We start from the raw sequence: 57,671 nt of genomic DNA, 5'->3' as shown, positions 1-57,671 counted from the left end.
CCTGAATTGTTCCTTTCCCCTTATGTTGCCAGCCAAGGTTCAAGGTTTTCTTTTCTCCCTCAGTTAACCTTACCTTTTGTGTTGCTACTTGTTGTCCGTTATGCTTGAGCACGACTACCGTTTCAGGATTTGCATACTTCGCTTCTAGCGCATCTAACTTTTTAATTTTATTTTTCTCTTTTTCTAACTTCTGCCTTGCTGTATCTAACCTACTTGCTGCACTATCCAATCTATTTTCTTCCCAAGAGCAGTCTCTATCGTAATAGTGATGGTTTCCTTCTGCATCTACCTCATGAATTGGATTACGACGGCAATAACTAAGACTAGATTGCGCACTATCTCTATCGGATTCAGAACTATTTACCGCTTGCTCGGACTTATTAATATTGTTATTTACCTTTGCTCTATATTGGTCACGTTCGGGTTTAAAATTATCACGTGATACATCTATTCTTGTTTTTATATTCTTTCCTTCTCTTGCTGTTTCTCCTTCAATTCGGTCAGCAGAGAAATCGATTTTATATTTAAAATCATCTTCATCACCTGGATCTGGATTAGGGGTTACTTCTGTACCACAGTTACCATTTATGGTGAAATCAACAGTTTTCTCATTTGATTCCCTTTGAACAGCATCAATGGCTTTAATTTTCGCAGTATATCGGCCACACATTTGTGGCTGCCACTTTAGTTCTTCTGACTTAAATTGCCCTGCATCACCTTCATTTGGTTTTTGATTATCTTTTTGCGGAGTTGAACGCAGATAATTTTCTTGATGATACACGGTTTCGCCATCTTTTGTAATATCTAACATCCATTTAACTCGGTTCCGTTCTCCGGCAGCTTTTTGATAAGGGTTTATTGTTGTTCCATTAGGATCTCGGTCATTGTATCCTTTATTTTTACTTACATATTCAAAACCGTTAAATGTAAATTTTACGGGTATATCTTTTTTCCCACTCGTAGCTTTAAAATCTTTTATTTGAGGTTTACTTGTGCGTACATACCACAAGCTATACCTATTCACGTCATTTACACCACCAGCCCCTGCATATCCGCCAGAAAGATAAGCAATGTCTCTAATCCAATAGAACTCTCCATAAGATTTATCTGAAAACCCATTTTTAATCCTATGTGGAATTAAGTTTCTTAAAACGAATTCAGGGTTACCCCAATATTTACTTGCAATTATATCGTTTGTAATTCTCTCTATTTCGGTTACCATTCTATCTCCCACTACAACTGAAGGGTTAATGTAGCCTTCATTTGATATACGCACATAAGGTTCTGAATGGTCTTCATTTTGGATAAGGTTTTCCCTTGAATTCCCCCAATTAAAAGAACCATTATAAACAGCAGGAAAATGTAAATCCGCTTTATAATCGAACTCTTTTGTTTTATAACCACTTCCTGGTCTAAGTAGCTTCCCATTCAATTGTAATTCAGGTGATTTTAAAGACGTGTCTTCATTCCCATTATAAAATGGAATATCCCCATTATTTGCACTTGCTACTGATGGCCATACCAACATCACTGAAACACACGTTAATAGTATATTTTTTCGCAGTCTCATAACCTCACTCCTTTTAACATAAAAAAAGGACACACCCGTACCTTGGTAGGTACGTAAGGTGTGTCCTTTACGTAAATAAATTGTATATTAGTTAATTATTATATTACATCTTTAAATGTATCAAATGTAGCTTTAAAATGCAATAATATTATACACGCACTTGAATGTACATCATATGATCAGCTGTAGAGTGCCCTACACGAACTTTATAATTTCCTTTTTCATAGTTATTAATTTCTTGAGCATCTACAGTTTCCTGAATTTCTTTATCTAGAACTAAATCTGAATTTAACATAGTAGTCCACTTTTTAGCTAACTCAATAGTTGCTTCGTTATTATCTAGGAAAATAATTTTAAAATCATTTTCACTTACCGCATCAATATAAACTTGTGCACCAATTGTACCTGCTGGTAAGTACATATTTTTATCAACCAGTCTAATTGTTCCATTTATATCTGCATACTTAAGGTTAGTACCATATTTACTATTCACACTCTTAATAAGATTTTGCGCTTCTGTAGAAATGGATTTTTGAGCAATCGGGTTTTTCATAGCGTTTGGATTATACGTAACTTCCTCTGTAACTAAACCTTTATCTATACTTGATGGTAAATTTGTATCTGGTTTTTCTTCTGGTTTTGTTTCAGGTTTTGGGTCTGGCTTCACTTCTGGTTTAGTCTCTTTTTCTACTGCATTAATAGAGTTATATAAGAACTGGCTATATTGTTCACGAGTTACATGTGCATATGGTGAATACATTTTACCTCCTGTACCAATAGTAACGCCATTTTCTTCTAATGCACTAATTGCTTTTAATGCCCATGAGTTTTTATCAACATCAGTAAAGGAAGTTGTCTTAGTAGCTTTGAACTTGAAAGCATTTGTAAGTACTTGCGCCATTTGTTCACGAGTTAAGACATCATCTGGACCGAATTTCCCTTCACCATAACCATTTACTAGACCTGCTTTAGCAAGTGCTCTAATTTCTTTTTCAAACATGTGTCCTCTAATATCTGTAAATGGATTTTTGAAGCTAGCATCTGCATCTGCTGGTTTAACGTACATATAAATCATACGAGCAACTTGCCCACGAGTTACATTGTCACCAAAACCAAAGATATTATTTCCGTATCCTTGTACTACTTTACGATTTGTTAAATCATAAATTGCTTTTGTAGACCAGTGATTTGCTGGAACATCACTGAATTTTAATGAGTCTGTGTTATCAGCCTTAGCAGTAAATGCTCCTGCTCCTAGTAATGATGTACCCATAATTGTTAATGCTGTTGCTGTTTTTAAAAATTTGTTAGCCATTGTTTGTTCCTCCAAGTATATTAGTTTTTTAATAGATTCCTTTATTGTATCGAATTTAAATATAAAATCCAGATACTTTAACATATAAATTTATAAATTAGCGTTTTTTTATAACCGCTGTTCTATATGGAAAATATTACCATATAAGAATAGGCTTGTAAAGTATTTTTATATATTTATTTATAAATATTTATTTCTAGTAAAAAAACTACACTTTTCAGTATAGTTTTTAACTCTTTATATATATTGATATTCTCAACGGAAATAGATTTGTCCCATTCCATCTTTGTTAGCCCATATTGGTGCTTTCACACTATCAATCCCTATCATTTTAAAAATAAAGAAGTGATGTTCAGCTTTTATCTTAAAATTTAACGGCTGATTATGATCCACGCGCCCTTTAGTATATTCATATTTCCATCCATCCATATTCTGCTCTTTCATTTTCTTCTCTATATCAGGAATTAGATTTACGTTTTTTCCTTCATATGTGTACTGAAAACCACCTGTTTGTTCTGCTAACTCTACTGTACTAGAAGCAAAATCATGTGCTTTTACTAACTGCATTCCATACAGTACACCTTCTGGTATAAGAGTTATCAATAATAAAGAAAGCGTTAGAAAAAGCGCTGTTGTTACTGTATTTTGCATTTCTTACACACCTACTTTTTCTTATTTATTTCACGTTTCCTCCAGCTTTCTTGTTGTCAGAATCTGCTTCATAAATAAATATGTGTCTTGCGTTACTCTTAATGTTACCTTTCTTTTCATCAAATTGTTTCGTATAACTAGCAGCTTCCGCTTCTCCTTCAACCGCAATCATTGCAGGTTGCTCTTGTACAGCATGTACAGAAAACTCTCGTTTTGATGCAGGATCCTTAAATGTTGCATTTTGTTTATAAGACTTTTCAAATTCTTTCTTTGCGATACCTGGTTCAATAGCAATTTCTTCTTGCGCTCGTAAAACACCTACTTTTACGGCTTTATCCATTGCTGTACTTCCAGCGCGTTCTGATGCAGACTTATTATCTGTGTGTGTTGTATCTCCAATAATCATATCTGTCATTAAGAATAAACAGCCAACAAATAATAATATTGAGGCGGCCCCTATAATAAATTTTTGCATCTTTCTTCACCCCTCCTTAATTTTCAGACTTCCGAAATCGAAATCCACTTAAAATGGAACTTTTCTTTTGATTCAACAATTGGTTTGGCAGTAATAACTCTGCTATTTCCTTCATTATTCCTTCAAGCTCTTTATAATAGTTCCGACTAGATAGTAACGTACTACTTTTTAATTGAGATTCAAATACATCCTCTATCTCATATGGTGCTAAAGCAGTTAATACCTTATCGCCAAAACATTCTTCTACTACTTCATACTTTAAAAGTGCAGTAGAAAACTTATTCCCAATAATTCTCGTTTTCTCTAAAACTAAGTAAGAAACAAGTTTTCTCTCCTTTTGTGTAAGAGGATGCGCTATCTTTAACAATTGATGCAGATCTGGTTCTGCTACAAAGAAAATAAAATCTGCCATTTCACATATTTCATGGTATAAATCTTTATCCCAATCGTACCCCGCATCAATAATAGATATAGGCGCTTCTTGGTTAGCCAATAATACCTTAATAAAATGGTCAAAGTCCTGCTCTGTTTCGTTTTTCAGCTCTTGGTCCACTATAGGATTCTTTACGATATAATTTATTCTTCCTTGCTTCCATTTTGGAATTGATAATATATCAGATTCCTTCTGTAGCATCTCCTTATATCGCTGTAACATAAATTCACTACGATAGTTTTCTGGTGCTTCTGTATATCCCTTTAATAAAGGATACGTATATCCATCATCATATAGATTCTCTATATAGTTCACATCAATCTGTAGTTCATTTAAGTAAGCAGCTAAAAGATGTGAAACAAAAGTTGCACCACTTCTTTTGTTCATGCTGGCCACAACAATTGTTCTTCTCGGAATAGCAATACCTATTTGTTTTTCATATACCGGCTCAAAAGCCAATTTATATTGTTTTTTTATAATAGGTGCTTTTTGTGACTCACCTGGAACAGACTTACGCTTTTGATTGTTTTTAAATAGTTTCTTGGAGTTAGAGGAAGCTTCATTGTTGCCACCTTCCTCTAATTCACTTGATACTTCCTCTTCTTCCTCATCAACAGGAACTTCGGGTAACTTTGTTTGTTGTGGTGCCTGACTTGCGCCTACAATTTCTGCTACATTTTTAATATCCGACTCCTGTAGCAGCTGCGGGATAACTTTATTATCAATATCAATTCTACGAGAGTTAAAAATGTCATAGATACCTAGATAAATCAGTTTCGCCAAAAACTCATCATCATTTTCACGCTCTGTAAATACCACAATACGAATATCTCGATTAAAGCGAATATCTCTTAGTTTCTGTAAGATAATCAATTCACGTTTCTCTTCATGTCCCGCATCAATATTTAATCGTTTGTCATTAATACATAGAATATCGGGCTGTTCTGTATCTAGAATTTCATCTAGATACTTGATATGCATCACATCACTATCAGCTACTTCAAATCCCGCACCAATAAAATCCTCACGTAAATATGCCGTATATACAGTATCACTAATAGCTAAAACGATTTTTTTCACCATAGTTAACCTCCTACAAAATCTAACGTTGGATTAAAATCATGTTTTCAATTGGAATTTGTGCCTCAAGATGAACCTTCCCAATAATCTCATTCAAAATATACTCAATTTCAACTTGTTCCATTGTACGTGGAGCTCCAAAATCAGAATTTAGCTTTACTCGTATTTCTAATCGATCTTGTATCTCATGTAAAGGTGTACCAAGATAAAGAATGCTGTAGTATAAAACACCATCTTCAATATTTTTTTGAATCATATCTTTTGTTTGATGAATAAACGTAACCTCAGCAAGCTCAATAAAAGGATCATTAATTGTTACTTTGCTATTCCAATTTAAATTCCAAATCTCGCAATGTTCTTCCGCATGTACAACAACTCCATTAACAGAAGGCGTAATCGCGAAAAGACGATCTACAGGAACTTTGGTTAACGAGGTACTATTACCTTTCTTTAATTCAATTCCTTTTTCCATTCGCTCATGTTCAAAAGCATATTCAGCACCAGTGAATGCAACTTCGCAAAATACTTGTTCTAACAATGGACGAATCCCTTCATATGTTCGTATAGCAAATACACTAAATTCCTGTGTTTCATCTGTACGAATGATTTCGTACAATTCATATTCAGATGCATTTGCTAAGGCAAAAGGAATATCTTTTATAAAATTCGGATCAGTATATAGATTCTCAGGAATTTGCGTTTCAGGATGATTTATAAACTCAAGGCATAATTGATATCCTTTTAAAAATGCATTTTTAACAGCTGCAGGGAATAGAGTTTCAAAACGTTTCACATTATTTTTAAACGTTTTTTCTTCAATTTCGTTATTAAATTCTCTTTCCTGTAAGATATTTGCCTTATTCCCTAGTAATAAAAAGTAGTGATTAATAATGCGACTAATATCCTCTTCAAATGCTGCATTCTCCTCACAATACTTTGTAAATCGTTCTTTACTCATGTTCACAATTTCGTTCATAGCTTCAAATTCTCCCTTTTTATTGTTATTTATACAAAAAAAAGACACACCGATGGCAGGTTATGTGCCTTCGGTGTGTCCGTTTAGCTAGAAATTAAATCTATTAATTTGTATATTTCTCTTAGTTAATTGTAGTTCACGTATAAGAATACCTCTATGAATTTTAAAAGTCAATAGATTAATTACCTCCTTGTAAACTTATATTTATTCCTTCTTTCTATTTTTCTATGTATTTAATTTAAAAAAATACAAGTAATTAAATATAAATAATCCAAGTATTTTATATAAAAACAACAAGAAATATATATAACTAAACTCAATCATTAATTATAAAGAGATTCAGCAAACACCTCTAAAGCCTTGTATTACATACGTTCCTGGATATTAAGCTAAATTCACTATCGTAATATCCCCATTACATACAAGCTCTACATCATAGAAATCACAAATTAAGAAGTTAAATACCATATTACTAAGAATTCACAAGGTTAGAATCATATTACTAAGATAACCACAAGTATTGAATCGAATTATGAACATACCGAGTCGTAACCAAACATAACGTAAATCAATTATATGCTTCCGTAAAAATGCTAATAGATATATTTTCCTAAATAAAAAAGCATGTCTTCAAATTAAAGAACATGCCAAATAACCCTTGCTTTTAAGTAACTTTTTAACAAGGGTTTCCATATATATTTTTTTAAAATCACATAAATTCCGGATAAACACCATTCTTCTTATGATAATTTATCATTGCATCGTGTTTTTTCCCTGTAGACAAGTTTTTTTCCTTAAAACCTATCCAGGACTCTCTAAACTTTACACGCATAAATGCTGGAATAGAGAATATTTCTTGCTCTTTCAAACAACTTTCCACTTGATCTAATGCATAAGTCATTGCGTAAATTAATAATTCACTTTGTTTTTGTTTCGTCGGTAAATAGATTGCGATATCAACAATTTCTTGTCTAAATGCAGTCATTATATTTTCTTTATCTTTTTTACGTAACGCCTGTCCCATATGTTTCAAACGAGACACCGCTTCTTTTCTGCACTTCGCTACTGGTCTATGTAATTCTTTTTTATCATTCTCAATTACGCAGTTTGAAGAAAATACAACGTTGAACTTCTCAATGATGATTTGTTTTACCTGTTTCCTTGCACTAGTAATTCTTGTTTCATTAGATTTCTTCTCTTTAGAATCGATTGCAGTAAATTGCACGATGGGGTTAATAATTTCTATGTAGTGTCTTACTTTCTTTGCATTACGATTTAATCTCCTTTTTAAGGAAGACATCTTTCTTGTAATCTGAAACTCCTCAATTTTATGTTTATAATGTTCCATACCTACTTTTCTTGAAAAAGTATTGATTAAATCTAAAAGGAATATAATCCCTCTATTATCACGAGCCTTTACTAGACTACTCATTATCGTTGTTTGAATTAGGTGAAATGGAATACGGAAATACGATAGCGATATGCCTGTCATCTTTGCAGTTTCTGCAGTAGTGTGGTTATACAACGCATAATCTACAATTTCATATACAGTACGATTTCCAACAGGTGTTTCTTTTACGAGTCTACGCTCCAAACAAACTTGAAACCCTGTATAAATTGTTGTGTAGGGAATCCCACTTTTCTTAGCAAGATCCATTATTTGAAATTCACGTGGTAGCATTCCTATATCATTGCATTCAAAGTGAAGCAAGATGTAAGTAGCTAAAGCTGAAGATGGTAACTCTTTTCTTTCATTTTCTAGTTTTACGATGTTTAATAGTCCATCAAAAAATTTAACCCCATGAACTTTAAAGTTCTGTTGGGAAAAAGCCATTTGCGTATGCATAATGTTGCTAACTCCTTTCGAAAGAGCAGAAAAAGGCACTGTCATACCACGGATACAAAAATACTACTCTCTTAAAAGAGTAATACTTGTATAACAACGGTAAACAATGCCTAAAATTACGCAAGAAATCCCCTTTTTAAGTTGCACAAATACATAAGATACAGTAAAATTATCTTATAATTTCATGCAAAATAAAAAGGTTTATTGGCTTTGTTTACCGCGGTCGATTGAAAATTTCTTTTGGGATTTTTGTGCGGTGTACCACAATGAAGTAGTTGGCGCTATTTCATTGGGCTGATGAACCTTTTTTTGCTTTTTTATATTTTATTTTTTATTATATAAATATTTTATTATTAATAAATTTGTATCTAAAAAAATACAAAAATATAAAGTAACTACATCATATATAGTTTTTCCCATGGTTGCAAGGTGATTTTTTCAAAAGTATGACCTTTGCTAAATGACTATGTATAAATAACCACCACTCAAACACCTCGTTGAGCGCCGCTCAATCAAAAGTCAATTCACAATAAGTAAGAACAACTTAAACAGCCTCTGATCAACCGCCTGATTGTCGCTCAATTAACAAAATATCATCGATAAAGCGCATTAATGGCACATTTTTCATTATCCACACCTTAAATCACCCAACTAATCACCAGTCACTCGTGTGTAAATACTGTTATTTTCGTATGTAGGTTGAGTGGTGATTGAACGGTTGATTTCATTGCATTAAACCTAATTGTAATCAGTCAATTAATCACCGGTCAATCATATTACTATTTTAGAATGAATGATTAGCGAATGGTTGAGTGATCGAGTGAAGGTGTAAGTTTTGAATAAGAATAAACTGTTTTTTTTATGATTAATATAAAAATAGTTTCATACTACTAATTAAGTAGTATGAAACTATTGAAAGAGATGTTTTGGTCAAGAGGTTTTTGCTTACTAACTACTGGTGGTTCATCAATAGACGTAGTAAAAAAATATATTGAAAATCAAAGTGAAAAGTGAGGTGAAATGATATGACAAAGCAGAATAAAGCATATAAACTCCGTTTGTATCCAACAGGAGACCAAGCACATCTTATGCGTAAAACCTTCGGTTGTGTACGTTTCGTGTATAACAGAATGTTAGCCGAACGGAAAGAAGCGTATGAAAATCACAAAGATGATAAGGAACAACTAAAGAAACAAAAGCTTCCCACTCCTGCGAAATACAAAGCAGAATTTGAGTGGTTAAAAGAAGTTGATTCATTAGCACTGGCAAATGCTCAACTAAACTTGCAAACTGCCTATAAGAATTTCTTTCGTGGTCAAAATGACTTCCCAACATTCAAAAGCAAAAAAGACAGAAAGTCTTATACAACGAATGTAGTGAACGGAAATATTATGTTGCTTAACGGTCATATTAAATTGCCAAAACTGAAAATGGTACGTATCAAGCAGCATAGAGAAATACCACAAGACCATGTAATCAAGTCATGTACGATTTCTATGACACCTACTGGTAAATACTATGTGTCTATCTTGACTGAATACGAAAAAGAGATTGTACAAAATGAAGTAGAAACAGTTGTTGGATTAGACTTTGCGATGGATCGATTATACGTTAGTTCTGAGGATGAGAGAGCCAATTATCCTAAGTTCTATCGTGAAATGTTAGACCGATTAGCAAAGGCACAACGAGTATTATCAAGAAGAACAAAAGGTTCTATTCGTTGGAATAAACAACGTATCCGTGTAGCTAAGTTACATGAAAAAGTAGCGAACCAACGTAAGAACTTCCTTCATCATAAGTCTAAAGAGTTAGCTACTCATTTTGATGTTGTAGCTATTGAAGATCTAAATATGAAAGGCATGTCGCAAGCACTTCATTTTGGAAAAAGCGTCGCTGATAATGCTTGGGGTATGTTCACTTCTTTTTTAGCTTATAAACTACACGAACAAGGCAAACAACTTATGAAAATAGACAAATGGTTTCCTTCCACAAAAACATGTAGCAGTTGTGGAAATGTGAAAAACATGTCATTGTCTGAGCGAGTATATTCTTGTATATGTGGTGTAAATCTTGATAGAGATTATAACGCAGCTATCAATATCAAAAATGAAGCAATACGCCTATTAGCGTTGGCATAGATAGCAATAAAATAACCCTTGGAACGAGGGGGTTAGCTCGGTTGTCTTAGGACAAATTCGTTAGCTATCAAAAGTAACGACTAACCGAGAAGCCACCACTTCAAACAGTCCATTAGGACGTTAAGTGGCGGGTAGTTCACAGATTGGAAGAAATAGAATTAGAAAACTCTTTGTATAGCAAAATAAACCTAAGTTCTATGATTATTATAAGTTTAAAACAATAGCTGTGAATGAATCATATTGATAATCAATGAACTAAGCTTTTGAAATGATATTAAGAATAAGCAAAATAAAAAGGCTATCAAATGATAGCCTTTTTATTTTTTTCCAAAAAGCTTAGAGAAAAAGCCGCCTTTTTGTTCAGTATTCTCTTGTCGCTGAGCATTAGCACTTTTTTGTTCTTGAATTAATCGTATAGTACTCATTAACTTTTCGTCACGTTCCTCTAATCGCTTATTGATTCTATCGAAATTATCCTGACTTTGTTTAGCCACCGCAGCGAAGAATTCCATATTTTGTTTTGTTAATTCTTCAGTCACTTTAGCTGTAACTTCCTCAGTAATTTTTTCCGTCAAAGCTTCTATAAAGTCTGGATTGACCTGTTGTGCTTTAACTAGTGATGTTTCTTTTGGTTCACCATCACCGTCAACATCTTCAGCATAAACATTGCGAATAACCGTCGGATCCATATCTAAAAGCCCAACAATTTCGTGCTTTTTCTTTGACTCAGAATAATAATGTTTAATCTTTTTTACTGTATCAATACTATCCTCATGAACATATTTAAGTTGGCGTTCTTTTTTTATGTTCAAGTACTCATCGAAATCATTCAACCATCTACGAAGAGTACTTTCAGGAATATCAAGCATGGTTGCTACTTCAGATACGCGATAATAACCATCGCTTAACTGTTCATCAATCATTTGCTCACCACCTAACTATATGATGCCTGTCCTATAATACATTATATAAAAATTCTATAGAAACTAAAAGAACCCCTTTGTAGATTACATAAAATATCATGGACTTTTATACCTGATCACTCAATCATTCACTGCTCATTTATTTAGCTGCATACCAATAATACCTATGTTATCGAGCGGTGATTAGTCGGGTGAGCGTGATTAACACTTGATTATGTACAAAATCACCTTAAAATTCTGTGAACTGAACTAAAAATTTTACATGGATTTTCACTTATTAAAATGCATCTTTTATAATCATTACGTATTCATTACAGTGTTTATTACCGTAATAAATGCGTAACAATTAAAATATTAATTACGGTAATTATTACGGAATTATTTAAAGTATTGATTTAATAAGATTCTTGATTATCATCCGTAGATGTATTATAGTTAGTATATACAATACTTCGGAAATATATACCGAAGTATTTACGGCTTTTATAACGGTATTAAATTCCGTATAATTATCTTGTCTTTTTGTACCTATAGATAAAATTTATTATTTATTAAAGGTGGTGTGAAATTATTGTCTAATATATCAATGAGTAGTAGTGAAATTATTGATGTGCTTTGTGAGAATTTAAATGATGGGATTTGGGCTTTACGTGTGCTATACGCCGAGGGCGCAATGAACAAAGAAAAGTTATGGGATTATATCAACCAATATCATAAAGACTATCAAATTGAGAATGAAAAAGATTATGAGGGTAAAAAAATACTTCCATCGCGATATGCTTTAGATATTATGACTGCAAGACTTGAAGGAGCAGGGTTAATATCTTTCAAAGCAATAGGACGTGTTCGAATTTATGACGTAACAGATCTAGGAAATGTTTTAATTAAGGAACTGGAAAAACGAGTTGAGAAAAACAACTAAAATATATATTTGAGGAGGATATACATATGGCAGGCAATTTTTCAGAAATCGAAAGCCAAGGAAATATTAGTTTGAAATTTGGATTCTTAGGACTAGGTATGGGTGGATGTGCAATCGCAGCAGAGTGCGCAAATAAAGAAACACAAATTAAAAATAACAAATACCCATATCGTGCGATTCTTGTTAATACAAATAGTCAAGATTTTAATAAAATTGAGATTAAAAACACAGGGAACGTCCGTAAAATACAGTTAGAAGGATATGAACAAGGTGCAGCTCGTAATCCACAGGTTGGAGAGGAAGCATTTGTAAAGCATGAAACAAAGATTTTCGAAGCGGTAAAACAGGAATTTGAAGATCGTGATTTTATTTGGATTACGTGTGGTCTAGGTGGAGGAACAGGAACTGGTGCTCTATTAAAGGCTATTGAAATGCTCTATGAACATGATTACAATTTTGGATTGTTACTGACTTTACCACGTGATGCTGAGGCTTTAAAAGTATTAGAAAACGCAACTTCACGCATTCGTAGTATTGCTATGAACCAAGAAGCTTTTGGCTCAATTGTATTAATAGATAACGCTAAACTATATAGAAAATTTGAAGAGGAAAATCCAAGTGCTTTAGCAAACGAATATACTAGCTATAGTAACAAATATATTGCTGATGCATTACATGAGATTAACCTAGTTACTTCATCATTTACACCGTTTTCAGATACACATTTTGATGCGAGTGAATTTGCTCAAGTAATTAATACACCAGGCGTTTTATCATTAGCAAAATTAGAACTAAAATCAAATCAATTAGACACTGAAAACCCGCTAGGTTACTTGACTCAATTAGGTAACGCACTAGAAAAAGGCGTTTTATACGATACAGAAAGAGAAGAGCTAGAAAGTGCTAAAAAAAGCGCGTTATCTATCGTTACATCACCGCTGCGAGCAGGGCGATTATACAACTTCTCATTCCTTAATCAAATGGAAAACTTCTTAAAAGAAAGAACTCCATATGTAGATGAACGTCCTATAGCTCCATACGTTAATAAACATACAACAAAAAAAGAAGAGGATATAGTAAAATTCTATTCAGTTGTTGCAGGACTTCCATTACCAAAACGTGTTAGTGATATTATTGATGAGATTACGAGAATTAAAGAAGAACGTGAGCAAGCTAATTCAAAGAAATCCAATGCTGTTTTAAATAAACTTTTTGCATTTGATGATTCAGTACAAGAAGAAAAACCTAAAAAGAAAAAATTAAATTTTGGTGCTGAACCTGAAGTAGAAGTTGCTGACGATTCACAACCAGCAAAGAAGAAATTATCATTCTAAACAATAGACCGACAAATATAATTTTGTCGGTCTTTTTCTATTTCAATAGCAAAAAGAAACTACAATGCACAAGTGATTAATCTATTATATTTTCTGTATGTGTAACATGTCTTTATATAATGTAATTGTTTAAATAAATTGTTAGGCCGTCCTAACGATTTTATTCCAATACTTGAACCTTTAAAAAATTGTTCGGTTAAAACATGTCTTCCGTCCGAACAATTTTAAAAGAACTGAAAGACTATATAAATCAATGTTTCTAGCTAATTTTTAGGAAGAGAAGTAATCCAAACTTCAGCGTACAAGTTTTAGTATCTAGATTAAAGCAAATTCAGCTTAAACTTTTAATAATTTACAACTAAATTTTGCTGTAATAAGATATATAGAAATGGTTGTTATTTATTGAAAATACATTCGAGTTATGGAGTTGCATATAATGAAAAGTAAAACGTATAAATATACAAGCAAAGGTACACAGAAATCTTTTCGTTTAAAAGAGGCCGATATATTTGTATTTACATTTTTATATTACAAAAGGTATCTTACTACACGACAAATTACTCAGCTTTATAGTGCATTTGAGGGTAGAGATTTTTCTGAGGATAGTGTGTTTACGAAACTTAATCGTTTTTCAAAATACGGTGCTATCCTGACTAAAAAAATTGATAAAAGAGATGATAGTATAACCAGACGTGCGACATTCTCCTTAAAAGATAGAATGGTTGATTACCTTCAAGAATTAGGAAGGATTCCTGCAGGATCTTCAAAACGTAGATATTCTTCTTCAATCTCACTACATACACTCTGCTCAAGAGAAATATTAGTACGCACACTTTTGGAAGTGTCGAAAAAGACCAATACGAATAAATTATTATGCGAGTTAGATATTCGCTCATATCATCAAAAACAAAAGAAAACAGAAATTGAAGATGCAGGGTTACTTCTAATTCCTGATGAACACATTTCATATAAAGACAAAAATATTTACATTGAAATGGATATGTGCAAAGAAACCAATGCTACCTTAGTTGAAAAGGTGGGGAAGTATATTGAATATGCACAAAAAAACACTAAAAATATAACTGTTGTTTTTGTTATGTATGACAAGTCGATGTTCCTTGCAGAAGATGCAGAACCTCCATACGTACGTATGAAGAATCTCTTATTTTCTATGCGAGAATATCATGAACATTTAATGAATCTACCAAACCTAAATATGCACATCTGCTCTTTGAAAGAAGCTGGAGATGTTATTTCAGATATTCTTCTAGGAATAGATGATAATCAAAACTTTGAACAAGATATTCTCTTACCTTTATCTAAACGTACAGTAGGAGATGCTGATTGGCGCTATGCATTTGTTGAAACAGTTCAAACATTTAAAGAGAAAATAGATGGTGGTCTTAGACGAACGTATAAGAGAGATAAAGATGTAATGCAAGATTTCTTCTTTATTTTTGGGAATGAAAATGATTACCGAATGATTGCTAGATTAGACGATGTTGTGTTTTCAAGAAGAGAAGGTGATGAAGGGGTGCCGCTTGTTGTGATTTATCCAAAGCGCAAAAAGGCTAGAGATATACTTTTAATGGACACGTATGACAACGTATTACTGCTATCCCTCCAAAATGAAGGTGTTACTATCGATGCGGATGAACAGATCATGGCACGTACTGCAAATAACATACATCCGAAAAGACGCAAGCTTGTTGAATTATATTAATCGTTAATTTTTTATATACTTTTATACAATTTTATTGATTTTTATTATTTAAGGTGATAGAATTACGTTTGAACTAAACACAAAAAACTACAATCAAATCAGAACATATGAAATTAAGGCAAGCGACACACGCTGTTTTTACAGTGGGTGTCGCTTGCCTTTTTTTATATGGAGAAAGGTGGAAAATCAAAATGGATTTACAATATGCAACTACTACTACTGGGGGAGTGCTCTCTGCTAGAGAAGCATTTAAAAACCCGGAACTAGTCCTTAATCATATTACAGAAGAGGGGGCAACGTTTAGTGTTTCTCTACAAGATATCCAAATTCCAGGGAAACCAAATTTCTATTGGTACGATGTCATAATTGAAACGGCAACGGATAAAAAGATTGAGGTAAATATCGCGGTACTTTCTCAAGAAGAATACAATCAACTCTGTGAAAGAGAGAGTATTGATTTATATTTAAAACAAACTGAAGATGCAGCAAAATTCTTTCTCGAAAAATCAAAGGAACTATTCCAACCAGAATTCAATAATCGATTCCAGTTTAAACATAAAGCTCAACTATATCTGTAAGAAGTAGGTGAGCCTATATGGAGACATTTAAACAACGATTACCGTTATTTACTACAATCGGCTTAATTAGCGGATTTATTCTTTCATTTGGATTCGGTTTAGTAAACTACATCAAGTTACTCTACTATGCATTTGAACCACCGTCTTATCCTATAGAAATTACATATGTACCGCTTATTTTAATGTTCTTTTCTTTACTATTAGGAGAGTTTAGCTTTAGGTTTTACAGCCGTATTCCAGCTTTACATATAAATAATGGGAAACTAATAATCTTGGTTGCTTCCCACTTTGCGGTTGATATTCAATTTTTATGGTTTGCAACTGCTCCGATCCATGCAAAGGTTATTCCTTATCTAGCGGATAAATCAAAACATCTTAATTTTGGTGAGTATGAAGCCTTAGGTCATGTCTTAACAGGTAATTTTCACACACTCACTATGATTTTTGTATTTTTACCAACAGTATTTATGATTTTGTTTACACTTTGGTATAGTGGGCATATTGTTCGCTACCGAGAAGAGATATTAAAGTGGGTACAAAAATACGAATATAAAAATCACAAATTACAAAAATGGTTTAATAGCCAAGAAGAACAAATATATCCTGATGTAGAAATTGGACCGCATATTGAGCATAAAGAGATGGTTCGTATTAAGGGGAAAGATAGAACGTTAAATTGTATTATTATTGGTCCTATTGGTTCTGGTAAAACATCTAGTTTAATTATTCCCATGATTAATCAAGATTTACATTGGATGGCGCGTTTTATCAATAAGTTCATAAATGTCTTTAAAAAGAAGGATTATCATACAGAAGAAGTAAAAGGAACATTTTTAAATGGTGTGACTGTTATCGAACCGAGTAATGATTTATGCCAAAAGGTTTTTAAGTTAGTGCAAGCACATAAAATACCTGAAAGTGCAGTTTACTACATTGATCCAACTAATCCTGATACCAAAAATATAAACATTCTGCGAGGACCAGTAGATAAAGTAGCAGAAGTTTTCGCAATGGTTATTCAAGGTTTGTCTGAATCTAACAATGCATTCTTTGAACAAGCGCAGCGTAACCACCTTAAACAACATATCTATTTATTAAAGCTTCACAACCCACAAAAAGATGTTACCTTCGACGATTTGATTGAGATGTATGACGATGTAGAACGTGTTCACCGAATGCATAAGCTATTAAAGGTACAGGTCGAAAAGTTATATGATTTTGTTCAAAGTGGAGCAGCTTCACGTGACCAAAAAAATGAATATAAAATTATAAAAGGTATAGACGAATGGTTTGATAATACCATTCGTGAAAAGCTGGATTTTCAAGGTGAACCAGCCGTTTATAAATCGGGAAAATACCGCGGACAACCGATGCATTATGACAGAGAAGAAGAATATGTAAAAGGTTTACGCAACATATTAAAAGATTTAGCTTCAAACGTTTTAATACGACGTGTTTTATTTGGAAAATCCGATTTTGATTTCGATGTTCATTTAGAGCAGGGTGGGATTTTGTTAGTCAATACGGCAAAAGGAGAATTAGCAGACCTTTCAAACGTATTAGGAAAATTTGTATTGTTAAGTATGCAAAATGCAGTATTCCGTAGAGATCCAAACGTCTCACCTTACCATCATATTATTGTCGATGAGTTTCCGGATTACGTTGTGCGGCCGTTTAAAGAATTCCCTGCACAATCTCGTAAATATAAAGTAATTTTAACAATCGCTAGCCAAACACTATCGCAATTAGCTCTCGACTTCACAGAGCAATACATGTTTACTTTACTAGGTTCATTCCGTAACAAAATGATATTTGGAGATGTAACACCATATGATGCAAAAATTTTCTCTGACATGTTTGGTGAGAAAGAGGAATTTAAAGAGGCAGAATCCGAACAGGGCATTTCTCCTATGCAAGAGAATCCAGTTAGTCGACTAGGATCAACCTATCAAAAAACGAAAGAAGTTGTTATGTCACCAGGAGATATCATGGCACAAGGGGCATTCATCTGTGCTGCTCGTATCGTACAAGATAATCATGTGCAACCTGTACAACAAATCACAAGTAACTTTGTACCAAAAGAAGAATTTGCCCAAGCAATTATTCAAGTAGATACAAAAACAGGTGAATATTGGGAAAATGAGCGTCTTCGCCTTATTAATGAATCTATAGAAAAAGCTAATCCTATGAAGCATGTAGATGCAGAAAACATGAAGAAAATACAACCATTACCACCTATACAAGAAGGTGAGATTGAACAGAATAACTCCATAGAAACAAACGAGGAGCATCAACACATTGTATCATTGGAGGATTATAAGGGACAAAAGTCTCAAAATGAAACCTTATCTAATGATCCTGCAGCAATGAACCAGCAGGGGAATGTTGATGATGAAGTTGAAAATAAGTTGTATGAAGATATTAAGGAATTTATTATCGAATCACAACAAGTCTCGCCATCTCTTCTGCAAAGAAAATTCAAGATTAGCTATATGAAATCTATGCAATATATTGAGAAGTTAGAACAAAATCTAGTTGTAAGTTCTTACACAGGGGATGGTCCTCGTAAAGTATTAATTTCAAATAATAGTAGTACATCAGAAGAAACAAGTGTTATTACTACTCATTCACCTGACAATACTATTTCACCGGAAGTAGCAATTCCAATTGAAGGCGAAGAAATCGAACAAGAGGAAACTAGCTCCTTTAAGGATATTCTATACGAAGATGTTTTAAGTTTTGTGAAGGAATCGGGAAGTATCTCTATATCTGTACTACAAGACACGTTTAAAATTAGTTATACACGTGCATCGAGATTAATAGATGCCTTACAACGAAATGGTGAACTGCCTGTTATAGCAGAAGAAACACATGTAGAAAGTATAAGCTCTGAAATAAAAGAACCGGCCGTGAAAGAAGATATTAAAGAAACCATAGATATAGCATTACCTCCTATGGAAGAATGCTATGAAATAAACATGGAGGTAGCAGAACTAAACAAAGAATTATCTATTACTATGTTAGAGCAAGATTGGAATAAAGATTCCATTATTCATTCCGTGATTCCTGTTGAGACCGAACCATTGTTTGAAGAATTCCCATCTGATGGACTTCCCGTTACAATGATAGGAACTGCAGAAACAAGTATAGAATCTACTTCACTTCCCGTTACAATAACAGAGCTAGAAGAAACACATGTAGAAATCAACACGGTTCCAATTGAAGAAACGCTTAATCATATCGAAGAAAACAAGCTAGATGAAGATGTAGCAAAAGTTTACGAATCTATTAGTATTACGGTACAAGAAAACTTAGAAAAAAATAGAGAAGAGCATTCGAAAAATGATGAGAAGCAACCAGAATATAAACCTATGAGTTATAAAGAACGCCAAGAGCACTTAAAATCTCATCAAAAAAATAAGAATAATACTACGCAGTCGCTGCTTAATAAAAATGAGAAACCAAAGCCCAAAACATCGAACGTAATGAGTAAGGAATTGAATAATTTCTTTGATTAATAGTTTGTAAATCTTAAATTAAATCTAGTATTGGTATAGCCAGCATTTCGGAAAAAACCACGCTAAGCCAAAAATAAAATAAGCTGCCCATATAGGCAGCTTATTTAGTCGGGTAAGCGGGGGGCATCGCTGCCCCCAACTCCCCTCAGAACCGTACGTGACAGTTTCCCATCATACGGCTCAAGCCTTCTTTTTATCCGATTTCAGTCCCTTTAGTATAGGCAAGGTAAGTGAACTAATTTTAAGTTTAAATTAGACAATATGAGGTGTTGCGGAACAGGCATGTCTTTTACGACTACCTTTTCCCCGTTTTGTAGTGGAGTTTTGCAGATAGCGCAGCGGTAACCTTGTTTTCTAGCCAGCTTCATTCTATCCATCGTGTTTTCCGTATCAAATACCTTACGGTCTCTTTTTTCCCAGTATTCTTTCAATGTTGGGTCATCAGGACTATTTTTGAATTTCACCATGTTGTGTCTCTCAATCTTAATCCATGACATATGTAAGAGTTGGATATTTGTTTTCGGGCAGGTTGGTGTCCAAGCATTTCCACCATGATGTGGATGCCTGTAATACCTTGCATATATCCATTTCCACGACTTCTTTGGATGGAGCTGTCGAAGATGTTTGCCGATTCTCCAATAGATATAGCTATCCATTGTACCAAAGATTTTCTTAGAAACGACATGTTTCCAGTATTGCCCGTATCCTCTGATAATAGGATTAAGCACTCGGATGATTTCTCCGATGGGTTGACCCCTCATGACACGTAAAGTATCTCCAATTTTCTTCTTCGCTTTCTGTCTACTGCCCTTACTTGGTTTGATGAACAGTTTATTCCCCTGTTCAGTTTGGTACTGCCGAATCAAGAATCCTAGGAACTCAAATCCTTCCTCAATATGTGTAACCTTCGTCTTTTCAGGGCTTAATTCCAATCCCCTGTCCTTTAAGTAGGGACGAAGTCTCATATATACAGAGAGTGCTTGTTCTTTTGTCTCCGTTAAGACCACAAAATCATCTGCGTAACGGATAAGGGTAAATTTGCAAGCAGGATTCATAATATAACTATCATTAGCTTTATAGTTTTTCTTGTAAGTAATTCCCAAGGTTTCTTCCATTCCATGAAGGGCAATGTTAGCGAGAAGTGGCGAGATAATTCCTCCTTGCGGAGTACCTTCTTGCGTTTCCGCGAAAAAGCTTTGCTCCATGTATCCCATCTTGAGCCATCGCTTCAATAGTTTTCTTCCTGGGAAGTAAGAAGTTTGTTTGAGTATCCACTCATGGTTGAGATGATCAAAACAGCCCTGAAAATCTCCTTCAAATATCCATTTCTTCTTTGTGCCCCCGTTGATTCTATTGAAAATGCTTCGTATGGCATCATGGGTACTTCGCTTAGGACGAAACCCGTAAGAAATAGCTTCAAATCTGGCTTCCCACTGTGGTTCAAGGGCATTTCGCACTATATTTTGATATACCCTATCCTTTATAGTTGGGATGCCCAACGGTCGCAATTTTCCGTTTTTCTTCACAATGTATATACGTTTTGCTGGTTTTGGTCGGTGTTGTAGCGTATTTAACTTTTTGAGTTGCTCATAGAGAAGATTTCTTTCTCTGCGACTCAAGGCTGTATGTTCATCAACACCTGCTGTTCGCTTTCCTTTATTCTGCTGTGTTACTCGTCTAATTGATAACAGTAAGTTTGCTTCGCTTCTCATGAGTAAGCGTTGAAGTTTTCTTACCTTTCTTTGTTGCTGTAACTGTTCGGCACGGTAAATTCTTTGTCGTAACTTCGTCACATACATCTGAACTGCTTTCCAGTTTGTATACGAGACGTGCGCCGACGCTCGTTCTGAGGTGTTCATAACTGCACGCTCCTATTCGTCAGAAGATAACTTACAAATGTATTTCCATGTTGAAGACCTATAAGAAGTGGGCTCCCTTTCAGGCTTGTCATGGGTTTGTCCGTAAGGACGACAATATCCGCTCAGTTATACATATTTCTATGCTTTCCTGTTTCCTTTCGGCTAGCGGCTTTTGCTTTCTCTTATATCCTTTACCCTCTGCCACATCGTTTGACTTTACAGTCATCCTACTGCTTGCGCAGATGACATAGGGCTTACCAAGTTTCACATTCCACAGATACGACAGGGTTAGGTGGACTCTTTACTCCGGATAAGTTGCGGGATGCAACGCGGCAGTATTATGAGAATGCCTTTCCTCTTATCAAGACCTGGGTAGAGCTGTACATTATCCCAAGCTAACGATTACGAAGCTTACGAGCCTTCACTCTCGTTCACCGTACCTGTCTTCTCCTAGCGGTATTCCGAGTCATGTACAGACTCTCTGTTTCCACATTTCCTCATGCAACCCACGAGCCCGTTACCAAGTCCGCAGTTTCGGATGGAGATAGACTTTGCATCTAATCTAGTAGCAGAAGCTACCCTGTGGGAATGCGACTTCTTGTCGCACCATAATTCTCGATATAGGAAGTTCTATTTTAGTAAACTCATAGCAACTACAATACATCCAACTATAAATAATTCTTTTTTAAATATGTATTTTTATCTTTACTTAGGATATGCTATAGTCTTTTCCTTAAAAATGTTTCCATAATATCTCTCTTAAATCTTTCATAATTGAACTGAAAAGCGATATTATGTGTTTTATAACCTGGATTTGTCACAAAACGAAAGTCTGCGATACTTTGACCAAATCCTTCTCCTTGATCGGGAATTACTTTGATGGGCACTTTTGACAGACGAACTGCATCTGGATTCAACAAATACCATATTGTTACAAAATCATGCATAGGGCTTCCTCCTATGCCAGGATTCGATTTAGAGTAGAAATTATAGTAGTAGTCTAACATAGGTTTGATGATGAGTCCTGCAAGGTCTTGTGTATTCCGGTGAAATGCATCAATTTGTTGAACCATTTCAGGTGTAACAATCGCGTGTTGGGTGACGTTTAATGGAATAATTGTCAAATTCTTCGCATGCTGCAGAATTAAGTTTGCTGCATAAGGGTCTGCGTAAAAGTTAGCTTCAGCCACAGCAGTCACGTTTCCGGGGTAAAAAAAGGCTCCACCCATGCAAATGTATTCTTTCACATTCCGCATTGCTTCTAAATTCAAAATAAATGACGTAGCCAATGATGAAAGTCTTCCCAAATTGATAATTGTAAGATCGTCTAAATTTGAGTTTATAATTTTGTAAATATCATTTATGGGATAAATTGGATAAGGGATTTCAGGTGGAATGATAGGTCCTAGTCCTACTTTTCCATGTACTTCAGGAAAATATTGAACCAATATACCTGTTAAAGGTACAGAAGCACCGAGAAATACGGGTATCTCTTTTCTTCCCGAAATATACTTCAAATAGTTAATATTTTTTATAGCATTCTCTCTCGATACATTTCCATAATCCGCTACAATCCCCACAAGTTGGATATCCTTACGAAAAAAGGTGTACAGAATAGCAAACACATCATCAATTCCCAAATCTGTAAACAAGAGAACTTTTTTGGGCATATGTTTTCCTCCAAAAGCCATAAAATTTTATTTTTACTAAGGATGTAATGAATAGGCTTGTACTATATTTGATATATATTTGATATATATTTTATATATTCTTCAATAGTACATTTTGTTCATCTATAACTTTAGATATCTTATATGTGTTTGCATCTAAAAAAGTATTTTTGTTTTGTATATTGTATACAAGTACAGTTAACATAACGCATCATTATTGGTAGAGAGGAAAAAAGCGGGCCCTTACTCTCACAGGGAGTCCGCTTTTTTTTGTTCTATGGATCTATTCAATTTTTTATACATTCCTATCTTGGCGCGGTTTTAGGGTTCTCGTTTGTTACTGAATTACTCGAAAAATTGTATAAAATTATGCATACTCTTAGCGTGTTTTTTCCGAAATACTAGCGGTCCCCCTAGTAAGGCTGCATTCTAGATTTTGATTTAACCTATAGCAAACTTATGATTTTAAAATTATTCTTGCATTTGAGTAGAAATACCATTATATTTGTATTAACAACTATATAAATAAACCATAATTTACGTGAAGGACACACCTTACGTACCATCCCAACGGTACAGGTGTGTCCTTTTTTACGTTCTAGGAGGAAAATATAATGGCAGAAGATAAGACAAACACTCAAACTGTAGAAGAACTTGGAATGGCTTTTGAAGCAGAGAACCTACAAGGTGACACAGTGCTAGAAACAAACTTTAATCAATTTGAGCGAGTACGTGATCATGAACTAGAGGAATTAGCCCGTATGAAACGTGAGCGTACTGTAGGAAAAGGCTTGATTACAGTCGTATCTGAAAAGCTATTCCCAACTAAAAACGGAAAGTCTGAGCGTATACAAGTACTTACAATGCAAATTGGTACTCATACAACAGCATATTGCCCCATTACAGAGGCAGGTATAAATGTTCCTAAAAATCCTCAATGGCTAGTTGGTAGAACCAAGCCTTTAATCATTGAACACTTCCAAAAAACGGAGGAAGGCAACTTTGCTGTTGTATCTATCACTGCAGGAGAATTGGCACTTCAAAAAAGATTATATGAAGAAGTGACAGCGCAAGAGGGCAACAAGGTATACACAGGAACCGTTTCAGGACATATCCCATCTGCACAAACAGTCTTAGTTGAAGTACACGGTGTAACAATAGGTGTACGGTACTCACACTGGTCCTATACATTCGTCCGTCCGGAGGATATTGTCATTGGTGATGTTGTAGAACTTATCATCGATAAAGTAGGGGAAAAGAATGGCCGTTATGAATTTAGAGGAAATAAAAAGAAACTAGAAACAGATCCAATTGAAAAGTTGTTAGAACTAAAGAAACGCCGTGACCGATTTGTAGGTAAAATTGTAGGGGTAGACGCTATTGCGGGTATTTTCGTAGAGGTTGCACCAGGAATTCAGTTTAAAGGACTTAAGAGCCGTAATCTTGCTAATCCAACTGTAGAAGATGCGAAAAATCAAACGATTGTTACATGTGAGCTGCTTAATATCGACGCGAAAAATAGAAAAGGTACAGTGCGTATCCTAAATTATCCGCAGGGACAAAGTAAAAAAACTAATTCGTCAATTTTCCAATTTTAATGGATGACTATGCGTACAATAGAGAAACAATTGCCCACTTATGTCCCTTCTATTCCTCATTTATCAAGTGAGGATGTACAGGGACTTCAAATATATCGGATACATGAACTGGATAAAACCTATGTATTCCATTCTTTTGACGAATTGGTTAAGTTTAAGCAGCGTTTAACAGAAGAACAGTATGCCTTACTTGCTTTCATTGGTGTTCATACATCTGTTCGATTTAATCATTTATTATATTTATTTAAGGATAAATATTCTCGTAAGAAAATAAATGATGCACTTCAAGGATTACTTTACTACCGTCTAATTGAAAAATGGCAAGTGGAGAGTTTTGAAATGGAGATCTTTGAAGAAACATATACGTTATCCGACAATGGTTACAAATTTTTAAAATACTGGCAAGGAAATATGTTCTTCTTTGCCCCAGAACGAATTGATAATCACGGTAAATATGTTCACTTACGTTATTGGCACGATATAGAATTAATCTGCCACCTGCGTTATGCTCCATCGTTTTTAGGTCATATTATGCATCCATCTATTAGTAAAGGGGTTTTTACCCCTCCTTTAAGTTTTGCAGTGCAAGGCGGAGTAAATCACATATTTAATTTCGTTGTATACTCCACTCTACTAACAGATAAAAAGGATCGTTTAAAACGAATTATTGCTCGATGGAAAGATTTCGTAGAATCAGGAAAAGATGTTATTATGCAAGATTTAGGAAACAATCCTACAGTGTTAGTTATCTATGTTTCTACTGAAAACCAAGCAAAGCAAATTAATAATGAACTATTACTCGACCTGCTCCCTGGTAAAGTATTGTTATGTATAGGAGAAACCTTGCATATACAAGGATTACAACATGCATTTTACCAGCCCCTTGCAGAAGGAGAGATTAAACAATTAAATACAAAGCTATTCGCAACAAACTAAGCCGCCCTTACAAGCTATTGATTCATTTTAAAGGGTGGCTTGTTTGTTATATAAAAAAGCGTGGAATATTTAAAAAAAATTTAAGAAAACGAATTATCCTGTATCTCCCTCTATACAAATTACGGATTTTACGAAATAATATTCTTTGACACCTTTATACAGAAAAACAATATATACAAATATAAACATTCGTGTAAAGGAATATATTTGAAAGGAGTAACAAATTGCTACGTATACAACGAGGGTACATGTATGATCCAGATGATAATGAGGTCATTGTGAACGAAATTTTCTACAACGCTGCATCCGAACAAAAGTTAGGAAGCAAAATGGGTGTGTTTTCTGCAGACAAACTACCTACTTCCATTTTTAAAAAAGTTCAAGAAAACGAAAGTATGTCTTATATGGAAAGTATGGAAGTAGAAGAACAAACCATTCCAGAAATACTATGTCATTTAGACCAAAATCAAAAACCAGAAAAACTTTATTTTGAAATGCAGTACATGGTGTAACAACAAGAACTGAAATAAGAGGGGATTTATAAACGTTGAAACAGGGGCATTATTATATGGTACATAAAACAACTATATATAAATTCCCTTCTTATTTTTGTTTCCTTAAAACAATTGAATATGATATAAAAATAGATTAATATATAACTATATTTATTGTTTAATTGATTCCGTTTATTCCCACACCTTTTTTGTGTTGTGGTTGAGTTGTAGAAGCAAGTTGCGTCTTGTTTCATTTGTGAAAGGGCTTCTTTGAGCCGATTAGTGTATATATAGCTTATTTTGCTATACACATTTTTAATCGACTTAAAGAAGCCCTTTTTGTGTTGTCTTTAAGTTAGGAAATACATGTATTAGACCATTTAGGCTAAACGAATAATAAAAGTGATTAAAGCACAATTTTAAGGTGCTTTTTTCTATTTCAAGGGGGAAGTACAAATGAAATTTTATAAGGTTAGTTATGGAGAAGAACTTGCTATAAAAATTATTGCAGCCAATAGTCCATATGAGGCAGTAGGGTTTTATTTAATGGAAGCGCAGAGTGATTATGGAGAAGTGGAGTACGTTAATATTAATCGATTAGGTTTGCGTGAGCGAGTAAAGGTAGATTATGGGCATATAGCAATCTATGACACAGTAGAAGAAATTTATCATCGTCAAAAGATTGTAGATTTACCATGTGTTATAGCAAATTTACTACCAAAAATTTAATAAAGTAGGTGTATATATATGAATGTTGAAAAAGAATTAAAAGAGATTTTACATTGTAAACAACTTATGAGGGATATGTTCTCTTTGTCAATTGAGAGAATTGAATATTTAGGTAAAGGGACAGTTTATATGTATTTTGCAGTAGTTTCAGAGTATGAACTGAATGTTTTCTATCGTATAGATAAAGATCTTGATACATTCAGGCTTGAAAAAGGCTCCTGGGTCTATGCAATTACACTGTAAAAAAGCAAATTTAAAGAATCTCAAATATTAAAAGCGGTAAGAAATTATAACCAAATCCAGGGCTTTATCATATCCTACTTTTGTTAAGAATTTCTGAACTCTCCGTTTTTAAGAACAATTTATAAAAGAGACATAGTACAGTAGTTATAGAATGGAATGCAACTATAGAAAATATGGGATTTATATATAAGTAAGGTACTTGTTGCAATGCTAAAAGCACAAGGAATTAGAAAATGTAAACCTGAGAGGAGCACTACAATATGATTACAGTTAACCGAGGATATATGTATGATCCAGATGATAATGAGGTCATAATTACCGAAATTTATTATGAAGCTGCTACAGATACTAAATTAGGAAGTAAAATGAATAGCTTATCTTATTCAGCCATTCCTAATGAGATTAAAGAAAAAATAGAAGCAGCTGCTTCATTATCCTATATGGAAAGCATTGAGATGCCTCAGCCATTAGCTGTCGTATATCAAAATGAAATTAGCATGTATGGAAAACCAGAAAAATTATACTTTGAGTTAACTAGTATATAAGAGGGAAAAAGACATTGGACGTATTTGTTCAATGTCTTTTTTATTAATTTATAGAGGAGAATATAAAATGAATAATGTAACTGAAATAGAAACAAGTCTTTGGACAATTTGTGTAGGGGATATTTTTAGTAATGGTCGTATGCCGTACCATCTAAAAGTTGTAAAAATTGAAGTAGAAGATATGATGAAACCAGACGATGCGAAGATATATAGTATACCTGTTCACCCTAAAATCATAGAAGACGTATGAAAATAATGGATGTATCAGAACATATTTCTTATCGAGCTTGGTATTATAATGAATTTTGGAGCAAATAATATACTATGGATGAAAGAGTGATACGGTTGTTTCACTCTTTTTTACTTGCATTAAAAATAAAGATAGTTTAATATACAGATATATTTATTGTTTAATTGATTCCGTTTATTCCCACACCTTTTTTTGTGTTGTGGTTGAGTTGTAGAAGCAAGTTGCGTCTTGTTTCATTTATGAAAGGGCTTCTTTGAGCCGATTAGTGTATATATAGCTTATTTTGCTATACACATTTTTAATCGACTTGAAGAAGCCCTTTTTGTGTTGTCTTCAAGTTTGGAGTTATTGTATAGCCAGCACTTTAGGCAATTATTTTATTAATTAGGGGGAAACATCATGAATTTAGTCATGGAAAAATCACAAAGGAAATTACAAAATGATGCTCATTTACATGACATTATTAAAGAAATTAAAGAACTAGCTAATCCTTTATGGATCAGTTCTGTATCAATGTTGCAAGCGCACAATCAAAACTTCAATACGAAAGCTACGACATTTAAGGATATTACCATTTCTTATTTAAGAGATTTAAAAGTAAGTTTAAGTCTCATTTATGCAGCAAGGAATATCAGTTGTAAAAGTATAGAGGATTTGAATAAGCGTCTATCCATTCAATCAGGGAAAGATATTACTTCCCATGAGGATTGGCTGCTTCATGAAAACAGAGGAATTATATGTGAAATGATTGATGAATTTCGAAAGAAAGAGTGGAAACACCCAGATTCGAAATAACAAGTAATACAGGAGGATTATTATGACAAATATAATGGAAAGTTTACAAGCTGAATTTCCTGTCGAACAATTAGGATGGAAAATTATAAATACATTTGAAAGCCAAGGTCGTTTTTTTGCGTTTGTAGCTCCATTTGTTGACGCACGCGCCATTCAGGACCGATTTGATGAAGTCTTTGGTATTGATAACTGGCAGGTGTCGTATGAAAAATGGGGTGAGAAAGCAACGAAATGTACCATATCAGTGTTTTTGAATGAACGTTGGATATCAAAAGAGGATGGAAGTGAAGAATCTGACTATAGTTCTGTAAAAGGTGGCTTTTCAAATAGTTTAAAAAGAGCTGCTGTGCTTTGGGGCGTAGGAAGATACCTTGTGTGAACTGTTCTCGCACAAAAAGTTGTGGAAACACACTATATAAAAGCGAGGGAACTATAAAATGTTCTAACTGCATGTTTGACTATCAAGACTCGGAAGTAAGTCTTGCAAGAACATCGTAAACTCTTGAAAAGGTCTAATACTACGGATAGCAATAATAGAGAACCCTATCATTGTTATGAGCCCGTTGAAGGCGGTGAAAATCGAACCTAAATTCCTCAGGGAACATGGTAAGAAAAGTAATCGGGACGCCATAAAATAGCTATGGATAGAATGAATCATAGATTCTGGCGAATCACTGAATGTACGTGTCGATACTATCCGTTCCTTAGAAATATGGAGGAGGTAAAACCATACCTTTTCAGTTGTGGAAATGATAATAAGGTATATCAAATCTGCGGATAGGGACTATACCCTATTCATCTAATGAATCAAATTACGATTAGTTCATTAGTAACTGACGGCATAAAGGTGAGTCCTAAGGCTATATGTAAGGCTAAAACATGTGGAACAGTTGAAGTTGGTGAGAACGTCATACGATGGTTAATTATCGGTTCGTGGATATAAGGTATTACACATACAATACTGAAGTTCCTTAACACCAATGGCAGTAGGGTCATAGTACCAAAGAAGGTTATGTAATATAACTAGAGGGAAGGGCCCAAGTCTAATAATCATGCAAAGGCAAAATTATTCTAGGAATGTGTAACAGTAACCGACTAAACCTTAGAGCAAAATCTCAGCAAAAGAGGTGATGCAATTTGGTGCGAAAACTAGAAAATACTCTTGAATCAGAAACAGAATTAAAGAGAACATTAGACAAGCTGTACTCAAAAACAAAAGAGCATATGGAAAAAAAGACGAGAATCAAACACACATCTCTCCTTGAAATTGCGATGTCAAAACCTAATATTGTCACTGCGATACACTCGCTAAAAAGCAATAAAGGCTCCATGACTCCAGGGGTAGACGGAAAAACAATCCAAGACTACCTCAGACTATCCGAAGAAAAACTTATCGAGTTAATTCGTGGTAGACTCACAAATTTCAAGGCGCACCTAATAAAACGTGTGTTTATTCCAAAGGCTAATGGCGGACAACGACCTCTCGGTATTCCAACCATAGAAGACCGGATAATTCAACAAATGATGAAGCAAGTCTTAGAGCCTGTACTCGAAGCACAATTCTTCAAATACAGCTTTGGGTTTCGACCAGAAAGAACTACCTATCATGCGTTGGAAAGAGTAAAAGTCCTTGTTCATAACACTGGGTATCACTGGATCGTAGAAGGTGATATTCGTCAATTCTTCGACAAAGTAAACCATAGGATTCTTATAAAAAAACTATGGAGCATGGGAATCAAAGATAGACGAATATTGTGCCTAATAACGGAATTCCTCAAAGCTGGAATCTTCAAAAATATCATTAGAAATGACAATGGTACACCCCAAGGTGGCATATTAAGCCCCCTCTTAGCAAATGTATACTTACATTCCTTCGACAAATGGGTTGCCAAGCAATTTGAAGAATTTACAACCAGACATGAGTATTCGAAACACGATCATAAATTACGAGGTTTAAAATCTTCTAACCTTAAGCCAGGCTATCTAATCAGATATGCTGATGACTGGGTTCTAGTCACTAATAACAAATCCCATGCTTATAGATGGAAGACTGTTATCAAGAATTTTCTTCAGAAAGAACTTAAACTTGAACTATCCGAAGAGAAAACAAGAATAACCAACATCAGGCATAAGCCAATAGAATTTCTTGGCTTCAAATACAAGGTAGTCTTAAAAGGTGTAAAAGGAAAAAAGAAGAAGGATAAAAAGACAAGATATATCAGCCAAATAACTCCTTCTGATAAGAAGATTAAAAGAAAAGTAAAAGAACTCAGAGCCACACTCACTTCTCTCGGCAAAAGATTAAGCCACGATAAACTGAGTAATGCACAGCTAATCTTAGCCTATAACTCAAAGGTTAGAGGATTAATAAATTATTATTCATATGCCACCGAATCTCCCATAATGGATAGAGAAGGTTATAAGTTAAGAAAAAAGACTTTTAATCTTCTATCTAGGCGTGGTGGGGTCTTACATCCTATCAACAAGTGTATTAACCTTGCGGACAAATACCCTAAACGGACACAAAAGACTTTAGCTATTAAAACCGAAGTTGGCTACATTGGCATTATGCATTTAAACCTAACCAAGATGAACGAAAACCTATATAAACAAAAGGTTCAAAATGAAACTCCATACTCTCCTTCGGGACGTAAATTAATCGAGCGAAGAAAGGGAACAAAGGAGTTCAGTGTCAGACTAGATGAAATTACAAGCCTCTCTCTCCTTGAGAAAGTCAGGAAAAAACTTGTGAATTCACCCCGATACAATTTTGAGTACTTTATGAATAGAGGATATGCGTTCAACAGAGATAGAGGAAAATGTAGAATTACAGGAGTCCCACTTGGGAAGCACAACCTGCATGTTCATCACATTAATCCTAATCTCCCGTTAGAAGAAGTCAATAAGCTGCCAAATCTAGCCTGTGTAGATAAGGAAATTCACAAGGCAATACACAATGAAGTTGATATGAGCAGCATCTTGAATAATAAGGAAATTAATAAACTGAAACGATTCAGGAACAAAATTCATGCTATTTGATTATTAGATGGAGCGCCGTATGAGGTGAAAGTCTCACGTACGGTGTGGACCGGGGGAAAAGCCACTCTTAACAGGTAATGCTGAAGAATTGGCTTACCTATCGGTATTATAATGTAAAACCTACTAAAGTAGAACTTTCTACATGTAGTAATGGCCCAAATAGTATCTATATTTCTTATCAAAAGAAAGGATATTATTTTATACCACCTACTATGTTACAGCAAAAACATAAACAAGGAAGTTCAAAGAAGGAACCATCGAATGGCCAAGTAAGTCTAGGTGTACTAATTCAAAACATACAAGAGCTTGCAAAACCATTAAGTATTACATCCAAGGAAATTCTACTTGCCTATAATCACAATTATAATGCGCAAGCAAGAACATTTGAGGATACGACGATTGGTGGTTTAGAAGGAATTCTAACTAGTTTACAGTTGATTCACGAAGCGAAGAATATCCGTCCTGGAAATGAGAAACAGCTTAACCGGTGGTTATCAGCTCTTATTCCTGGTGATGTTACATCCTTTAGAGAATGGTTACTTCATGATCATACAGAAGCCATTCATCAACTCATACAACAGTTAAAAAAACAACAAAGCGCGTAAAGCTTTGTTTTATAGCAGGAAAACGAATGAACAGGATATGAGGTCTGTTCTTTTTTTATTACTTTTTGGAGGGATTTATTATGAAATTTACTATTAACCGTACATTATTTATTGAAAAATTAGAGAAAGCAAGTGCTACTGTAGACGTTAAAAACCCAATGCCGGCATTACAAGGTGTTTTATTGGATTGTAATTCAAAGGGAATGATTCTAATGGGTTCAGACGGTACAGAAACAGTAACATTAGTAACTCGCTTTAATGTAAACAGTGGGGATTGTACTGAACCGGGGAAGGTGCTTTTTGCAGCTGCTCCGGTACTTAAAACGATTAAGAAATTCAAAAGTGAATTCATCGGTCTTGAACATAAAAACAATGAGCTAAAGATTGTAGAAAGTAAGAAGAAACAATTTAGCTTTTGTACCATGGATCACGAAGAATATCCTGAAATTAAAATCGAAGCAGGGGAAGATTGGATTTCACTTTCACAAGAACAATTTGTATCAATGGCCAACGGAACGTTACATGCTATTCCTGCAATGGATACACGTAAGATTCTAACAGGTGTGAACTTAAAATCAGTTGATGATAAGTTCTTTAGTATAGCAACTGATGCTCACCGTTTAGCCCGTTTACATTTTGATTGTACAAAGATCACTATCGCAAAAGATGGTGAAGTCGTGTTACCAATTAAGTCTCTTAAAACAGCTCTTAAGCTCTTTAATCGTGAAACAAATTTACAATTAAAGCTCATTAGTGATACACAGCTGTTGATCCGTGGCGAAAGTATTATCTATCAGTCTAGATTACTAGCTGGTACATATCCCGATACGGCACGTATGGTACCCGACGAATTTAAAAGTGAAATACAACTATCACGTGAAGAATTTAAAAATACGTTGGAGCAGCTTTCAGCATTTTCTTCCTTAATCGTACTTACGTCAGAAGGAAAAGAAAGCATCCATCTTAAACCACAAAATTCTCAAGTAGGTACTGCAAGTGTAGAAATTCCATGTAATCAAGTAGAAGCATTTACATTGGCTTGTAATGTGGAATATCTGCTACAAGCACTACAAACGATAACTTCTGAAACAATCGCGATAAAAATGATTAGTAATCAGAGACCTATCGTGGTAGTGGGAGCAGAGGATACAACTCACTCTAATCTGCAGTTAATTCTACCGGTTCGCGTGTAAGGGGGCATCCAAATGAGTATGAATCACAGTGACTTCTTTGACTTTTTACAGTCAAAAGAAGTCCTTCCTAATAATCAAGAACTTCGTCAATCCTTTGAATTGATTATAAATGGATTTATTGCGAACGAAATGCCTGATTTAGAAAACATACCATTAGAACATATAGATGAATTTGAAAAGCAATTTGAGCAGCTACGACATTATGTCACGTTTTATAGTGATAATTCATTTCGTATAAATGGTCCAGATTGTGAATTAAAAGAAATGCTACATTTACATCTTTTCACTGAACAACTAGAAGATGTGGAAAAGCAGGGGCTAGAAGATGAGATATTTATTTAATCAAGGAAATGAGATGAAAGTATACATACGGATACTACGCATACAAAAATTAATTCGTAAATATAACATCCCATTCTTAATCAATATCAATGATTTTCACAGGGACAAGTTGCATATCACAAGTGAACTATTATTCGAGTCGTTTGCGCGTTTTAACGAGCAAACAAGTATATTTTGTCACTTTGCCTTTGGAACTGAAGAAGACCTGTTAGATGGGACGTTATTTAGCTCAGAAGACATGTATTCGAATTTCGCTTCGGATATTAGTTCTATGGCTGCGGAAGGATGTTACTTCGATACAGCTGGTTACTATTTATGTATAGGCTCGGAACATATAACACAATCTGATTTTCAATTCGTGTTACATGAATTTTCGTTTAACACCTATCAAAGTGAAGCGTATCCCAGTCATATTTTGATTGAATTTCTAGAGGATGGTTATGAACAGTACTCATTTGATGAATGGGTACTTTCTTATTATGAAATTATAATCCGTCTTGCGGCAATGATTCGAGAAAAGACGAAGGGGAACCAGGTATGAAATTATTATTTACATACAATCACCAGAAAGTAAGAAAGTATCTACTTTCGTTAAAAATGCAAAAGAATGCTCACTTACTGCATGAATTACTTGCAGATAAGAAGCATGAAGAAGAAATCTATATATTAGATTGTTTAGAGCACTCAAGAGAAATAGACTTCAGTAAGATTTCAGAACGATCCATTCAACAAGTAATGGCTACTGTTTCTTATTTAGAGGAAGACTCGAATTTCCCAATTGGTTTAATTGATTCGAAAACCTTACTTGAAATAATTATGATTGCGGAAACATCTTTAGATACTGATCTTTCCTGCTTCTATACATCGCAATTCTATCTTATGGAGATATTTATACGTATGTATAAATTGGGGATTCCTGTAAAAGATTATTACCCAACTTATTTAGAACAAGATAATTTCGAAGAATACGATTGTGAGGATTCATTTAAAAGCTGGGGTGATGACTTACTTCAAGATATGAAATTACATCACGAAGAGGTAGATAGCGACGATAAAGATACCTTAATCCAATATTCGAATTTATTTCATATATCTATGGATGAGATAAACCTTATTGTTGAGAATGCATGGAGTCCAATTGGTGAAATGCTCTCTAATATCAAGATAGAGAATCAAAGTTTCTTTCAGTCAATCCAGAATCAGTTTGATATACGTATGCTTTACCAAGCTGATGAGGAAAAACTTTACCTTTTCTATGATGATGATACATATTTTCCAGCAATTAAACGAATTGAGATGTTACTTCGTATCTTTGAAGAGATACAGTTAACAAAAAATATAGCAAATTAGTACAGAGGGCCAAAAAATGAAGAAATTATTTAGCTATTCATCTAATGTAGCGATGTCAAACTACTTACTATCACTTAAGTTAAACAAAACTTATAGCATCGTTAGTTGGGAACAAATTAAACAAAGATATCAAGAGGAAATATATATATTAGAAAGCCTTTCTAAAGATATAGAAATAGATTTCAACAAAATCTCTCATGGAACAATTAGTAAAATCCAAACTTGTGTGGACTTTCTAGATGAAAACCAAACAATAAGGTGGGAGGACATAGAATCAACAGATACGATTGTCATCTTCTTACTTTCCATGAACCTATTAAACATAAATCTATCTAAATTTTATTCATGTCAATTTCATATCTTACGTTACTTTAAAAGCATGCATGAGCTTTCGATTGATGTAACACAGTATTCTCCCTCGTATTTAGACCGAGAGAATATCTATGAATTAGACCATGAAGAAGGATTTATAGAATTGGGTACGGACATGATCGAAGATATGGGCTTAGAAGCTTTTCCAATTGATGAAGAAGAGTATGAAAAGCTCTCTACACTATTCGACATACCATTAAAGGAAATAAAGGAAGCAGCAGAGGACACATGGGGTGCTATAGCTGAAACAATAGACGGCATATCACCGAAGCATAAAGAAAAAATTTCTAAATTACTAGATTGTTATCCAGTGCAGCATTCTTATCAAATTGATGAAGAATCTCTGTATCTCTATTATGGCCAGGAACCATTATACGGACCATATAAATTTGAGATGTTACTAGATTTAGTGGAAACAATCTATACGCAGGGGGACATAACAAATGAAGACAGTAGCAATATTTGATGCTTTAGAGCCAAAAGGAATTGTAACCATTCAGCAATTTAACAACGAATTATCACGTGGAGAAACTGCCGTTACTTTTAAGGACTTTTATTTAGCTTTAAAAGAAGTTATGGAGCAGGGTACACAAGATAATACTCATTACTCTAGTGGCGTACTCCCAAAAGGTTGTATAAAACACGAGGTGTTATCTAAGAGTGGAGATAAACAAGCTGTTTGGATTGAAGTACCAAAGGCTCAGTGGGATATTCATTTTTTTGAACGACCGTTTCAACAAGTAGGATTTCCACGTCTATTATTTCGTTATACGGTGTACCAAAAACGAGTTACGAATATCTCTGTCTTTGCTGTAAAAGAAGATATGGAGTTAGAAGAAGGAATGAAATTATATCAATTTCCATATTCTAATGTTCATCCTAGTGGATCTGTATGTACAGGTAGAGTTGTGATACCTGAATTCCGGACTTTAAAAGATTTAGAAACATTTCATGTTTTATTTTTTGCAAGTTCTTTTAATCACGACCTTACACATACTCATACGGAACCAGTTGGAGAGCTATTTAAACGATTTGAAAACCAAAGTTTTGATGATTCTATTTTAATGGAATCGGAAATGACTTTTTAATACACGCTCTTTAGAGTGATTGTTTATTAGAAGCAGGGGAGTATTTATTAAGAATAATAATTTTGTTGGAGTTTAGATTATAAACATTGGATCCAACATGCTTAGGAGGAAATACGGTGTATTTAGATTATGAAACACGAATGAGAATTGAGAGAGAAAGACAACGAATTATTAAGTTTTTAAACGAGAAGGGTATTACACAAAATTCAGATGGCAAAAGAGTCAATGATTTACCACTTTGGCCATTAACTTTAATGGAAAATAAGTTACTGGCAGACAGTAATTGAGTACATCGAATTTCTGAAAATAGCAGAACTATATATAAGCAAAGATACTAGGAGGATTTTTTATTATGACAAACTTATTCGATTTTTTTGATATGGAAACACAAGTAGAGGAAACAACAGTACCAGTGAAAAAAGCTGCTTCAGAGCAAGCCACTGCTAAAAAGGAAGAAAAAAAGGAAAAAGCAAAAGGTAAGACAAAAAGTAGTAAGAAAGCTAAGGCTACAAAATCTACAGATTGTCTAGATAAAATCAATACAACAACGGTTGTTCGCCACGTAGTATTTGGGGATATACCATTAGTAGATTGGTTTACAGAAGAAGAAATTATACATGGAATCGCTGTTCAAAATGGGGATTCAACAGATGTAAGAAAAATAGAAGCAGAGGATATCCGCGTAAAATTAGAGCATCGTTATCCCTCATTTGTTAAAGGCTTAACTGTCATTAAATATGATGAGGATACAAATGCACTACTTCCGATTTTAACTGTCGGCGCAAAAGGAGCAAGTATTGTAGAGGGACAATCCATTTCAGATTGTCCTTTTTCTTTTCTTAGTACTTGGCTGAATCACTTTTTACCTGGGGATTTTATTCCGAGAACACTATTAATGGACTTTATTATTATTGCACAAGCCATTTCTCGTAAATGTGATTGCGAATTGCATGCTGATATCTATTTCAATAAAGAGCGTGGTTATTTTATGGATTTTCCACCTCAGCAGGTAGCAACTGAAATTGTAATCCCAGAAACGAATATAGAGATGCAGTCTATCGCTATGAAAGTTATGGAGATACACAGTCATCATCGTTTCTCTGCTGAACCAAGTGATTTAGATGATCAAAGTGAACGTGCTCCTATTCTTTATGCAATTGTTGGCAGAATAGAGGATGTTTTCCCTGAACTACGAGTACGGACTTGTATAGATGGAAAATTTTATTCTATTAATCCTAACTTTATATTTGCAGGAGAGTATGCAACGAAAGGGATAAGCCAAGATTACGATTTAAGTAGGATCACACTTTTAAAATAAACACACAAGGGGGCGTAAAAGAGACATATTTTTATGTCTCTTTCTTTATTATGACAACATTAAAAACAATTCACGTTTCAATGTTTACAAAGATAAAGCACTACATGTTAGTTCTTACAAAGAATAAACAAGCAATAGAGGAATCGCATGATGACTATAAGCTATTTCAATTTATGTGCAAGTTAGAGATGAATCACATATATGAAGCATTAGAAGGACAGAGGAAGAATACTCATATTGATTTAGACACACATCAAGAATATATAGACACGCTTGTTGTGCAGTTGAATTTACTTCAATATGTTGTAGGCATTGTGCAAGAGGAAGGAGTTATTTATGCTGCATCGATACTAGTGATGCATTCATTTGACTTGTATACCGTGCATAGGCTTACAAATTTATCGATTCCATTTCTACGAAATTTAGAGAATACACTATCAAAAGAAAATAGGGGGCTATAAAAATGAGTATTGTTATTGATATTGCAGAAGGAAAGAAGATTGTACCACATATTGTATTAGTAGGTGCTGGAGGAAACGGAGGATTAATTTTACAACATATTGCTCAAATGATGAGTATTTTTCAATTGGATGGCGAAATTGTAGTTGCAGATCCAGACACGGTTGAAGAAAAAGTGCGCCCATAAGGGCCTTGTAAACTCTGATTTAGTAAATCAGCGGGTGAAGTGAAACAAGATAACAACCCGACACCGGTAGCCTTATCCGTAATCGAAAGTGAACGGGGAGTGTAGCATGGCTGCAACGGGATAAGTCACTCTAATGTCATGAGTGCGACTGAATTTCTAGGTGTACCGTGGTAAACAAGGTTGAATGCTAAACTGCGTGAAGGATAAATCAAGGGGTCTTATCGACGACCATATCGAAATAGACATTGAAACGATATGTCTCTAGTTCAGCTCATCTATTTTTTGTGGAGAGAGGTGTGTTTCACACTAGAGAACCAACTAAAGTACATTAGTAAAGATTGAAAGTCCCAACCGACATTACTACAAACTATTTACAAGGTACTAAATGGGGATTACCTAAGTGGAAGCGCCATTTATGGCTATAGAGGATGATTTCAAGGTAAAAACCAAGAAATGTGGCTCTTGAATATTCCATATGGTAACGGAGCCTTCGTAGTAGTCAGAGATAGGGAAAGCCTATCACACTAACGTATGACAAATTACGTTAGGTCATGGTTGTGAAATCAGGATGGCGAAGGAAGGTAGTCAATTAGTTCATGATGATAATAAACAGGAAGGAAGCGAGATGCTGATGAGAAATCCAGTTTATGTATTGAACACCTTGTCGAAGAATACTATTAAAGAAAACTATAAGTTCAAAAGATTATATAGAAATCTTTATAATCCAGAATTCTACTATAAAGGTTATCAAGAAATATATGCCAATCCAGGTAATATGACCAGAGGAACCATAAATAACACTGTTGATGGCTTCTCAAAAAATAGAGTATCTAAAATCATCAACAACATTAAAAATGGTAACTATAAACCTACTCCTGTTAAGCGAGTATATATTGATAAAAAAGGGAGTAAGAAAAAACGTCCTCTTGGGGTACCGACATTTGACGATAAACTTGTCCAATTAGTAATAAAGTATATCTTAGAAGCAATTTATGAACCAAACTTCTCTGAGAACTCACATGGATTCAGGAAAAATAGGGGTTGTCATACAGCTTTGAAACAAATTAAAAAGAGTGGTAATGGAACTAAATGGTTTATTGAAGGTGATATTCAAGGTTTCTTTGACAATATCGACCACCATATCCTAATTGACCTACTAAGAAAACGTATCAATGACGAAACACTCATCGGATTAATATGGAAGTTCCTAAGAGCTGGGTACATGGAGGATTGGCAATTCCACAAAACATTCAGTGGAACACCACAAGGAGGGATTCTCAGTCCTCTTCTTGCCAACATATATCTAAACGAACTAGATATATACATGGAAAAATACGCTGAAAAGTTCGGAAAAGGTCAACCAAAAGACAGAGAAGTTGATAAAAGATATCAATACTTACACCTCAAAATAAAAAGAGGGCGTAAGAAAGCAGACTTACTAAGAGAACAAGGTAAACACAATGAAGCTCAGGAATTAATCAAGCAAGTCAACGAATGGGTTAAGGAAAGGGGACAACGTCCCTACTACAATCCAATGTCGGATAAATTTAAGTCACTAAAATATGTTAGATATGCTGATGACTTTATTGTAATGATAATCGGCAGTAAAGATGATGCCAAAGCCATTAAATCTGATATAGCTCAATTTCTCAATGAAGAATTAAAATTAACTTTATCAGAAGAAAAAACACTTATCACCCACTCTAGCAAGAAAGCAACATTTCTTGGATACAACGTCAATATCACTAGAAACGAGTTATTTACCAAATACTCGGTGAAAGGTGCAAAAAGAAGACATCACAATCTAAAAGTAAGACTTGAAATCCCCCATGAAGCATGGCGAAATAAATTACTTGCCCTGAATGTTTTAGAAATGAAGTATGTGAATGGGAAAGAAACTTGGAAACCAAAGCATAGACCGGAAATGGCACACCTAGATGATTTGGAAATACTACATAATTATGTATTACAGATCAGAGGGATGTACAACTACTACAAATATGCAGTTAATTCAACGGTACTCCAAAAATTCAGTTACGTTCTAGAATACAGCATGTATAAAACATTCGCCAATAAATATAAAAGCTCAATCGGAAAAATTAAGGGGAAATATTGCAAAAACGGTGTATTCATAGTCAATTACAAAGATAAAAAAGGCAAACAACACTCTCATTCTTTCTACAGGGAAGGATTTAGAACGGTTGATATAACTAAGATGAAAACACAAGAAAATAACATCGACAACTTGTTAGCCTCAAGAGTTCATATGTCAACAACTAGTCTTATGGATAGGTTGTCAGCCAACAAATGTGAACATTGTGGTAAAACCGATTCTAACTTAGTAATGCACCATGTCCGAAAAATGAAAGATGTTGAGAAAGGCAAAGCCAAATGGCAAAAATTAATGATTGCCCGTAGACGCAAAACATTAGCCGTATGTGAGGATTGCCATAATGAAATTCACTATGATATGAGAGTAGAACTTATAGCGAAAAACAGAAAAAAATAACTTTGACAAGCAATTGATGGAGAGCCGTATACTCTGAGAGGAGTACGTACGGTTCGGTGAGGGGTTTTGAGAAACCTATCATAGCAATATGACAAGGCGCTCGCTTCCTACTCTACAACCTTGGAAATCAACTCTTTATTCGACCTGATGTTGGTAAATACAAAGCAGAAGTACTGGCTCGTCGATATAAAGCTGGCTATAACGTTCCTATCTCTTCCTTTACGTCGCAGTATATAGAAGACATAGAAACAATGCAGCAGTTGTTTGGTAACAAATATGATTTATTAAAAAAACAACATAAAGACGATTACTTGTATCTGCCAATTGTAATTGGGGCAGTAGATAATATGTTTTCTCGCGAGGTCTTTCATCAATTCTTCCATCAATCAGATAATCTTCTTTACATCGATGTAGGGAATACAGCTGTAACAGTTCCTGATAATTGGAGAGAAGTAAATAAAAGACATTGGACACCTCAACAAATAGCTGATTATAAAAACAGTGGTTATAACGGACAAGCAGTATGTGGAGTTAAATTGAATGGCGAGGTCATTCTTTCACCGCTTGGTGATTTATTTCCGGATGCTTTTACGAAAAAAGAAACAGCTCCAAGTCAATTAAGTTGTTCCGAATTAGCTGCTTCAGAACCACAGCGCGTTATTACCAATAAGTTCGCTGCCATGACTGTTGCTCAATTCGTCAACGAACTCTTTGATGAAGGTACCGTATCGAATCACTATATCATTTTCCAAGCTCAAAAGGCTTTTATGAAAGCTGCACCAATTGAGGGGTAATGATATAGGAGGGGACAAGATGAGAGTGTATCAATTAGATTCCACTCAATTACAACACAGTTTAACACCAACAAACATGTGTAATGGTGTTCTACAATACTACCAATATAAACAGTATACCGTTGTATCTGTACTTGATTTATCAAAGCAAGATTCCGGAATGATACCATTGCTTCTGGCTTGTTTAGCAGAGGCTTTGATTCATTTCAATCCGGATTCTTTTTTAGCGAAGGATGAATCTAGCATTTTATATTGGTGTAGAAAGAACTTTAAAGGCTTTCATAGTATCTCTGACGATGGATTTTTACAAGATTTCAAGCAGATATACGAATGTTATCAAGCATTGCAGAACGTTGGGAAACAAGAGAAAAATATAAAAATAAATATGTAATAGCAAGGAGAAGGGAAACGTATGTATAATATACTTAAACGTCAATATAATTACTTTATCCGAGGAGTGATTCGGATTAACGAAGAAGTACAAAGGGAATTGGACCTATTAGTGCAAAAGATTCGTGAAACTGTATCTTCTGTCCAAAAAATCATCCTTTTTGGCTCTCATGCATATGGCACACCAAATGAAGACAGTGATTTTGATCTCTGTATTGTTGTGGAAGGTGTCGGAGAAAGAAAAAGGGAAGTCATTAATCGTATCAATTGGGGTATTTATGATGTTATGGAAACACCAGTTGATATTTTAGTGTACGGACCAGAAGAGTTTCAAGAACGTGCTAGCCGTACCGTTACTATGGAACATAAGATTGCACTAGAAGGGAAGGTCCTATATGAGAAATATTGAGGATCTAAAAGAGTGGGTATTTATTGCAAAATCTGATTTAGATTCTGCTAGTTACTTAACTCACATGAAACCTTTCCCAACTGCAATTATTTGTTATCATAGTCAACAATGTGTGGAAAAACTTCTAAAAGGATTTCTTGCACTAAACGGTAGGACAGTCCCAAAAACTCATAACCTTTTAATGCTGCACAAATCATGTCGGAAATTAGATGAGGAATTCTCATTGATTTTAGAACAGTGCGTGCAGCTAAATGGTTATGCTACAGACATTCGTTATCCGTATTTTGAAGCACTTACTGTTCAAGATGGATTAATCGCTATACAACATGCTCAAAAAGTAATGAGCTTTTATATGGAAAAGTTAAACAAGTTGAATATACATGAAATCACAGTTGATTAAAAATAGAGGATATACACAAAAGAGAGTGCCTATTAAATAGGGACTCTCTTTTTCTATCTAAAAACAGAGGAGGTATGCTCCATAGTAGTATGAAATGATACTTTGCTATGGGGATAACAATATAATGATGGATATATATAAAGAAATTAAAGAGGAAATGAAAAAAGTCTATTTATCTCGCGATTGTTGTTTTGTAGGTTACAGTGGGGGGAAAGATAGTTCTGCCATGTTGACGTTACTATGGGATGCAATTGCTGAGCTACCACTAGAGGAACGTACAAATCCAATTCATATCTTAACTTCCGAAGTTGGAGTAGAAACACCTGCTATGACGGCTTATATCTCAAGGACATTACAAAAGATCCAGGAGAAAGCAAATGAGCAAAACCTACCATTTGTCGTTCATGGTGTGAAACCACTTATGAAAGAATCATATTGGTATAAAGTAATAGGCAGAGGCGTTTTACCGCCGAGCGGAAACAGTAGATTGAGATGGTGTACTGACTCTCTCAAGGTCAAACCGATGCAGCGAAAGATGAAAGAAATCTTAATAGCTTCTCAAACTACTACTGCAGTAGAATGCTTTGATGAATATGATGGTGTGCTTATGCTGGCCGTTCGTAATGAAGAGAGCGCTCGAAGAAGACATAGTATTCAAAAGCATGAGATAAGTAATGATTCCTTATTTTCACGTCATAATGATATGAAGAATATCCTCTGCTTTAATCCAGTTAAATTTTTAACCGGTGATGAAGTATGGATGTTACTTTTAGATAGAGGGATACTGCCCTTTGGTGTGGATGTGGAAGAAATGAGCATACAGTATGGACAAGCTATGTTTGAATGTGGCATAAAAACAGGTGGGAAGCAGCAGGGAAATGCTTGTGGAGCTGCAAACTCACGTAGTGGATGTTGGACTTGCCTAATGATGAATGGTGAGGATAAAATGTTGACCCAGCTAATTAGTGAGGGGTATACGGACTATGCTTATCTACAATCCTGGAAAAGCTTCTTACGTTCGATTAGAAACGATATTCGGTATCGGAATGTAATGAATAGACGAAGCCTGCAAACGCTCCTTAGAAACGAAAATAAAAGGGATTCAGACTTGTTTTCCATATGTAATCATGTTGAATATGATTATATTATGTTTGATCGTACAGAAAAGGGAGACTATGCACCTGGAGGACTAACAGTAGAAGGTAGAAGAATGCTTTTAGAATATCTACTTTATATTCAACAAGAAATGAATACGAGTCTTATATCTGAAGAAGAAATTGAGGCAGTACTACAAGGCTGGTATGACACAGATGGTATTCGTGTATATCGAGATGAATTGGAGCCAATACATCACGCATGTCTTGGTGAATTGGTGTTCAAACCTGATTGTACAATAAATGAAGAAAAAACGACGTCTCCATTCCCTGTGTTTTTCGTGGAAATTGATGTTCATTTAGGGAAGCAGGAGATATTTCGTTGGATGAAGGAACGACAGAAAGTTACGCAGCAGAGTTTTTTCTTTTTTCCTTCAAATTATTCTAATGATTCTGCAAAGCTTACATGGAACAAACTAACCTTTGTTGTATCTAGAGTAGATGTAACAGAAGCAAGAGACGCTGAACGAATTGTTCGTCATTGGTTAGGAATGGATATGTACCATGGAAAAAAGAACGAACAACATAAACAAATGCTAATTCAGCTATTAATTCAATCCATGAAGAATGAACAATTATTTAAAGAAGATGAAAAAGCTAGTACGAAGCTTTTGTATGCTGCAGAGTTTACAAATAGACTTTCTAGATTAATAGAAACAGAGGAAATACTATCCGAAGAGACAAACCATCTCTTTGTAAAAATACTTAAGGAATTAAGAAACGAGGCTTTTTTAATAGATTAACAAATAAATAGAAGCTATATTTAAAGAGAGTACCAGTAACGTAGGTGCTTTCTTTAAATTAAAATAAGATGATACAATGTATCAATTAATATATATATATATAATATAGGGGATGAATAATTATGCGCCTATACATATTAGAAATTACTACGGAACATAAAATCAGTTTTATTCATGCGACATCAATAGAAAAGGCCATAGAAGCATTTAAAAGGATATATAAACATTATGAAGAACAAGTACCATTTTACGTTAGAGAGATACATCCGAGTGAAAAAATCATAATGGATACAATAAGCGGTGAAATACATTGCATAGGAGACAATAGCGTTCTAAAGAAATGTTTGGAGAATCTTATGCACTTATATACTCCAATTGATTGGGTTCCTACACTTGTACTATATCAAGATGTAAAAGCTGATCCGGTTTCGTTTGCTATACATAAAGCATGCCTTATAAAAGGAAATCCTGAATATAACAAGGTTGGGATGGATGTTTGGAAAAGCGCTCTCCAGGTATCGTTAGATGATCACAGAGAGGTTTGGAATGCCCTAAAGGCATTTTTACACATCCAGGTACTTTCTGTATTCGAATTAGAACAAGTAATCAAAGTTAATGAAATAAGGTGATAATAATGGAATTCGAAGAATTTATACAGTTTGTAGAAGAAAATAAGCAAGAGCATTTTCAAGATATAATCAGTCAGAATGAAGCTGCAATTAAAAAGATAGATGAGGAAAAGTAAAAAGATAGATGAGGAAAAGTAAAAAGTAATCAAAGAAAAGTACATTAATAAGAAGACGTCTTCTATTTATAGAACATGTCTTCTTATTTTAGTATGGTTAATATAGGTCACTGTAAATATTGATAATATCTTTTTAAAGATATTTTAGTTTTGAACCCCATCCTACTTACCAACTCATCTTCAGTTAACCCTTTCTTAATAAGACGGAGAATAAAAGTGTTTCTCATCTGCTGTGCAGAGATACGCCTATTTAACTCCGCACGTTTCACTTCAAGTCGTATCATCTTTTGTATAGCAACTTCAGACAAAGCCTTTGGTGCATCATTTTCGTACACCCATCGATACGTACCTCGATTAAAATCAAATGCCACAAATAGGGGATTATCTGTGTGTTGTCTAGGTCTTACAGGTTCCGGAATAGTGGTGTAATATTTATAAAGCTGCTGCGTATCTTCCATAGTTAAAGAAACAGACCTAGTTGCTCCATTTTCCCCAGGTATCATTAATATATTTCTAGCAAACTGTATATGGCTCATATTAAGCGATACAAGCTCTTGTAAAGACAAACCATAGTTTACTATTAAATTAATTATACAAGCGTTTCTATCCATGATTAAAGGCCGATATTGGGCTTGTCTTTCCGTTAATCCCTTTATTGATAGAACAGTTTGCTTTAAAAGCTTTTCTTCCATTTCGGTAATAAAATCATTATCATTTAGTGATTGATCCGGAATTAAAGAGAGATTAATACCATCCAACGGACTAACTATACCTAAAAACATGTGTAACTTCTTTAAAACAACCCATATTCTGTGTCTTGTTTTCTGAGAATATTTGCGTTTGTCTTCTAACTCAGAGAAATACATCTGATAGTCTGCTTCAGAAAGTTCATTCCATGATTTGATATGAAAAAGTATTTCACTTACTTCTAACCACTTAAAAAAATCCTTAATATCGTATGCATAACGTTGAACTGTAGAATGTTTTCGTCCTTGTTCATTTAAATACGCTGAAAAAGCCTCTAATGTTTTCTCTAAGCAAATTGTTTCGTTCATAATAATCACCTAATTTCTTAGGATATATTATAACAGAAAATAAGTGAAAGACCTGCTACCGCCCTTTGCTACGCACGGTTGCTGGCATATAAAAAATGCAAACGGAAAAACAACCCTTTGTATTTTTTATATGTTGATTATTATTTGCAAAGTAAAATGTATAGCGTTATTAAAATGCTCCAAAAAGGAACTACAAAAACTAATCCCCAAAGCAGTCCTTTAAAAAAACTAATCTCATTATACGTATTTGTTTCTGTATAAGTTGTATCATTTAATGCTGTCATGTTAAATCCTCCAATATAAATTGTTTATTAAAATGAAAAAAGGACAAACCTAGTCCTGGTAGGGATACGTAGGTTTGTCCTTTTGTATGGGGTAATGATATGTTTAATTACCATTATTATAACGTAATTTACAAATATTTTCAATTAGGTCAGAGATCTTATTAACAATCATACTAGTTGTATTAAAAATCTATTATAAATATATATCTTATATATTAAAAAGAAATAAAGATAAAACTTTTATAGGTTATTCAAAATAGAGGTTAGGCTTACTCCCGCAAGGGGAAATTTAATATAAGAACATAAAAAATCATAAATTACATAAAATTTATCCATAGATTCAAGGATTATTAGACTTTTAATTCTACAAAAAAGCAGAAAGAAAATAATACATTTCTACATGAAATCAGAAAGAATTTGATACCAATCACATTATATATATTCAACCTTGTAAATAGAAGTTATTTTACTTATTTTGGTTGTTGAGTTGATATTTATCCTCTAATTATCCACATTTCATTCAGGTTAGGCAGCTATTTGTTAACATTACTCAGTATTTACACATAACTCACATTATTATTGATGATTTTTATTAGATATATACAACGACATTAGTAATTACAATGATTTTAGAAAGATTATATTCACATTGAATCATATTTGTCCGCATATCCACTATTTTTATAATTTTCCTTTTGATTTTTTGTAGGTATTATAAGATAGGTTTTAATACATTAGAAGAATACTCCCTAGTGTTATGTGGAGAGTTATATATTGCTAGAAGCGAATTTGTATAGAATTGCATAAAAAAAGACTCCATTTTACATGAAGTTCTTCTGATTTGGTATGTATAAGTAGAGTAGCAGAAATAGATTACTAATCAAACAAACACGAATAGCCCTCTACTTTCGATTTTTTCAAAAATAGAGAGCTCATTACTATTATTTTATTTCCATTGCGTTTAGCACCTGATCTGGAGCTGTTATTGTTACTCCAGCACGTACTAAACGTTCGAAGGTACGCATAAACTCTAGTAAATTAAACTGCTTTGGTAGTTCAATAACACGAAGTTTTTCTTGTGGCAGCTTATCAATTGCCTCGATAAACCATTCACGTACATCACTTGGAATCGTGCGTTCTTTATGGCCACGAACTTTTAGTTTTTCACGCATTTCAATTTCTAAAGCGATATATGCATGGAGATTAACCCCCTGATCATATGCATATTTTCTAAATAACGTTTCTTCCTGGTATTTTAGATAATTACGGTGATAAGACTCTTCCGTCACTGGTACCGCAAACTTCTGCTTCAGTAGTGCATGCACATTCTTAAACATCTTCTTAATGTTGTGAAGAGAGTACATAGAATAATGTAAACCGAAATTAAAGACAGCTTGCTCACGTTCGCTATCTCTCTCTTTTGGTATATGCTGCGCAATAAGAGGGTAGATACCTTCTTTTGCTGCTGTATCAAGGATTTGATATTGAGATGTTTGATGTAATAGCTTTTTCAATGTATATACAATTTTCGTTGGATATCCTTCTTTTCGATCAATCATGTCACGAAGTCCGCGAATGACGCTGCGGATTTGACGATGACAAGTATGCTTTAATACATGAATAAATTTATTCATGTCTGCAGAAAGTTCACCGATATTCATCTCTTGTAGGACTGATTCAATGAATTTCGCTTTACGCGCATACGTAGCCTTTGGTGTAAATGGATCCCTGTGTTGTTCTTCACCAGATTCTTTCGTACATAAGAAGTCCGAATGGATAGATAGATATAAGGTTGTATATCGTTTTGTATGTTTTACCCCTTTTTGCATTTTGCAAATTTTGAATAGGGGATTCCCCGTACATGGTAATGCAGTTGTTAACTCCTCGATAACCGCACGGATCTGATGCGGATATTTTTTATGTAAGAAACGATACATCCCACCGAAGTGAGTTTTGTTGCCTCTTTCGTCCTGCTTGTCTAAAGAACGCTTTAATGTTGTTTCTGTATGTTGTTGCATGGCGATATCTAAGAATAGTTTCTTAGCCGCTACAGATAGCTTAAAGAAAGCCTTTGTAAATACAACAGGACTAATATATACGTATGGATTTGCTTTTCCTGTTTCCTCATTCATAAAATGAGTCAGCTTGATAGTATATCGGCCATCTACTCCGTTTTCAATGGAGATAATGTTATGTAAGTTTAATTTCTTTAATGCAATATAGAATTGAGAGTGTTGGATATAAGCAAATTCTTCTTTGTATTGCTTGTAATCTTCCCACATCATATGTATTGTTACATTTGGAATAACACCATTAGTAAAGCATTTCTTATGTAGATATAAGAAAACTTCGAGATCAGCATTTGTAATGCCGTATAATTTATGTTTTCTTCCTGTTTTTTCTGCAAGTGCAGACATTGCGCGACGTGAAAAAGATGGTTTGGCTTTTTCGACAAAGCCTTCTACGTCAGCAATACGTTCTTCGTATGTCATGTGCTGCAGAATATCTTCTAAATATGTATCTTTATAGCTGTAGTATTTCTCCTCAAATGTTTCCACAAATTTTTGCCAAGCTTTTAATGTTACTAACACAGCATTGGTTGTTTCCCCATTTAAGCTACGTTGATTACGTATCACAAATGATTTTCCCATCTTTTTCACCTCCGTTCTACAAATTCAGAAATATATGCCAAAATACTATAAAATATACCAATTTTGATTATAGCAAAATGAAAAATGTTGAAAGGTGCCCCTTTAAGAGGAATTTTTAAAACATGAAACACGTTATAAACCCAATGATTATAAGGGATTAGAGAATCTATGGAAAAAAATTTGTGTTAAGGATATGGTAAAAAACGTTTCATGTCCTAATTGTCTAAACACAATAATGAAACACGGGAAGATTGTTGATATATAGAGGGTTAAGGAGAATTGTTTCTAATTTTTAGGTCAAGGATATGGCAAAAGTGTTTCATGTTTTAATCATAGGTCGTTCATTAGGGGAAAATACTGTAAATCCCTTTATATAAAGGGTTATAGGAGAAAATGTAATAGCTATAAGGTCAAGGATATGGTAAAAGGTGTTTCATGTTTTGATTTTTATAAGGTCAAGGATATGGCAAAAGTGTTTCATGTTTAATATAAAATGAAATTATTGGGGGAATAAGGTAAAACATTGGTACATAAGGGTTTATGGCCGTTTCATGTATGTATTTAGGTCAAGGATATGGCAAAAACAATTTGTTAAAATTCAAAGGTTTTATGCATTAAAATAAAGGTGAAATGTTGATATCAATGGGCTTATAAGGTATTGGAAAAAATTTTGTATTACGTATTTAAATTAATTGATGTTTTATGTTTTCGGGTTTAGGTTAAGGGTATGGCAAATTTCTTTCAAATAAATAGTAAAGAATTTAGTGTATATGCGGTATAAATTCTATTCAAATGAACATTTTATGAGAATATGGGACACGATTAGATAAAAATGTTTCATATTTGTAGTGAAGGTTCACTATATGGTAAAAAGTGTTTCATCTCTTAATTTATTAGATTGATTGAAGACCTATTGAAAACTAATGTATAATTAATGTTATTTTATGTTGTAAATAAAGAAAAATCGTGTCAGTACTGCTTGAATATAACTAAAGCTGGAAAAAATAATTGTTTACATATATGTATTAGATTAAATGTTTGTTTGAAAGAAAATACGGAAGGAGTGAAAATGTGGAGAGATTAACACAACTGTTTACGGATGCATTATTAATATCTGAGCCCTTATATGGAAATAATAAAGCTGTTTGGAACAAATGGACTGCCTATAGTTCAGATGTAGAAAAAGATAATACTAAGGTTGTGACGTCTCAATATGTTTCCCCATCTTTTTCGGCATTAGTATCATGGTTGAATAAAAAGAATGAAGAAGGAATTACTTCGTTACAAATTGGTATTAAGTTAAAAGAGTATAAAGATGAAATTCATGCAATTATTGAAAAGGTATTAGAAGACGAGTTTAAGAATGCTAATAAGTTTAATGATGGAACAATCATCCAGGGAGACGTAAATGAGGATGAACCAGATGAACCAGATGAACCAGATGATAAAGAATATTTTGAAGTTAATAATTCCGCAGTTTATTTTAAATTACGTGATGGAATCTCTAAAAATCACTTTGAAGAAGACGCAGGTATGGGTGTAAAATCTTACCCTATTGAAACAAAGGAAAGTAATGCAATAGCTCAGCTCTCTTCTCACAGAGATGAAGATTTAAAGCTTATTAAAGATGACGAAGCATCTCGTTGGAATACTTTGGTGAATGATGTAATGAGCAATATGGATGATCTGACAGCTGATGTATTGGACTCCATTACCATCCAGTGGCTAGCACAAGCAAAATCCCCAGATGAATTTATAGAATTTTCATATGAGCAAGTATTGGATATGTGCAATGTACCAAAAAAGAAAGTAAGTAAAGGAGAGTACTACAGACCTGAAGATAAAATTAAGGTTGCTAAGCGTATTGCAGCACTAGCAAGTATCTTTATTTATTTAAATGATGATAATGAAGTAGTAGTCTTAAATGAAGAAAATGAACATGACGAAAAATATAAAGTAAAGAGAGAAGTTGTCAAACGGTTATTTGTCTTGGATTCAGTTGTATTATGGAGACACAATACAACAAATGAATATATGGGCATTGAATCTTGCCGTATCAAACCAGGGAGTTTTTTAACAAGTTATTTATATGGTTCAAATAATACCACAGCATTATTATCTAAAAAGGCACTTGAGTATAATAGTTATCGACATAAGTATCATAAACGTTTAATTCGTTATCTAACATGGCAATGGAGAATACGACAAATATATTCAACTTTGAAGCGACCATACTCCATTGGAGGAGATAAAGGCTTATTAGCTGTTATGGCAATCCCGCTTACTTGGAAGCCGAGTCGGATTAGAGAACATCTAGAGAATGTTCTTACTGACTTAGAAAAAGAGAACGTAATTTCTAAGTGGGAGTATACAGTAACATTAGATGAAGAACGTTTTAATAAGAAGAATTGGTTTAAAGATTATTGGGTGAATTTAAATATTACTATACTTCCACCGGAAGAATTAATTAAGTCAATGTATAATTTACCTAAGAAAAAAACACTAGAGTTAGAAAATAATACTGAAGAATCTATAGAATATTTTGAAAAGGCTACGGATGCCGTTAATATGCCTCCGAAAAAAAATAATGAAGAGCTTAATAGATTTGATGAAGAGGCTGTTCGAGAGAAAATCCTTAAACAACGCAAATTTGAAAATAAGTCTATACGAGAATTAGCAAAAGAAATAAGAATATCAGCACCTACATTATCTAGATTTTGTAACAGAGAAACCAAGCGGCTATCTGCAAATGCAGTTGAAAAAATGTCTAAGTGGTATGAGAGACAAGAAATATTAGAAAAAATGTAGTGGCTAACCAGATTATTAAAGAAGAAAAAACATTTTGTAGGATGTTTTTTCTTCTTTTTACTATGTCTGTTTCTAAATAATAATTTATAAATAGTTTTTATGCTCTCTGAGAGAAAAGATCCTTTGCAATAATATTAAATAAGCACGCAGATACGCTAAGTACAGCAGCCCCCTCATTATATAAAAGCATTATAAAAAATAGAGAAAATAGAATCGCCATAAGTAAGATTTCATTTTTAGCCTGTTTGATATGTTTCAACATAGTTAACATCTCCTTATTAATTAGTTAATAGAGTGCTAGGAACTAAAGCTAGACTCTCTATTTGCATATTTTACTTATCGAAGGCTCGTATTTTAATAGTAAAAGAGTAAGATTTTCATATTTTTAAAAAAATCTTGATATAAAAATTTAAATTGTGTAATATATGGGTATATTGTTAGTTTATTTGATTCCGTTTATTCCCACACCTTTTTTTGTGTTGTGGTTGAGTTGTAGAAGCAAGTTGCGTCTTGTTTCAATTGTGAAAGGGCTTCTTTGAGCCGATTAGTGTATATATAGCTTATTTTGCTATGCACATTTTTAATCGACTTGAAGAAGCCCTTTTTGTGTTGTTTTCAAGTTCGCCGGCGGGGTTATTTATAATTAATAAAATAACAAATTAGAGGAGATATGAAAATGAATAAAGATTGTAGACACTTAAAATTAGTACCAACAGTAGAGGAGCATAAAATACGAATGGAAAATAACCAGAAGTCATATGCTGCACCAGAAATGTCATCTGAATCCAGATCGAGAATTAATCAATTGCGAGGTTGTTTAGAGGCAGAAATCATATTACCTGATGGTAAAGTTCAATATTTTAAGCCACATGTTCGTAATGAAAAAGAAGCCATTCAAGAAATCGCATTATATATTGAAGGGATACAGGAAATGAAGGTAGGCTATGTCATCTTATGGCGCTTTGTTGGGCAACGAAGTTTTTATAGTGGTACTAAGATCGTAGCCGAACCGAAGTTTCATAAGATCCTACGTAAGCTGAAAGATTACTTTTTTGATTACGAGGAAGTTGTTTATGAACCTGAAAAATAAGAAGGATAGAGGAGTATGAACATGAAAAAGGATAACATTTGGACAATATTAGACGATCCCAAAGAGAAGGAAACAAACGAGCAATCCAAAGAGTCGGATGATATATTCGCTGGTTTGGATGAGCTATTGGAGATTACAGATGATTTACTACCGTTTTAATAAAGTCGAGGTAGTGTATAGAGGGTAAAAGGAAGAACTAAGTGATGTATTTACTTGGAGCTTCCTTTTTTTATTGTAAAAAAGAACTTGGAGGGAACGATTATGCGGTTAGGAAATGATTTAGCGGCGGGATTTTATCCAACACCACTAACAGAAGGGAAACACTTAGTACAATTATTACAAATGGAATCAGAGCGAGCTTATGCTTGCTTTGATCCATGCTGTGGAGAAGGGACAATTTTACGAAGTTTTGCAGATGAGGTGAGACAGGTTGGCATACAACTTGATACATATGGTGTGGAAGTAGATGCAAATCGATATGGCAAAGCAAAAGAGCAATTAGATGTAGTGGTACGCTCAAGCTTTGAAAGCATGATGATTAGTCATGACTACTTTCCGCTTATATTTTTAAATCCTCCATATAATACGGAGCTTCGTACAGAAAATACAAAATCAGAGAAAATGGAGTTCAGCTTCCTAAAGCGTGCTCACCTTTATTTACAAGAAGGTGGGATTATGGTGTATGTCATTCCATACGATAGATTTGCTAGAGACGACATCAGTTATTTCTTAGCAAAACATTATGAGGAAATAGGATTAATGCGTTTTGGCGATGAAAATGAAGAATTTGAGCAATTTAAGCAATGTGTTTTTATTGGCCGAAAGCGTGCAGCTATGAAGAATGATACATATTTCAATGATCGATTTGCTAATTTTTGTGAAAATATGTCCGATCTTGCTTTCGTAAGAAAACATGTGAATACATTAGCACAAATGGTGAATCGTAAGGACTGGACTATACCTGAATTGCGTCATCAAAACAAACTAATTTTTACATCACGAGTGGACTATAAAAGTGCTTATGAAGGAGTGGGAAAATCGGAAGGTATCTTGACATTCAAAAAGCGTTTAAATAGAGGGAATGGTTACTCACTTCAAGATGAGAAAACAGCAGCTGAAAGAGCAAAAATGCCGATTGCTTCCGGACAATTAGGACTATTGCTGATAACGGGTGTGGCAGATGGTTTGCTTGGTGAAGGTGATACACTCCATGCAGTTCGTGGATCTGAAAATGTGTATTATGAACATTCATTTGAGCAATTGGAAAAAACAACAAAAGAAGTTGTTTTACAAAAACGTCGCGCTAAATTTATCATTGCAACGCCAAAAGGTGAAGTCAAAGAACTTGTCTAGGAAAGGAAGAAGGCTATGTCTGTACTATTAGGAATAGGAGCATTATTTATTGTATGGGAATTTAGTAATCGTATGTTTCGTATTGCTATTGTACTTACAGTCATTTGTTTATGTGCTTCTCAATTAGGTGCAGGTACATATTTGGAAGTATTAGAGCAATTCTCTGTCTTTCAAGGTGCAGGTGATATGCTACATGCGGCTGAACAGTCATTACCAGAGTGGAAACAGTTTATAGATTTTCAGCCAATAAATTGAATGAGTAGGACATGAAACGTATCGAATAAGATGCGTTTTTTATTTTAGGAGGGAAACTTATGTTACAAGAAATGATTCAACAAGATACATTTGATCAGGAACAAACACCAGCGATGTTGCAATTGGAGACGGGAACTGCTTCACATTCAGCCTTCTGCTTTGCTATGGCAGTTAATCAAAACAACCAAATGCAATTTGCAGTGTTAGGTGCGAATGACAGTACATTAAAGTCATTCAGAGCAGCCATATCAATGGGGACTCGTCGTTTGTATTTTGGAGAGGGACAAAAAGAAGAATTACATTATGTATTAGGCAAAAAAATGAATGTAATCTCGACTGGACAATTTGAGTTTATAAATACACAAACAGTAAATAGAAAAAAGGCAATTATTGCGTTTTCTAAAGAATTAGAAGAAAAGTATATTGTTGCAATTGATGAAGCACCAGAAATGCAAGTAAGAGATTTCTTAATGGCTCCTCCATACGGTCTCCCAATCTTAGAAGAATGGGCGAAGCCAATATACGAAGAGATGCTGACTAGAAAGTTATTACAACCATTAGATGTGTATTTTGATAAGAATGAATTTACTTCTCTATCTATTGCGCAGGTAGTGCTAAAAGAAGAGGATTGTAAAGAGTTTTTATCAGAAATGATACGCACTGGAAAATGTAAATTCCCACAAGATGGTACAGGTGAAAAAATCAATGAAATTAATGATTTAAATGAATATCTATTGGAGTATTCACCTGTCATGCTTGATAAGGTAACGAAATTAGATGAGCCTTTACATCAACCGATGAAAGAACAGGCATTATCTCATTTTGATACGTACCAAAGACCATTATTCCCTGTACAGGCACATGTAGCAACAGGTGCAGCAAAAGCGTTACAAGTACAAAAAGGAATCATTATACAGGGGGAAATGTCGAGCGGAAAAAGCGCAATCATGACAGCGACAGTAGATGGATATTTCCATTTAACCGGAAAAAAAGGGTATCGTACCTGCGTATTTGTTCCACCGACTCTTACTGAGAAGTGGGCAAAAGAAGAAATACGACACTTAATACCAGACGCAGACGTACATCTGATTAAACGTACAGAGGATTTAATTCGCATTCATCAATCTTGGATTCAGGCAGGAAGACCAAAACCAGAAAAACCAACCTTCTTTGTCATTAGTTTTACAACGATGCGAGGGGACTCAATTAAACAAATGCCATTACCTTATAAACAAATTGCACTTTCCAAGAAATCGAAGGAAGATGTGCAAAGATATTATAAGAATGGCTACTACTGTCCAGATTGTGGTGCTAAGTTACGTAAAAAAACGTCTTCTATTATGGTTCAACAAGCTAATGGTGATCAGAAAGAAGTCTGCCAGTATAAAGATTTCACAGGAAGTGACTTAGATTCAAAAACAAATAAAAACAGTGTATGTGCTGATTGTAATTCAAACATTTGGAGTCCAAAAGTAAAAACGAAATATGCGAGTTTTAAAGATTGGACCAAATATGAAAATAAATTAGTGCAAGCAATAAAAGAGGGAAATAAACCGTTGCAAAAGCAACTAGAGCTAGAGAATCGTGTCAAGCCATATGAAGCGAAACAATCAGGACGAGCATATCGAAAGGTAGCTACCGTTGAGTATATTCGTCGAAAAATGAAACACTTCTTTGATGCTTTAATTTGTGACGAAGTCCACGAATTAAAAAGTGAAACAGCGCAAGGAACTGCACTAGGAAGTTTAGCAAAGGTTTGTAAGAAAGTTGTAGCTGGAACAGGTACATTATTCGGTGGGCGCGCGAGCGACGTATTCTATACTTTATGGCGTTTATTCCCACAAAAGATGGTGAAAAGGGGCTTTGAATATAGTTCTTTAATGGAGTGGAATGAAACCTACGGAAACATAGAGAGAACGTATTATCATGACGGTGAAGTGGTATCCAACGTTGCTTCACGTGGTGCACAAGGGATGTTAGATAAAACAAAAGTTGTTCCTGGTATTTCACCATATGTGTTTACTCAATTCTTAATGGATACAACCATTAATGTACGCTTAAAAGATGTTTGGCCAAATCCTGTAGAGTTAATTAATGTACCTACGATTCTTGTCGAGATGTCGGAAGAACAAAAAAAGGCTTATGAGCATATGAAAGGGTCTTTTGAGAAGGCGATTGAAGGGGCGAAAGGTACACCAGATGTTGGGAAACTATGGCTCTCTTATATTCGTACAGGAAATTCGTATCCAGATAATATGAACCACTATCCAAACTATCACTTAGATAACGCGGAAAAAGAATTGGTTTGGTCCAACGAGGAATTTAGATTTGATGAGGATTGTATACAGCCGAAGGAGAAGAAGTTACAAGAAATATTGCAAACTGAAATCTCTGAAGGTCGTCCAACCATCATTTATGTATCTGATACAGGATCTACAGTGAAAGAACGAGACATTCAGCCTCGTTTACAGAAGGTT

51 protein-coding genes and 4 pseudogenes (2 of these 55 running past the window's edge) are annotated in these 57,671 nt (G+C 34.3%); 41 read left to right on the top strand and 14 right to left on the bottom strand.

Features of this window, described 5'->3' with window-relative positions:
* From NST14_RS29455 to NST14_RS29425, 7 genes are all read right to left on the bottom strand, one after another.
* Window positions 1-1,570, bottom strand: the 5' portion of a protein-coding gene (locus NST14_RS29455; protein ID WP_048519919.1) for a hypothetical protein. Its footprint begins 776 nt before the window's first position; the window shows 1,570 of its 2,346 coding nt (coding positions 1-1,570); its start codon is at window positions 1,568-1,570; its stop codon lies off the left edge, out of view.
* A gap of 148 nt (window positions 1,571-1,718) precedes the next feature.
* Entirely contained in the window at window positions 1,719-2,885 is a 1,167-nt protein-coding gene (locus NST14_RS29450) for an S-layer homology domain-containing protein (RefSeq protein WP_048519921.1), read from the bottom strand.
* Window positions 2,886-3,140: 255 nt separating this feature from the next.
* Window positions 3,141-3,536, bottom strand: a complete 396-nt coding sequence (locus NST14_RS29445; RefSeq protein WP_001181745.1) for a DUF4320 family protein — start codon at window positions 3,534-3,536, stop codon at window positions 3,141-3,143.
* 25 nt (window positions 3,537-3,561) lie between these two features.
* Complete coding sequence (locus NST14_RS29440; RefSeq protein ID WP_001168864.1) at window positions 3,562-4,011, bottom strand: hypothetical protein; 450 nt, start codon at window positions 4,009-4,011, stop codon at window positions 3,562-3,564.
* A 16-nt stretch (window positions 4,012-4,027) separates the two neighbouring features.
* Window positions 4,028-5,527 carry a hypothetical protein gene (locus tag NST14_RS29435; protein WP_042512129.1) on the bottom strand — a complete coding sequence of 500 codons (1,500 nt, stop codon included), beginning with the start codon at window positions 5,525-5,527 and terminating at the stop codon, window positions 4,028-4,030.
* A 19-nt stretch (window positions 5,528-5,546) separates the two neighbouring features.
* Complete coding sequence (locus tag NST14_RS29430) at window positions 5,547-6,500, bottom strand: hypothetical protein (RefSeq protein ID WP_001002940.1); 954 nt, start codon at window positions 6,498-6,500, stop codon at window positions 5,547-5,549.
* A 709-nt stretch (window positions 6,501-7,209) separates the two neighbouring features.
* On the bottom strand, window positions 7,210-8,346 hold the full coding sequence (locus NST14_RS29425) for a hypothetical protein (protein ID WP_000557422.1): 1,137 nt from the start codon (window positions 8,344-8,346) through the stop codon (window positions 7,210-7,212).
* 906 nt (window positions 8,347-9,252) lie between these two features.
* Between NST14_RS29425 and NST14_RS29420 the strand changes: the two are divergent.
* Window positions 9,253-9,360, top strand: a pseudogene (locus NST14_RS29420) (transposase); the annotation flags it as partial.
* Window positions 9,361-9,371: 11 nt separating this feature from the next.
* Entirely contained in the window at window positions 9,372-10,484 is a 1,113-nt protein-coding gene (locus NST14_RS29415) for an RNA-guided endonuclease TnpB family protein (RefSeq protein ID WP_341119486.1), read from the top strand.
* 317 nt (window positions 10,485-10,801) lie between these two features.
* On the opposite strand, the gene NST14_RS29410 is transcribed toward NST14_RS29415, so the two are convergent.
* Window positions 10,802-11,407, bottom strand: coding sequence for a DUF3967 domain-containing protein (locus NST14_RS29410; RefSeq protein ID WP_000564666.1), 606 nt, complete (start codon window positions 11,405-11,407; stop codon window positions 10,802-10,804).
* 586 nt (window positions 11,408-11,993) lie between these two features.
* Between NST14_RS29410 and NST14_RS29405 the strand changes: the two genes are divergently transcribed.
* The 5 genes from NST14_RS29405 to NST14_RS29385 all read left to right on the top strand — a co-directional run bounded on the left by NST14_RS29405 (window position 11,994) and on the right by NST14_RS29385 (window position 19,482).
* On the top strand, window positions 11,994-12,329 hold the full coding sequence (locus tag NST14_RS29405) for a hypothetical protein (protein WP_000098927.1): 336 nt from the start codon (window positions 11,994-11,996) through the stop codon (window positions 12,327-12,329).
* Window positions 12,330-12,355: 26 nt separating this feature from the next.
* Entirely contained in the window at window positions 12,356-13,663 is a 1,308-nt protein-coding gene (gene repX / locus NST14_RS29400; protein WP_000918313.1) for a plasmid replication protein RepX, read from the top strand.
* Between the two features lie 436 nt (window positions 13,664-14,099).
* Complete coding sequence (locus tag NST14_RS29395; protein ID WP_000837871.1) at window positions 14,100-15,386, top strand: replication-relaxation family protein; 1,287 nt, start codon at window positions 14,100-14,102, stop codon at window positions 15,384-15,386.
* 191 nt (window positions 15,387-15,577) lie between these two features.
* Window positions 15,578-15,964 (top strand): hypothetical protein, encoded by a 387-nt coding sequence (locus tag NST14_RS29390; RefSeq protein WP_000365750.1) that lies wholly within the window; start codon window positions 15,578-15,580, stop codon window positions 15,962-15,964.
* Between the two features lie 17 nt (window positions 15,965-15,981).
* On the top strand, window positions 15,982-19,482 hold the full coding sequence (locus NST14_RS29385) for a DNA translocase FtsK (RefSeq protein WP_000447304.1): 3,501 nt from the start codon (window positions 15,982-15,984) through the stop codon (window positions 19,480-19,482).
* A gap of 212 nt (window positions 19,483-19,694) precedes the next feature.
* Here NST14_RS29385 and ltrA (NST14_RS29380) read toward each other — a convergent pair whose 3' ends face one another.
* Both ltrA (NST14_RS29380) and NST14_RS29375 read right to left on the bottom strand, forming a co-directional pair.
* Complete coding sequence (ltrA, locus tag NST14_RS29380; protein ID WP_001097732.1) at window positions 19,695-21,341, bottom strand: group II intron reverse transcriptase/maturase; 1,647 nt, start codon at window positions 21,339-21,341, stop codon at window positions 19,695-19,697.
* A gap of 719 nt (window positions 21,342-22,060) precedes the next feature.
* Entirely contained in the window at window positions 22,061-23,011 is a 951-nt protein-coding gene (locus tag NST14_RS29375; RefSeq protein WP_001125083.1) for a nucleoside hydrolase, read from the bottom strand.
* Between the two features lie 614 nt (window positions 23,012-23,625).
* Here NST14_RS29375 and NST14_RS29370 point away from each other — a divergent pair.
* The 28 genes and pseudogenes from NST14_RS29370 (at window position 23,626) to NST14_RS29235 (ending at window position 45,582) form a co-directional block, all read left to right on the top strand.
* Complete coding sequence (locus NST14_RS29370; RefSeq protein ID WP_000796697.1) at window positions 23,626-24,609, top strand: hypothetical protein; 984 nt, start codon at window positions 23,626-23,628, stop codon at window positions 24,607-24,609.
* Between the two features lie 9 nt (window positions 24,610-24,618).
* Window positions 24,619-25,545, top strand: coding sequence for a hypothetical protein (locus NST14_RS29365; protein ID WP_001259100.1), 927 nt, complete (start codon window positions 24,619-24,621; stop codon window positions 25,543-25,545).
* A gap of 248 nt (window positions 25,546-25,793) precedes the next feature.
* Window positions 25,794-26,057 (top strand): hypothetical protein, encoded by a 264-nt coding sequence (locus NST14_RS29360; RefSeq protein WP_002020034.1) that lies wholly within the window; start codon window positions 25,794-25,796, stop codon window positions 26,055-26,057.
* Between the two features lie 438 nt (window positions 26,058-26,495).
* Window positions 26,496-26,768: a hypothetical protein gene (locus NST14_RS29355; protein WP_000675279.1), complete on the top strand. Its 273-nt coding sequence runs from the start codon at window positions 26,496-26,498 to the stop codon at window positions 26,766-26,768.
* 18 nt (window positions 26,769-26,786) lie between these two features.
* Window positions 26,787-27,011, top strand: coding sequence for a hypothetical protein (locus NST14_RS29350; RefSeq protein ID WP_001100171.1), 225 nt, complete (start codon window positions 26,787-26,789; stop codon window positions 27,009-27,011).
* Window positions 27,012-27,271: 260 nt separating this feature from the next.
* Complete coding sequence (locus NST14_RS29345) at window positions 27,272-27,556, top strand: hypothetical protein (RefSeq protein WP_000633806.1); 285 nt, start codon at window positions 27,272-27,274, stop codon at window positions 27,554-27,556.
* Between the two features lie 67 nt (window positions 27,557-27,623).
* Window positions 27,624-27,874, top strand: a pseudogene (locus NST14_RS29340) (hypothetical protein).
* Between the two features lie 331 nt (window positions 27,875-28,205).
* The gene (locus tag NST14_RS29335) at window positions 28,206-28,601 is read left to right on the top strand and encodes a hypothetical protein (RefSeq protein ID WP_001055070.1); all 396 of its coding nucleotides are present in this window, start codon (window positions 28,206-28,208) and stop codon (window positions 28,599-28,601) included.
* Between the two features lie 22 nt (window positions 28,602-28,623).
* Window positions 28,624-28,974 (top strand): annotated as a pseudogene (locus NST14_RS29330) (Rad52/Rad22 family DNA repair protein); the annotation flags it as partial.
* A gap of 767 nt (window positions 28,975-29,741) precedes the next feature.
* Window positions 29,742-31,640 (top strand): group II intron reverse transcriptase/maturase, encoded by a 1,899-nt coding sequence (gene ltrA, locus NST14_RS29325; RefSeq protein WP_002019929.1) that lies wholly within the window; start codon window positions 29,742-29,744, stop codon window positions 31,638-31,640.
* Between the two features lie 77 nt (window positions 31,641-31,717).
* Window positions 31,718-32,245 (top strand): hypothetical protein, encoded by a 528-nt coding sequence (locus NST14_RS29320; protein ID WP_000917103.1) that lies wholly within the window; start codon window positions 31,718-31,720, stop codon window positions 32,243-32,245.
* Between the two features lie 80 nt (window positions 32,246-32,325).
* Complete coding sequence (gene dnaN / locus NST14_RS29315; RefSeq protein WP_000673198.1) at window positions 32,326-33,438, top strand: DNA polymerase III subunit beta; 1,113 nt, start codon at window positions 32,326-32,328, stop codon at window positions 33,436-33,438.
* A gap of 12 nt (window positions 33,439-33,450) precedes the next feature.
* On the top strand, window positions 33,451-33,780 hold the full coding sequence (locus NST14_RS29310) for a hypothetical protein (protein WP_000062335.1): 330 nt from the start codon (window positions 33,451-33,453) through the stop codon (window positions 33,778-33,780).
* The gene (locus NST14_RS29305; protein WP_001269722.1) at window positions 33,764-34,321 is read left to right on the top strand and encodes a hypothetical protein; all 558 of its coding nucleotides are present in this window, start codon (window positions 33,764-33,766) and stop codon (window positions 34,319-34,321) included. Before NST14_RS29310 ends, NST14_RS29305 begins: the two co-directional genes overlap by 17 nt.
* Entirely contained in the window at window positions 34,318-35,130 is an 813-nt protein-coding gene (locus NST14_RS29300; RefSeq protein WP_000770659.1) for a hypothetical protein, read from the top strand. The genes NST14_RS29305 and NST14_RS29300 overlap by 4 nt, the downstream gene beginning before the upstream one ends.
* A 16-nt stretch (window positions 35,131-35,146) precedes the next feature.
* Window positions 35,147-35,968 (top strand): hypothetical protein, encoded by an 822-nt coding sequence (locus NST14_RS29295; protein WP_000732880.1) that lies wholly within the window; start codon window positions 35,147-35,149, stop codon window positions 35,966-35,968.
* The gene (locus NST14_RS29290; protein WP_000859312.1) at window positions 35,946-36,590 is read left to right on the top strand and encodes a hypothetical protein; all 645 of its coding nucleotides are present in this window, start codon (window positions 35,946-35,948) and stop codon (window positions 36,588-36,590) included. The genes NST14_RS29295 and NST14_RS29290 overlap by 23 nt, the downstream gene beginning before the upstream one ends.
* Window positions 36,591-36,706: 116 nt before the next feature.
* On the top strand, window positions 36,707-36,877 hold the full coding sequence (locus tag NST14_RS29285) for a hypothetical protein (protein ID WP_000280379.1): 171 nt from the start codon (window positions 36,707-36,709) through the stop codon (window positions 36,875-36,877).
* Window positions 36,878-36,942: 65 nt separating this feature from the next.
* Complete coding sequence (locus NST14_RS29280; RefSeq protein ID WP_000182855.1) at window positions 36,943-37,908, top strand: hypothetical protein; 966 nt, start codon at window positions 36,943-36,945, stop codon at window positions 37,906-37,908.
* Between the two features lie 50 nt (window positions 37,909-37,958).
* Window positions 37,959-38,369 carry a hypothetical protein gene (locus NST14_RS29275; protein WP_000209415.1) on the top strand — a complete coding sequence of 137 codons (411 nt, stop codon included), beginning with the start codon at window positions 37,959-37,961 and terminating at the stop codon, window positions 38,367-38,369.
* Window positions 38,370-38,371: 2 nt separating this feature from the next.
* Window positions 38,372-38,554 (top strand): hypothetical protein, encoded by a 183-nt coding sequence (locus NST14_RS29270; RefSeq protein ID WP_000029266.1) that lies wholly within the window; start codon window positions 38,372-38,374, stop codon window positions 38,552-38,554.
* 631 nt (window positions 38,555-39,185) lie between these two features.
* Window positions 39,186-41,063, top strand: a complete 1,878-nt coding sequence (locus NST14_RS29265; protein ID WP_042512162.1) for a reverse transcriptase domain-containing protein — start codon at window positions 39,186-39,188, stop codon at window positions 41,061-41,063.
* A 116-nt stretch (window positions 41,064-41,179) separates the two neighbouring features.
* Window positions 41,180-41,857: pseudogene (locus tag NST14_RS29260) on the top strand (ThiF family adenylyltransferase); the annotation flags it as partial.
* A 19-nt stretch (window positions 41,858-41,876) separates the two neighbouring features.
* Window positions 41,877-42,248, top strand: a complete 372-nt coding sequence (locus NST14_RS29255) for a hypothetical protein (RefSeq protein WP_001267129.1) — start codon at window positions 41,877-41,879, stop codon at window positions 42,246-42,248.
* A 21-nt stretch (window positions 42,249-42,269) separates the two neighbouring features.
* Complete coding sequence (locus NST14_RS29250) at window positions 42,270-42,656, top strand: nucleotidyltransferase domain-containing protein (protein ID WP_000282368.1); 387 nt, start codon at window positions 42,270-42,272, stop codon at window positions 42,654-42,656.
* Window positions 42,643-43,056, top strand: coding sequence for a HEPN domain-containing protein (locus NST14_RS29245; RefSeq protein WP_001244160.1), 414 nt, complete (start codon window positions 42,643-42,645; stop codon window positions 43,054-43,056). The genes NST14_RS29250 and NST14_RS29245 overlap by 14 nt, the downstream gene beginning before the upstream one ends.
* A gap of 124 nt (window positions 43,057-43,180) precedes the next feature.
* Complete coding sequence (locus NST14_RS29240) at window positions 43,181-44,953, top strand: phosphoadenosine phosphosulfate reductase domain-containing protein (protein ID WP_042512161.1); 1,773 nt, start codon at window positions 43,181-43,183, stop codon at window positions 44,951-44,953.
* Window positions 44,954-45,075: 122 nt separating this feature from the next.
* Window positions 45,076-45,582: a hypothetical protein gene (locus NST14_RS29235; RefSeq protein ID WP_001242093.1), complete on the top strand. Its 507-nt coding sequence runs from the start codon at window positions 45,076-45,078 to the stop codon at window positions 45,580-45,582.
* A 223-nt stretch (window positions 45,583-45,805) separates the two neighbouring features.
* On the opposite strand, the gene NST14_RS29230 is transcribed toward NST14_RS29235, so the two are convergent.
* The 3 genes from NST14_RS29230 to NST14_RS29220 all read right to left on the bottom strand — a co-directional run bounded on the left by NST14_RS29230 (window position 45,806) and on the right by NST14_RS29220 (window position 49,688).
* Window positions 45,806-46,753, bottom strand: a complete 948-nt coding sequence (locus NST14_RS29230; RefSeq protein ID WP_042512125.1) for a tyrosine-type recombinase/integrase — start codon at window positions 46,751-46,753, stop codon at window positions 45,806-45,808.
* A gap of 140 nt (window positions 46,754-46,893) precedes the next feature.
* Entirely contained in the window at window positions 46,894-47,037 is a 144-nt protein-coding gene (locus tag NST14_RS29225; RefSeq protein ID WP_172855682.1) for a hypothetical protein, read from the bottom strand.
* A gap of 941 nt (window positions 47,038-47,978) precedes the next feature.
* On the bottom strand, window positions 47,979-49,688 hold the full coding sequence (locus NST14_RS29220; RefSeq protein WP_042512124.1) for a hypothetical protein: 1,710 nt from the start codon (window positions 49,686-49,688) through the stop codon (window positions 47,979-47,981).
* Window positions 49,689-50,759: 1,071 nt separating this feature from the next.
* On the opposite strand from NST14_RS29220, the gene NST14_RS29215 reads away from it, so the two are divergent.
* Window positions 50,760-52,496: a helix-turn-helix domain-containing protein gene (locus NST14_RS29215; protein ID WP_042512123.1), complete on the top strand. Its 1,737-nt coding sequence runs from the start codon at window positions 50,760-50,762 to the stop codon at window positions 52,494-52,496.
* A 97-nt stretch (window positions 52,497-52,593) separates the two neighbouring features.
* On the opposite strand, the gene NST14_RS29210 is transcribed toward NST14_RS29215, so the two are convergent.
* Window positions 52,594-52,758: a hypothetical protein gene (locus NST14_RS29210; RefSeq protein ID WP_000912109.1), complete on the bottom strand. Its 165-nt coding sequence runs from the start codon at window positions 52,756-52,758 to the stop codon at window positions 52,594-52,596.
* A gap of 414 nt (window positions 52,759-53,172) precedes the next feature.
* On the opposite strand from NST14_RS29210, the gene NST14_RS29205 reads away from it, so the two are divergent.
* The 5 genes from NST14_RS29205 to NST14_RS29185 form a co-directional block, all read left to right on the top strand.
* The gene (locus NST14_RS29205) at window positions 53,173-53,586 is read left to right on the top strand and encodes a DUF6018 family natural product bioysynthesis protein (RefSeq protein WP_001030573.1); all 414 of its coding nucleotides are present in this window, start codon (window positions 53,173-53,175) and stop codon (window positions 53,584-53,586) included.
* Window positions 53,587-53,607: 21 nt separating this feature from the next.
* Window positions 53,608-53,745 carry a hypothetical protein gene (locus tag NST14_RS29200; RefSeq protein ID WP_000710998.1) on the top strand — a complete coding sequence of 46 codons (138 nt, stop codon included), beginning with the start codon at window positions 53,608-53,610 and terminating at the stop codon, window positions 53,743-53,745.
* Between the two features lie 102 nt (window positions 53,746-53,847).
* Window positions 53,848-54,939 (top strand): DUF6094 domain-containing protein, encoded by a 1,092-nt coding sequence (locus tag NST14_RS29195; RefSeq protein WP_042512122.1) that lies wholly within the window; start codon window positions 53,848-53,850, stop codon window positions 54,937-54,939.
* Between the two features lie 15 nt (window positions 54,940-54,954).
* The gene (locus NST14_RS29190) at window positions 54,955-55,194 is read left to right on the top strand and encodes a hypothetical protein (protein WP_042512121.1); all 240 of its coding nucleotides are present in this window, start codon (window positions 54,955-54,957) and stop codon (window positions 55,192-55,194) included.
* Between the two features lie 59 nt (window positions 55,195-55,253).
* A protein-coding gene (locus NST14_RS29185) for a DEAD/DEAH box helicase (RefSeq protein WP_048520062.1) crosses the window boundary here: on the top strand, window positions 55,254-57,671 show its 5' portion. Its footprint extends 873 nt past the window's final position; 2,418 of the gene's 3,291 nt are visible here — the first part of the coding sequence; it begins with the start codon at window positions 55,254-55,256; its stop codon lies off the right edge, out of view.

Source organism: Bacillus sp. FSL W8-0519 (genome assembly GCF_038005585.1).
GTDB lineage: Bacteria > Bacillota > Bacilli > Bacillales > Bacillaceae_G > Bacillus_A > Bacillus_A paranthracis.
The sequence above is the reverse complement of the archived record's forward strand: the minus strand, read 5'-3'. Positions and strand labels throughout refer to the sequence as shown.

Bases quoted from the DNA above. Each gene is read 5' to 3' on its own strand.
- NST14_RS29230 (WP_042512125.1), bottom strand. From the start codon at position 46,753: ATGAACGAAACAATTTGCTTAGAGAAAACATTAGAGGCTTTTTCAGCG.
- NST14_RS29190 (WP_042512121.1), top strand. From the start codon at position 54,955: ATGTCTGTACTATTAGGAATAGGAGCATTATTTATTGTATGGGAATTT.
- NST14_RS29240 (WP_042512161.1), top strand. From the start codon at position 43,181: ATGATGGATATATATAAAGAAATTAAAGAGGAAATGAAAAAAGTCTAT.
- NST14_RS29425 (WP_000557422.1), bottom strand. From the start codon at position 8,346: ATGCATACGCAAATGGCTTTTTCCCAACAGAACTTTAAAGTTCATGGG.
- NST14_RS29365 (WP_001259100.1), top strand. From the start codon at position 24,619: ATGCGTACAATAGAGAAACAATTGCCCACTTATGTCCCTTCTATTCCT.
- NST14_RS29395 (WP_000837871.1), top strand. From the start codon at position 14,100: ATGAAAAGTAAAACGTATAAATATACAAGCAAAGGTACACAGAAATCT.
- NST14_RS29305 (WP_001269722.1), top strand. From the start codon at position 33,764: ATGAGATATTTATTTAATCAAGGAAATGAGATGAAAGTATACATACGG.
- NST14_RS29415 (WP_341119486.1), top strand. From the start codon at position 9,372: ATGACAAAGCAGAATAAAGCATATAAACTCCGTTTGTATCCAACAGGA.
- NST14_RS29235 (WP_001242093.1), top strand. From the start codon at position 45,076: ATGCGCCTATACATATTAGAAATTACTACGGAACATAAAATCAGTTTT.
- NST14_RS29435 (WP_042512129.1), bottom strand. From the start codon at position 5,527: ATGGTGAAAAAAATCGTTTTAGCTATTAGTGATACTGTATATACGGCA.
- NST14_RS29300 (WP_000770659.1), top strand. From the start codon at position 34,318: ATGAAATTATTATTTACATACAATCACCAGAAAGTAAGAAAGTATCTA.
- NST14_RS29265 (WP_042512162.1), top strand. From the start codon at position 39,186: ATGAGAAATCCAGTTTATGTATTGAACACCTTGTCGAAGAATACTATT.
- NST14_RS29320 (WP_000917103.1), top strand. From the start codon at position 31,718: ATGCTGAAGAATTGGCTTACCTATCGGTATTATAATGTAAAACCTACT.
- NST14_RS29210 (WP_000912109.1), bottom strand. From the start codon at position 52,758: ATGTTGAAACATATCAAACAGGCTAAAAATGAAATCTTACTTATGGCG.
- NST14_RS29355 (WP_000675279.1), top strand. From the start codon at position 26,496: ATGAAATTTTATAAGGTTAGTTATGGAGAAGAACTTGCTATAAAAATT.
- NST14_RS29255 (WP_001267129.1), top strand. From the start codon at position 41,877: ATGAGAGTGTATCAATTAGATTCCACTCAATTACAACACAGTTTAACA.
- NST14_RS29195 (WP_042512122.1), top strand. From the start codon at position 53,848: ATGCGGTTAGGAAATGATTTAGCGGCGGGATTTTATCCAACACCACTA.
- NST14_RS29290 (WP_000859312.1), top strand. From the start codon at position 35,946: ATGAAGACAGTAGCAATATTTGATGCTTTAGAGCCAAAAGGAATTGTA.
- NST14_RS29225 (WP_172855682.1), bottom strand. From the start codon at position 47,037: ATGACAGCATTAAATGATACAACTTATACAGAAACAAATACGTATAAT.
- NST14_RS29390 (WP_000365750.1), top strand. From the start codon at position 15,578: ATGGATTTACAATATGCAACTACTACTACTGGGGGAGTGCTCTCTGCT.
- NST14_RS29405 (WP_000098927.1), top strand. From the start codon at position 11,994: ATGAGTAGTAGTGAAATTATTGATGTGCTTTGTGAGAATTTAAATGAT.
- NST14_RS29385 (WP_000447304.1), top strand. From the start codon at position 15,982: ATGGAGACATTTAAACAACGATTACCGTTATTTACTACAATCGGCTTA.
- NST14_RS29445 (WP_001181745.1), bottom strand. From the start codon at position 3,536: ATGCAAAATACAGTAACAACAGCGCTTTTTCTAACGCTTTCTTTATTA.
- dnaN (WP_000673198.1), top strand. From the start codon at position 32,326: ATGAAATTTACTATTAACCGTACATTATTTATTGAAAAATTAGAGAAA.
- NST14_RS29335 (WP_001055070.1), top strand. From the start codon at position 28,206: ATGAATTTAGTCATGGAAAAATCACAAAGGAAATTACAAAATGATGCT.
- NST14_RS29250 (WP_000282368.1), top strand. From the start codon at position 42,270: ATGTATAATATACTTAAACGTCAATATAATTACTTTATCCGAGGAGTG.
- NST14_RS29205 (WP_001030573.1), top strand. From the start codon at position 53,173: ATGAATAAAGATTGTAGACACTTAAAATTAGTACCAACAGTAGAGGAG.
- NST14_RS29280 (WP_000182855.1), top strand. From the start codon at position 36,943: ATGACAAACTTATTCGATTTTTTTGATATGGAAACACAAGTAGAGGAA.
- NST14_RS29430 (WP_001002940.1), bottom strand. From the start codon at position 6,500: ATGAACGAAATTGTGAACATGAGTAAAGAACGATTTACAAAGTATTGT.
- NST14_RS29295 (WP_000732880.1), top strand. From the start codon at position 35,147: ATGAAGAAATTATTTAGCTATTCATCTAATGTAGCGATGTCAAACTAC.
- NST14_RS29220 (WP_042512124.1), bottom strand. From the start codon at position 49,688: ATGGGAAAATCATTTGTGATACGTAATCAACGTAGCTTAAATGGGGAA.
- NST14_RS29245 (WP_001244160.1), top strand. From the start codon at position 42,643: ATGAGAAATATTGAGGATCTAAAAGAGTGGGTATTTATTGCAAAATCT.
- NST14_RS29450 (WP_048519921.1), bottom strand. From the start codon at position 2,885: ATGGCTAACAAATTTTTAAAAACAGCAACAGCATTAACAATTATGGGT.
- NST14_RS29370 (WP_000796697.1), top strand. From the start codon at position 23,626: ATGGCAGAAGATAAGACAAACACTCAAACTGTAGAAGAACTTGGAATG.
- NST14_RS29440 (WP_001168864.1), bottom strand. From the start codon at position 4,011: ATGCAAAAATTTATTATAGGGGCCGCCTCAATATTATTATTTGTTGGC.
- NST14_RS29375 (WP_001125083.1), bottom strand. From the start codon at position 23,011: ATGCCCAAAAAAGTTCTCTTGTTTACAGATTTGGGAATTGATGATGTG.
- NST14_RS29270 (WP_000029266.1), top strand. From the start codon at position 38,372: ATGAGTATTGTTATTGATATTGCAGAAGGAAAGAAGATTGTACCACAT.
- NST14_RS29350 (WP_001100171.1), top strand. From the start codon at position 26,787: ATGAATGTTGAAAAAGAATTAAAAGAGATTTTACATTGTAAACAACTT.
- repX (WP_000918313.1), top strand. From the start codon at position 12,356: ATGGCAGGCAATTTTTCAGAAATCGAAAGCCAAGGAAATATTAGTTTG.
- ltrA (WP_001097732.1), bottom strand. From the start codon at position 21,341: ATGAACACCTCAGAACGAGCGTCGGCGCACGTCTCGTATACAAACTGG.
- NST14_RS29310 (WP_000062335.1), top strand. From the start codon at position 33,451: ATGAGTATGAATCACAGTGACTTCTTTGACTTTTTACAGTCAAAAGAA.
- NST14_RS29345 (WP_000633806.1), top strand. From the start codon at position 27,272: ATGATTACAGTTAACCGAGGATATATGTATGATCCAGATGATAATGAG.
- NST14_RS29360 (WP_002020034.1), top strand. From the start codon at position 25,794: ATGTATGATCCAGATGATAATGAGGTCATTGTGAACGAAATTTTCTAC.
- NST14_RS29410 (WP_000564666.1), bottom strand. From the start codon at position 11,407: ATGATTGATGAACAGTTAAGCGATGGTTATTATCGCGTATCTGAAGTA.
- NST14_RS29200 (WP_000710998.1), top strand. From the start codon at position 53,608: ATGAAAAAGGATAACATTTGGACAATATTAGACGATCCCAAAGAGAAG.
- NST14_RS29275 (WP_000209415.1), top strand. From the start codon at position 37,959: ATGACAACATTAAAAACAATTCACGTTTCAATGTTTACAAAGATAAAG.